The sequence below is a fragment of the Pseudonocardia sp. genome, assembly GCF_035305885.1.
Classification (GTDB): Bacteria; Actinomycetota; Actinomycetes; order Mycobacteriales; family Pseudonocardiaceae; genus Pseudonocardia.
On sequence record NZ_DATGOP010000053.1, the window covers coordinates 1 to 55,207 of the forward strand.

The 55,207-nt window shown below is 74.5% G+C and carries 55 protein-coding genes and 3 pseudogenes (1 of these 58 cut by a window edge); 31 read left to right on the plus strand and 27 right to left on the minus strand.

Features of this window, described 5'->3' with window-relative positions:
- Positions 1-485, plus strand: a pseudogene (locus tag VKZ81_RS10105) (elongation factor 4); the annotation flags it as partial.
- Between the two features lie 74 nt (positions 486-559).
- Here VKZ81_RS10105 and VKZ81_RS10110 read toward each other — a convergent pair.
- The 4 genes from VKZ81_RS10110 to VKZ81_RS10125 all read right to left on the minus strand — a co-directional run bounded on the left by VKZ81_RS10110 (position 560) and on the right by VKZ81_RS10125 (position 4,989).
- Positions 560-1,225, minus strand: a complete 666-nt coding sequence (locus VKZ81_RS10110; RefSeq protein WP_324241211.1) for a hypothetical protein — start codon at positions 1,223-1,225, stop codon at positions 560-562.
- Between the two features lie 172 nt (positions 1,226-1,397).
- Positions 1,398-3,056, minus strand: a complete 1,659-nt coding sequence (locus VKZ81_RS10115; protein WP_324241212.1) for an alkaline phosphatase D family protein — start codon at positions 3,054-3,056, stop codon at positions 1,398-1,400.
- A 295-nt stretch (positions 3,057-3,351) separates the two neighbouring features.
- Positions 3,352-4,200, minus strand: a complete 849-nt coding sequence (locus VKZ81_RS10120; RefSeq protein ID WP_324241213.1) for a hypothetical protein — start codon at positions 4,198-4,200, stop codon at positions 3,352-3,354.
- Positions 4,201-4,227: 27 nt separating this feature from the next.
- On the minus strand, positions 4,228-4,989 hold the full coding sequence (locus VKZ81_RS10125) for an enoyl-CoA hydratase-related protein (protein WP_324241214.1): 762 nt from the start codon (positions 4,987-4,989) through the stop codon (positions 4,228-4,230).
- A gap of 18 nt (positions 4,990-5,007) precedes the next feature.
- On the opposite strand from VKZ81_RS10125, the gene hemW reads away from it, so the two are divergent.
- The 10 genes from hemW (at position 5,008) to VKZ81_RS10175 (ending at position 15,408) form a co-directional block, all read left to right on the plus strand.
- Complete coding sequence (hemW, locus tag VKZ81_RS10130; RefSeq protein ID WP_324241215.1) at positions 5,008-6,183, plus strand: radical SAM family heme chaperone HemW; 1,176 nt, start codon at positions 5,008-5,010, stop codon at positions 6,181-6,183.
- Positions 6,184-6,224: 41 nt separating this feature from the next.
- Entirely contained in the window at positions 6,225-7,358 is a 1,134-nt protein-coding gene (locus VKZ81_RS10135; RefSeq protein WP_324241216.1) for a CapA family protein, read from the plus strand.
- A 144-nt stretch (positions 7,359-7,502) separates the two neighbouring features.
- On the plus strand, positions 7,503-8,522 hold the full coding sequence (gene hrcA / locus VKZ81_RS10140; RefSeq protein ID WP_414709356.1) for a heat-inducible transcriptional repressor HrcA: 1,020 nt from the start codon (positions 7,503-7,505) through the stop codon (positions 8,520-8,522).
- Between the two features lie 69 nt (positions 8,523-8,591).
- Complete coding sequence (gene dnaJ, locus VKZ81_RS10145) at positions 8,592-9,752, plus strand: molecular chaperone DnaJ (protein WP_324241284.1); 1,161 nt, start codon at positions 8,592-8,594, stop codon at positions 9,750-9,752.
- Positions 9,749-10,516, plus strand: a complete 768-nt coding sequence (locus VKZ81_RS10150; protein ID WP_324241218.1) for an alpha/beta fold hydrolase — start codon at positions 9,749-9,751, stop codon at positions 10,514-10,516. The genes dnaJ and VKZ81_RS10150 overlap by 4 nt, the downstream gene beginning before the upstream one ends.
- Positions 10,513-11,250, plus strand: coding sequence for a 16S rRNA (uracil(1498)-N(3))-methyltransferase (locus VKZ81_RS10155; protein WP_324241219.1), 738 nt, complete (start codon positions 10,513-10,515; stop codon positions 11,248-11,250). The genes VKZ81_RS10150 and VKZ81_RS10155 overlap by 4 nt, the downstream gene beginning before the upstream one ends.
- Before the next feature lie 197 nt (positions 11,251-11,447).
- On the plus strand, positions 11,448-12,200 hold the full coding sequence (locus VKZ81_RS10160; RefSeq protein ID WP_324241220.1) for an alpha/beta hydrolase family protein: 753 nt from the start codon (positions 11,448-11,450) through the stop codon (positions 12,198-12,200).
- A gap of 68 nt (positions 12,201-12,268) precedes the next feature.
- The gene (locus VKZ81_RS10165; protein WP_324241221.1) at positions 12,269-13,030 is read left to right on the plus strand and encodes a cyclase family protein; all 762 of its coding nucleotides are present in this window, start codon (positions 12,269-12,271) and stop codon (positions 13,028-13,030) included.
- Complete coding sequence (locus VKZ81_RS10170; RefSeq protein WP_324241222.1) at positions 13,027-14,652, plus strand: thiamine pyrophosphate-binding protein; 1,626 nt, start codon at positions 13,027-13,029, stop codon at positions 14,650-14,652. Before VKZ81_RS10165 ends, VKZ81_RS10170 begins: the two co-directional genes overlap by 4 nt.
- Positions 14,653-14,724: 72 nt before the next feature.
- Positions 14,725-15,408: a DUF4232 domain-containing protein gene (locus VKZ81_RS10175; RefSeq protein ID WP_324241223.1), complete on the plus strand. Its 684-nt coding sequence runs from the start codon at positions 14,725-14,727 to the stop codon at positions 15,406-15,408.
- A 36-nt stretch (positions 15,409-15,444) separates the two neighbouring features.
- Here the strand turns inward: VKZ81_RS10175 and VKZ81_RS10180 are convergent, their stop codons facing one another.
- Positions 15,445-18,477: an alpha-mannosidase gene (locus VKZ81_RS10180; RefSeq protein WP_324241224.1), complete on the minus strand. Its 3,033-nt coding sequence runs from the start codon at positions 18,475-18,477 to the stop codon at positions 15,445-15,447.
- A gap of 130 nt (positions 18,478-18,607) precedes the next feature.
- Here VKZ81_RS10180 and VKZ81_RS10185 point away from each other — a divergent pair, with 130 nt between their 5' ends.
- Positions 18,608-19,714: a PhoH family protein gene (locus VKZ81_RS10185; protein ID WP_414709358.1), complete on the plus strand. Its 1,107-nt coding sequence runs from the start codon at positions 18,608-18,610 to the stop codon at positions 19,712-19,714.
- Here VKZ81_RS10185 and VKZ81_RS10190 read toward each other — a convergent pair whose 3' ends face one another.
- The gene (locus VKZ81_RS10190; RefSeq protein ID WP_324241226.1) at positions 19,715-20,581 is read right to left on the minus strand and encodes an AraC family transcriptional regulator; all 867 of its coding nucleotides are present in this window, start codon (positions 20,579-20,581) and stop codon (positions 19,715-19,717) included. It abuts the gene before it with no gap.
- Between the two features lie 79 nt (positions 20,582-20,660).
- Here VKZ81_RS10190 and VKZ81_RS35120 point away from each other — a divergent pair.
- From VKZ81_RS35120 to VKZ81_RS10210, 3 genes and pseudogenes are all read left to right on the plus strand, one after another.
- Positions 20,661-21,553, plus strand: a pseudogene (locus VKZ81_RS35120) (imine reductase family protein).
- Positions 21,550-22,074, plus strand: coding sequence for a pyridoxamine 5'-phosphate oxidase family protein (locus VKZ81_RS10205; protein ID WP_324241227.1), 525 nt, complete (start codon positions 21,550-21,552; stop codon positions 22,072-22,074). Before VKZ81_RS35120 ends, VKZ81_RS10205 begins: the two are co-directional and overlap by 4 nt.
- Positions 22,075-22,108: 34 nt before the next feature.
- The gene (locus tag VKZ81_RS10210; RefSeq protein WP_324241228.1) at positions 22,109-22,945 is read left to right on the plus strand and encodes a fumarylacetoacetate hydrolase family protein; all 837 of its coding nucleotides are present in this window, start codon (positions 22,109-22,111) and stop codon (positions 22,943-22,945) included.
- Between the two features lie 80 nt (positions 22,946-23,025).
- On the opposite strand, the gene VKZ81_RS10215 is transcribed toward VKZ81_RS10210, so the two are convergent.
- Positions 23,026-24,258: an FAD-binding protein gene (locus VKZ81_RS10215; protein WP_324241229.1), complete on the minus strand. Its 1,233-nt coding sequence runs from the start codon at positions 24,256-24,258 to the stop codon at positions 23,026-23,028.
- 73 nt (positions 24,259-24,331) lie between these two features.
- On the opposite strand from VKZ81_RS10215, the gene ybeY reads away from it, so the two are divergent.
- Genes ybeY through era form a run of 5 tightly spaced genes read left to right on the plus strand, consistent with a single transcriptional unit; the run spans position 24,332 to position 28,769 of the window.
- Positions 24,332-24,868: an rRNA maturation RNase YbeY gene (ybeY, locus tag VKZ81_RS10220; protein ID WP_324241230.1), complete on the plus strand. Its 537-nt coding sequence runs from the start codon at positions 24,332-24,334 to the stop codon at positions 24,866-24,868.
- 5 nt (positions 24,869-24,873) lie between these two features.
- Entirely contained in the window at positions 24,874-26,301 is a 1,428-nt protein-coding gene (locus tag VKZ81_RS10225) for a hemolysin family protein (RefSeq protein ID WP_324241231.1), read from the plus strand.
- Complete coding sequence (locus tag VKZ81_RS10230; protein WP_324241232.1) at positions 26,285-26,638, plus strand: cytidine deaminase-like protein; 354 nt, start codon at positions 26,285-26,287, stop codon at positions 26,636-26,638. Before VKZ81_RS10225 ends, VKZ81_RS10230 begins: the two co-directional genes overlap by 17 nt.
- On the plus strand, positions 26,635-27,855 hold the full coding sequence (gene lhgO / locus VKZ81_RS10235; RefSeq protein ID WP_324241233.1) for an L-2-hydroxyglutarate oxidase: 1,221 nt from the start codon (positions 26,635-26,637) through the stop codon (positions 27,853-27,855). Before VKZ81_RS10230 ends, lhgO begins: the two co-directional genes overlap by 4 nt.
- Positions 27,855-28,769, plus strand: coding sequence for a GTPase Era (era, locus tag VKZ81_RS10240; RefSeq protein WP_324241234.1), 915 nt, complete (start codon positions 27,855-27,857; stop codon positions 28,767-28,769). The genes lhgO and era overlap by 1 nt, the downstream gene beginning before the upstream one ends.
- A 13-nt stretch (positions 28,770-28,782) precedes the next feature.
- Here era and VKZ81_RS10245 read toward each other — a convergent pair whose 3' ends face one another.
- Positions 28,783-29,982 carry a cytochrome P450 gene (locus tag VKZ81_RS10245; RefSeq protein ID WP_324241235.1) on the minus strand — a complete coding sequence of 400 codons (1,200 nt, stop codon included), beginning with the start codon at positions 29,980-29,982 and terminating at the stop codon, positions 28,783-28,785.
- Positions 29,983-30,072: 90 nt separating this feature from the next.
- Here VKZ81_RS10245 and VKZ81_RS10250 point away from each other — a divergent pair, with 90 nt between their 5' ends.
- Complete coding sequence (locus VKZ81_RS10250) at positions 30,073-31,140, plus strand: TetR/AcrR family transcriptional regulator (protein ID WP_324241236.1); 1,068 nt, start codon at positions 30,073-30,075, stop codon at positions 31,138-31,140.
- 7 nt (positions 31,141-31,147) lie between these two features.
- On the opposite strand, the gene VKZ81_RS10255 is transcribed toward VKZ81_RS10250, so the two are convergent.
- Positions 31,148-31,936 carry a HugZ family pyridoxamine 5'-phosphate oxidase gene (locus VKZ81_RS10255; RefSeq protein WP_324241237.1) on the minus strand — a complete coding sequence of 263 codons (789 nt, stop codon included), beginning with the start codon at positions 31,934-31,936 and terminating at the stop codon, positions 31,148-31,150.
- Positions 31,937-32,019: 83 nt separating this feature from the next.
- Here VKZ81_RS10255 and recO point away from each other — a divergent pair, with 83 nt between their 5' ends.
- Entirely contained in the window at positions 32,020-32,760 is a 741-nt protein-coding gene (gene recO / locus VKZ81_RS10260; RefSeq protein WP_324241238.1) for a DNA repair protein RecO, read from the plus strand.
- Here recO and VKZ81_RS10265 read toward each other — a convergent pair.
- From VKZ81_RS10265 to VKZ81_RS10280, 4 genes are all read right to left on the minus strand, one after another.
- Positions 32,750-33,985 (minus strand): FAD-dependent oxidoreductase, encoded by a 1,236-nt coding sequence (locus VKZ81_RS10265; protein ID WP_324241239.1) that lies wholly within the window; start codon positions 33,983-33,985, stop codon positions 32,750-32,752. The two genes, recO and VKZ81_RS10265, sit on opposite strands and share 11 nt — an antisense overlap.
- A gap of 66 nt (positions 33,986-34,051) precedes the next feature.
- Positions 34,052-34,696 carry a response regulator transcription factor gene (locus VKZ81_RS10270; RefSeq protein WP_324241240.1) on the minus strand — a complete coding sequence of 215 codons (645 nt, stop codon included), beginning with the start codon at positions 34,694-34,696 and terminating at the stop codon, positions 34,052-34,054.
- A complete protein-coding gene (locus tag VKZ81_RS10275) occupies positions 34,687-35,814 on the minus strand; it encodes a sensor histidine kinase (RefSeq protein ID WP_324241241.1) in 1,128 nt (375 codons plus the stop codon). The genes VKZ81_RS10270 and VKZ81_RS10275 overlap by 10 nt, the downstream gene beginning before the upstream one ends.
- A 3-nt stretch (positions 35,815-35,817) precedes the next feature.
- Positions 35,818-36,681, minus strand: coding sequence for a DedA family protein (locus VKZ81_RS10280; protein ID WP_324241242.1), 864 nt, complete (start codon positions 36,679-36,681; stop codon positions 35,818-35,820).
- 97 nt (positions 36,682-36,778) lie between these two features.
- Between VKZ81_RS10280 and VKZ81_RS10285 the strand changes: the two genes are divergently transcribed.
- Together VKZ81_RS10285 and VKZ81_RS10290 are read left to right on the plus strand one after the other, a co-directional pair.
- Positions 36,779-37,564 carry an isoprenyl transferase gene (locus VKZ81_RS10285; RefSeq protein WP_324241243.1) on the plus strand — a complete coding sequence of 262 codons (786 nt, stop codon included), beginning with the start codon at positions 36,779-36,781 and terminating at the stop codon, positions 37,562-37,564.
- A complete protein-coding gene (locus VKZ81_RS10290; RefSeq protein ID WP_324241244.1) occupies positions 37,561-37,965 on the plus strand; it encodes a hypothetical protein in 405 nt (134 codons plus the stop codon). Before VKZ81_RS10285 ends, VKZ81_RS10290 begins: the two co-directional genes overlap by 4 nt.
- On the opposite strand, the gene VKZ81_RS10295 is transcribed toward VKZ81_RS10290, so the two are convergent.
- The 3 genes from VKZ81_RS10295 to VKZ81_RS10305 all read right to left on the minus strand — a co-directional run bounded on the left by VKZ81_RS10295 (position 37,949) and on the right by VKZ81_RS10305 (position 39,062).
- On the minus strand, positions 37,949-38,134 hold the full coding sequence (locus VKZ81_RS10295) for a DUF1918 domain-containing protein (protein WP_324241245.1): 186 nt from the start codon (positions 38,132-38,134) through the stop codon (positions 37,949-37,951). The genes VKZ81_RS10290 and VKZ81_RS10295 overlap by 17 nt on opposite strands.
- Positions 38,135-38,232: 98 nt before the next feature.
- Positions 38,233-38,661 carry a Fur family transcriptional regulator gene (locus VKZ81_RS10300; RefSeq protein WP_324241246.1) on the minus strand — a complete coding sequence of 143 codons (429 nt, stop codon included), beginning with the start codon at positions 38,659-38,661 and terminating at the stop codon, positions 38,233-38,235.
- Positions 38,661-39,062 (minus strand): ArsR/SmtB family transcription factor, encoded by a 402-nt coding sequence (locus tag VKZ81_RS10305; RefSeq protein ID WP_324241247.1) that lies wholly within the window; start codon positions 39,060-39,062, stop codon positions 38,661-38,663. Before VKZ81_RS10305 ends, VKZ81_RS10300 begins: the two co-directional genes overlap by 1 nt.
- A 98-nt stretch (positions 39,063-39,160) precedes the next feature.
- Between VKZ81_RS10305 and VKZ81_RS10310 the strand changes: the two genes are divergently transcribed.
- The gene (locus tag VKZ81_RS10310) at positions 39,161-39,475 is read left to right on the plus strand and encodes an antibiotic biosynthesis monooxygenase family protein (RefSeq protein WP_324241248.1); all 315 of its coding nucleotides are present in this window, start codon (positions 39,161-39,163) and stop codon (positions 39,473-39,475) included.
- A gap of 110 nt (positions 39,476-39,585) precedes the next feature.
- On the opposite strand, the gene VKZ81_RS10315 is transcribed toward VKZ81_RS10310, so the two are convergent.
- The 3 genes and pseudogenes from VKZ81_RS10315 to VKZ81_RS10325 form a co-directional block, all read right to left on the minus strand.
- Positions 39,586-40,761, minus strand: a complete 1,176-nt coding sequence (locus VKZ81_RS10315; protein WP_324241249.1) for a winged helix DNA-binding domain-containing protein — start codon at positions 40,759-40,761, stop codon at positions 39,586-39,588.
- A gap of 29 nt (positions 40,762-40,790) precedes the next feature.
- On the minus strand, positions 40,791-41,414 hold the full coding sequence (locus VKZ81_RS10320; RefSeq protein ID WP_324241285.1) for an SRPBCC family protein: 624 nt from the start codon (positions 41,412-41,414) through the stop codon (positions 40,791-40,793).
- A gap of 27 nt (positions 41,415-41,441) precedes the next feature.
- Positions 41,442-41,726: pseudogene (locus tag VKZ81_RS10325) on the minus strand (ArsR/SmtB family transcription factor); the annotation flags it as partial.
- 167 nt (positions 41,727-41,893) lie between these two features.
- Between VKZ81_RS10325 and VKZ81_RS10330 the strand changes: the two are divergent.
- Complete coding sequence (locus VKZ81_RS10330) at positions 41,894-43,291, plus strand: glycine--tRNA ligase (protein ID WP_324241250.1); 1,398 nt, start codon at positions 41,894-41,896, stop codon at positions 43,289-43,291.
- Here VKZ81_RS10330 and VKZ81_RS10335 read toward each other — a convergent pair.
- The 3 genes from VKZ81_RS10335 to VKZ81_RS10345 all read right to left on the minus strand — a co-directional run bounded on the left by VKZ81_RS10335 (position 43,261) and on the right by VKZ81_RS10345 (position 45,904).
- On the minus strand, positions 43,261-43,404 hold the full coding sequence (locus VKZ81_RS10335) for a TetR/AcrR family transcriptional regulator C-terminal domain-containing protein (protein WP_324241251.1): 144 nt from the start codon (positions 43,402-43,404) through the stop codon (positions 43,261-43,263). The two genes, VKZ81_RS10330 and VKZ81_RS10335, sit on opposite strands and share 31 nt — an antisense overlap.
- A gap of 131 nt (positions 43,405-43,535) precedes the next feature.
- A complete protein-coding gene (locus VKZ81_RS10340; RefSeq protein WP_324241252.1) occupies positions 43,536-44,534 on the minus strand; it encodes a hemolysin family protein in 999 nt (332 codons plus the stop codon).
- Complete coding sequence (locus tag VKZ81_RS10345; RefSeq protein ID WP_324241253.1) at positions 44,531-45,904, minus strand: hemolysin family protein; 1,374 nt, start codon at positions 45,902-45,904, stop codon at positions 44,531-44,533. The genes VKZ81_RS10340 and VKZ81_RS10345 overlap by 4 nt, the downstream gene beginning before the upstream one ends.
- Positions 45,905-46,205: 301 nt before the next feature.
- Here VKZ81_RS10345 and VKZ81_RS10350 point away from each other — a divergent pair, with 301 nt between their 5' ends.
- The 4 genes from VKZ81_RS10350 to VKZ81_RS10365 all read left to right on the plus strand — a co-directional run bounded on the left by VKZ81_RS10350 (position 46,206) and on the right by VKZ81_RS10365 (position 49,819).
- Positions 46,206-47,144, plus strand: coding sequence for an XdhC family protein (locus tag VKZ81_RS10350; protein WP_324241254.1), 939 nt, complete (start codon positions 46,206-46,208; stop codon positions 47,142-47,144).
- Entirely contained in the window at positions 47,144-47,881 is a 738-nt protein-coding gene (locus tag VKZ81_RS10355) for a YdcF family protein (protein WP_324241255.1), read from the plus strand. The genes VKZ81_RS10350 and VKZ81_RS10355 overlap by 1 nt, the downstream gene beginning before the upstream one ends.
- 14 nt (positions 47,882-47,895) lie before the next feature.
- The gene (locus tag VKZ81_RS10360; RefSeq protein WP_324241256.1) at positions 47,896-49,149 is read left to right on the plus strand and encodes a deoxyguanosinetriphosphate triphosphohydrolase; all 1,254 of its coding nucleotides are present in this window, start codon (positions 47,896-47,898) and stop codon (positions 49,147-49,149) included.
- 100 nt (positions 49,150-49,249) lie between these two features.
- The gene (locus VKZ81_RS10365; RefSeq protein ID WP_324241257.1) at positions 49,250-49,819 is read left to right on the plus strand and encodes a carboxymuconolactone decarboxylase family protein; all 570 of its coding nucleotides are present in this window, start codon (positions 49,250-49,252) and stop codon (positions 49,817-49,819) included.
- 16 nt (positions 49,820-49,835) lie between these two features.
- On the opposite strand, the gene VKZ81_RS10370 is transcribed toward VKZ81_RS10365, so the two are convergent.
- The 5 genes from VKZ81_RS10370 to VKZ81_RS10390 all read right to left on the minus strand — a co-directional run bounded on the left by VKZ81_RS10370 (position 49,836) and on the right by VKZ81_RS10390 (position 54,597).
- Positions 49,836-50,825, minus strand: coding sequence for an aldo/keto reductase (locus tag VKZ81_RS10370; protein WP_324241258.1), 990 nt, complete (start codon positions 50,823-50,825; stop codon positions 49,836-49,838).
- A 70-nt stretch (positions 50,826-50,895) separates the two neighbouring features.
- A complete protein-coding gene (locus VKZ81_RS10375; protein ID WP_324241259.1) occupies positions 50,896-51,339 on the minus strand; it encodes a MerR family transcriptional regulator in 444 nt (147 codons plus the stop codon).
- 50 nt (positions 51,340-51,389) lie between these two features.
- Positions 51,390-52,280 carry an RNA polymerase sigma factor SigJ gene (gene sigJ, locus VKZ81_RS10380; RefSeq protein ID WP_324241260.1) on the minus strand — a complete coding sequence of 297 codons (891 nt, stop codon included), beginning with the start codon at positions 52,278-52,280 and terminating at the stop codon, positions 51,390-51,392.
- Between the two features lie 10 nt (positions 52,281-52,290).
- Positions 52,291-53,238, minus strand: coding sequence for an LLM class flavin-dependent oxidoreductase (locus tag VKZ81_RS10385; RefSeq protein ID WP_324241261.1), 948 nt, complete (start codon positions 53,236-53,238; stop codon positions 52,291-52,293).
- A gap of 57 nt (positions 53,239-53,295) precedes the next feature.
- Positions 53,296-54,597 carry a cytochrome P450 gene (locus tag VKZ81_RS10390; RefSeq protein WP_324241262.1) on the minus strand — a complete coding sequence of 434 codons (1,302 nt, stop codon included), beginning with the start codon at positions 54,595-54,597 and terminating at the stop codon, positions 53,296-53,298.
- Between the two features lie 47 nt (positions 54,598-54,644).
- Here VKZ81_RS10390 and VKZ81_RS10395 point away from each other — a divergent pair, with 47 nt between their 5' ends.
- Positions 54,645-55,207 carry the 5' portion of a TetR/AcrR family transcriptional regulator gene (locus VKZ81_RS10395; RefSeq protein WP_324241263.1) on the plus strand. 7 nt of this gene lie beyond the right edge of the window, so the window shows 563 of its 570 coding nt (coding positions 1-563); it begins with the start codon at positions 54,645-54,647; its stop codon lies beyond the right edge, outside the window.

Here is a 55,207-nt window from a genome sequence, read left to right on the forward strand (position 1 = left end):
AACGCGTCGAGATCCGCTACACGCTGCCGCTGGCCGAGATCGTGTTCGACTTCTTCGACCAGCTGAAGAGCCGCACCAAGGGCTACGCCTCGCTCGACTACGAGATCGAGGGCGCGCAGAGCGCCGACCTGGTGAAGGTGGACATCCTCCTCCAGGGCGAGCGGGTGGACGCCTTCGCCGCGATCGTCCACCGGGACCAGGCCTACGCGTACGGGGTCAAGCTCGCCGAGCGGCTCAAGAAGCTCATCCCGCGCCAGCAGTTCGAGGTGCCCATCCAGGCGGCGATCGGCTCGCGCATCATCGCCCGCGAGAACATTCGCGCGCTGCGCAAGGACGTCCTCGCCAAGTGCTACGGCGGCGACATCTCCCGCAAGCGCAAGCTGCTGGAGAAGCAGAAGGAGGGCAAGAAGCGGATGAAGACCGTCGGGCGCGTCGAGGTTCCGCAGGACGCCTTCATCGCCGCCCTGCGCACCGACGAGAACTGACCCGCCCGAGAACGGCGAGGGGCGGGGGCGGATGCCGCGGCATCCACCCCCGCCCCTCGCCGTTCTCGGGGCCGCTACTGCTGCGGGTAGCCCGGGCCGGACGGCGGCTGCTGGTAGCCCTGCTGCCCGGGGGGCTGCTGCTGCGGGTAACCGGGGGCCTGCGGCGGCTGCTGGTAGCCCTGCTGGTGGCCGGGTGCCGCGGGCGGACGGCTCGGGAGGTTCCCCGGCTTCGAGAGCAGCCACTGGTGCACCTCCGGCTGGAACACCAGGGCGAACATCGCGCCGACGGCCGCGAGCCGGGCCAGGCCCAGCAGGGCCCCCAGGGCCGCGTACCAGCCCAGGCCCCAGCCGCCGAAGAAGCCGAACAGGCTGAAGAAGCCGAGGATGCCGAAGCCGATCAGCAGGATCGTGCGCGGATCGGAGGCGCCGAACATGCCCAGCTTCTCCTTGGAGACGAACCAGGCGATGACGGCGGAGAGGCTGTGGAAGACCAGTCCCACGATGCCCGAGACCACGATGAAGCCGGTGGAGAGCCACCACGGCGCCGTGGCGACGGCGATGATGGAGAACAGCAGCATCAGGACGGACACTGCCAGGTAGCCCCACAGGGCCTGGGTCAGCCAGTTGACCTTCGCCGGGCGCGCCGGGTTCGGCTTGACGCCGAACTCGGTCAGCGGGTCCGAGGCGGGCGGCTGCTGCGGCCCGTTCGTGGGCTGTCCTGCTTGGGGTGGATACGTCATCTCTTCGCTCCGGGGTCGAGTGGGCAAGTTCTTCAGGCACACTCTAGCCGCTCCGCGCGAGCCGCACGGTTCGGAAAAACGGGGCATACACAGGACTAACATTGCAATACACGTCGTTCTCGCGAGGGAATCGTCGCGGCCGTCCCGCCATGCGGCACGGCCGCGACGCAGATCACCGCAAAGCGTCGTCGGCGTTCTCGTCGGAGCCGGCGAACGGGTCGGTCGACTCGGTCGTCCTGGACGACTCCGGCGTCCGGTCGTAGGTCTGGTGCAGCGTGCGGTCGCCGTCGGCGACGGTGTAGGAGCGGCGGACGTACGCCTCCGAGCCCTGCTCGGTCACGATCGGGACGACCTGGAAGTCGACGTCGAGCTGCTCGGGCGTGATCGTCGCGTGCACCCACCCGCGCTGGGCGTTGCGGAACTTGATGTGGGGGTTGATCCGCAGCGCCTGGTTCTCCTCCGGCACCGAGTCGACGCCGTCGCCGCCGGAGGTGATCGACGTGGTCACCAGCTCCACGCCCACCCGCTCGGAGTCCGGGTCGTCGAAGTCGGCCAGGAGCTCTGAGGCCCAGTGGGTGTGCACGTCGCCGGTGAGCACCACCGGGTTGCGGACGCCCGCCTCCCGCCAGCCCTCGATGATCCGGTCCCGGGAGGCCGTGTAGCCGTCCCAGCCGTCCATGCTGGTGCGCTTGATCGGCCCGGCGTCGGCGTCGCGCTGCGCGAAGAAGACCTGCTGGCCGAGCAGGTCCCAGCGGGCCCGCGAGGACTGGAAGCCCTCGATGAGCCAGTCCTCCTGCTCGTCGCCGGTGATCGAGCGCTTCTCGTCCCAGGCCTCGGAGCAGTCGTCGTTCCAGCCGTCGCCGCAGGCCTGGTCGTCGCGGTACTGGCGGGTGTCGAGCATGTGGAAGCGCGCGAGCCGTCCCCACTCGACACGCCGGTACAGCTGCATGTCGATGCCCTCGGGGACCGAGGATCGGCGCAGCGGCATGTTCTCCCAGTACGCCTGGAAGGCCGCCGCCCGGCGGGCCAGGAAGTCCTCGCGGGCGGGAGTGTCGGAGCCCTGCTCGGGGACCTCGCCGGCCCAGTTGTTCTCGGTCTCGTGGTCGTCCCACACCACCAGCCATGGCGCGGCGGCGTGGGCGGCCTGGAGGTCGAGGTCGGTCTTGTACTGGGCGTGGCGCTGCCGGTAGTTCGCGAGGGTCACCGTCTCGGGTCCGGCGTGGTCGCGGACGTTGCCGTCGGGGGAGGTGTACACGTCCTTCTTGTACTCGTACTGGTAGTCGCCCAGGTGGAGGATGAGGTCGGGGGAGGACTCGGCCATGTGCCGGTAGGCGGTGAAGTAGCCGTGCTCGTACTGCGAGCAGGAGGCGAAGGCCATGCGCAGCCGCTCCGGCATCGCGTCGAGCGCGGGGGCGGTGAGGGTCCGCCCGGTCGGGGAGATCCAGCGGCCGGTCCGGAAGCGGTAGTAGTACTCGGCGCCGGCGTCGAGGCCGGTCAGCTCGACGTGGACGCTGTGGCCCTGCTCGGGGCGGGCCTGCTCGCGGCCGGAGGCCACGCGGCGCCGGAATTGCTCGTCGGTGGCCACCTCCCACTTGACGTCGAAGGCGGCGTCGGGCATGCCGCCCATGCCGTCCTCGGCGAGCGGATCGGTGGCCAGGCGAGTCCACAGGACCACCCCGTCGGGGGCGGGATCGCCGGAGGCCACGCCCAGCGTGAACGGGTCGTTCTCGATCTTGTGGTGGCGGCGGTCCTCGGCCCGGGCGGCGGACGGGACGGCCGTGGCGGCGGCCGCCGCCGAGGACGCGAGCAGGATTCGACGGGAAACGTGCATGGAGACCTCGCTTGGCAGGAGTGATCGAATGGGTCCGTCCAGCCCAACAGGCGCACTTGCACCTGCGGGGAAACATGGATAGCTGCCCGGTGAATCACGGGCGAATAATGGCGAATACTGACAAGCCGGCTACATGCACTGTAATCAGATTGAACGGTGGTGCACCGGTGTTCACTGAACTAAACGGACACGAGCGCCCGACTTGGTATCCTCACGCCGCTTCGATCGACACGGCGTGAAAGCATCTATTGCAGACAGTTTCGGGCGTGGCGGAGGCCCGGCCGCGCCCGCAGGCTCACTCCTGAGAGGTCCCCAGCGTGACGACCACCGTGGACTCGTCCGCGGCGGCCACCTCGGCCACCTCGTCCTCGGGCCTCGCCCAGCCGTCCTCTCCGGGCTCCCAGCGCGCTCCCGCGTACTCGACCGAGGCGATGTCGAACTCGTAGGACTTCGCCACCGCCCACGAGGCCCGGTTCCAGCCCGCGACCGCGTCCTCGGCGGCGATGGTGACGACCTCGCCCTCGACACCGGCGACCTCGACGCCCCACTGGTAGGCGTACGCCTCGGCGAGCGCGTCCGCGTCGGGCGCGTCCGCCCCCGCCGTGCCGCCGATGCACGAGACGCCCGTCTCCTCGCCGCCGGCGAACGCCGCGGCGACGATGAGGCCCTCGTCCTCCCACTGCTCGTAGAGGTCGGGGTGGGCGCTGATCTGGACGGCCTGCGCGGCGTCGCCGATCGCCATGTCCTCCCAGCCGTCGGTGCGCCGCAGCTTCTCGTAGAACTTGAACGAGGCGTAGACCGGGTCGAGGATCTCCTCCTCGGTGCCCCAGCCGACGCTGGGCCGCTGCTGGAACAGCCCGAGCGAGTCGCGGTCGCCGTAGTCGATGTTGGCCAGCTTCGACTCCTGGAACGCCGTGGCGATCGCGACCGCGACGGCCCGTTCGCTCATCCCGTCGCGCAGCCCGACGGCGGCGATGGTGGAGGCATGGAAGGTCTGCTCGGCGGTCAGGTGCAGCGGCTCTGCGGTGTCGCCGATGAAGCAGCCGGTCGGTCTCGGGGAGAGCATCTCGTCGACGGCGTCGGAGCAGCCGGTGGCGAGACCGGCCGCGAGCACCAGCGCGAGTACGGCGGGGGCAGGGCGCAACGTGTCTCCGATCTGGTTGGGGACCACTTAATCTACCCAGGAGGGCGTGCGCTTCTCAATGAACGAACGGACCCCTTCGCGTCCTTCGTCCGAGAAGAAGTACTCGGCCGTCAGGGCCGCGGCCTCGCGCAGCCCTTCCCGGAGGTCGGGCGTGGCGGTGAGGGTCTTGATGCCCGCCTGGGCCGCCGGTCCGCCCGCCCCCAGCATGTCCATGACGCCGTCGAAGTCGGCGCCGGGGCTCGTGTCGACGCCGTCCGCCAGACCCCAGGCGAGGGCCTGCTCCGCGTTGATCTGCTCGCCGGTGAGGAACAGCGTGCGCATCCTCGCGGGGCCGATGCGGCGCGCCACGACCGGGGCGATCACGGCGGGCACCACGCCGATCCGCACCTCGCTGAACGCCATGTTCACGTCGGCGCCGCAGACGGCGACGTCGGCCGCCGCCAGCAGCCCGAGGCCGCCGCCGCGCGCCGTGCCGCGCGCCGTGACGACGACGGGTTTCGGGGCCTCGCACATGTCGGCCAGCAGATCGGCCAGGTGCCAGGCGGGGAGGTCCTCGGGCCGGGTCGCGGCCGCCGATTCGGTGAGGTCGGCCCCGGCGCAGAACGCCGGGCCGGAATGCCGGATCAGGATCATCCGGACCGACTCGTCGGCCAGTCCGCGGGCCAGGCCGTCGCGGATCTCGGCGATCATCCGCGTCGAGAGTGCGTTCCGCCGCTCAGGGGCGTCGAGGGTGATCGTCGCCACCGTCGTGAAGACGTGGTACTCGGTCAGTGCGTCATCGCGTTCCACGCCAGTACCGTAGTCGGCGTGTCCGTCGAAGCCATAACCGCCGCCGCGCGATCGCCCGAAACCGCCCGAGAGGGGTTCGGGTTCTATGTGCACGTCCCGTTCTGCGTCTCGCGCTGCGGCTACTGCGACTTCAACACCTATACGGCCTCCGAACTCGGCGCGGGCGTCTCCAGGGAGACCTACGCGAGCATCGTCCGCGCCGAGATCCGCGCCGCGGCCGCCGCGTTCGATCCGCCACCGAACGTCGACACCGTCTTCTTCGGCGGAGGCACCCCCACGCTCCTGCCCCCTTCCGACCTGGCCGCGATCCTCGCCGAGATCGACGCCGCCTTCGGGCTCGCGCCCGGCGCGGAGGTGACCACCGAGGCCAACCCCGAGTCGGTCGACGCCGACTCCCTCGCCGAACTGCGCGACTCGGGCTTCACGCGCCTGTCGGTCGGCATGCAGTCGACCGCGCCGCACGTTCTTGAGGTCCTCGACCGCGAGCACTCCCCGGCCAGGGCCCTCGCCGCCGTCGACCACGCCCGCCGCGCCGGATTCGCGCACGTCAGCCTCGACCTGATCTACGGCACGCCCGGTGAGACCGAGGCCGACTTCGCCGCGACGCTCAAGGCCGCCGTGGACTCCGGGGTCGACCACGTCTCGGCCTACGCCCTCATCGTCGAAGACGGCACGCAGCTGGCCCGGCGCATCCGCTCCGGCCACGTGCCCCGCCCCTCCGACGACGTGGCCGCCGACCGGTACCTCGCGGCCGAGGAGGCCCTGTCCGAGGCCGGGTTCTCCTGGTACGAGGTCTCCAACTGGGCCAAGACGCCCGAGGCGCGCTGCCGCCACAACCTCCTGTACTGGGAGGGCGGCCACTGGTGGGGCGCGGGGCCCGGCGCCCACTCGCACCTGCCCGGCGTGCGCTGGTGGAACCACAAGCACCCCTCCACGTACGCCGCCGCGCTCGCTCAGGGCCTCCCTCTCGCCGGATCCGAGACCCTGACGGACGAGGAACGGTATCTGGAGCGAATTCTGCTCCGAACGCGACTCAGTGTCGGATTGCCGGTATCGTGGCTGCGTACCGATGGCATGGCGGCCGCGAAGCAGGTCGTCGCCGATGGCCTCGCCGTCATCGAGGGCGACCGCCTGCGACTCACCCTGCGCGGTCGTCTGCTCGCCGACGCGGTCGTGAGGGATCTCACGGCCTGACACGGCGCCCGCCCACTGCCCGACAGCCGGAGCCAGCACTCATGCACCACGCACGCCCGTCCGCCCGCCCACTGCCCCGCCGCGGCCTCCTCGCCGGAGCCGCCGGCATCGCCCTCACCGCCGCCTGCTCAGCCGAGGAAGAGGCGCCCCCCGTCGACGAGGGCGGCGCCGGAGCCGCCGAGGAGAGCCCCTCCTCCTCGCCCTCCCCCGAGCCGCCCCGCTCGATCACCATCACCCACATCGGCGACACCTTCCCCGGCTCCTACCCCGACCGGATGGCCGCCGACGAGGGCGCGAGCTTCTTCAGCGACGTCGAGGCCGAACTCACCGGCGACGTCGTCATCGCCAACATGGAAGGCGCCCTCTCGACCCTCGAGTTCGACAAGTGCGGCGGCGGCAGCTGCATCTACTTCCGCCTCCCCGGCGAATACGCCCAGGTCTTCGCCGACGCCGGCATCCACGTGCTCAACCAGGCCAACAACCACGGCTGGGACGCCGGACCCGACGGCGCCGCGGAGACCCAGCAGGCCGTCCGCGAGGCCGGCATGGAGATCACCGGCGTCAAGGACGAGGTCGCCTACGTCGAAATCGACGGCCTGACCGTCGGCATCGTCGGCTTCGCGCCCTACACCTTCTACACCGACGTGCGCGACCTCGGCGCCGTGACCGCGCTCGTCGGCGAAGCCAAGTCCCAGGCGGACCTGGTCGTCGCCACCGCCCACCTCGGCGCCGAAGGCTCCGACCAGATGCACACCCCCGAGGGCACCGAGACGTACTACGGCGAGGACCGCGGCGACACCCGCGCCTTCGCCCGCGCCTGCGTCGACGCCGGCGCCGACCTCGTCGTCGGCCACGGACCCCACGTGCTGCGCGGCATGGAGCTCTACAACGGCAAGCTCATCGCCTACTCCCTGGGGAACTTCGGCGGCGGCCAGAAGCTGTTCAGCACCGACGGCCCCCTCGGCGTCTCCGGCATCCTCAAGGTCACCCTCACCGAGGAGGGCGCCATCGAAGGCGGCATGCTCGTGCCCACCCGGATGGACCACGACAACGGCTACCCGCTGCTCGACCCCGACGGCGAGGCGATCGGCACCGTCAACGACCTCGCCGGGGACTTCGGCGAGAACGCGGTCACCCTCGACGACTCCGGAGCGCTCGTCCTCCCCGGAGCCTGAGGACCCCGCCCGGGCGGCCCCGCCGGATCCGGCTTCGCCCCCGCCCGGCGGGCACACCGTAGACTGGCACTCTGCGACCGGGAGTGCCAAACTTGAGTCCGGTCGAGTGAAGGCGCGACGGGAGAACGAAGGGACGTGGCAGCGATGGACGATCGCAAACTCGAAGTGCTGCGCGCCATCGTCGAGGACTATGTCGCCACCCAGGAGCCGGTGGGGTCGAAGGCGGTGGCCCAACGCCACGCCCTCGGCGTCTCCGCGGCCACCATCCGCAACGACATGGCCTACCTCGAAGAGGCCGGCTACATCCACCAGCCGCACACCTCGGCCGGACGCATCCCCACCGACAAGGGCTACCGGCTGTTCGTCGACCGCCTCGCCCAGGTCAAGCCGTTGTCGGCGGCCGAGCGGCGTGCGGTGCAGGCCTTCCTCGACGGCGCGGTCGACCTCGACGACGTGCTGCGCCGCAGCGTGCGGCTGCTCGCCCAGCTCACCCGCCAGGTCGCGGTGGTGCAGTACCCCACGCTCACCCGCTCCAAGGTGCGCCACTGCGAGGTCGTCAAGCTCACCCCGGCCCGGCTGATGCTGGTCGTCATCACCGACAGCGGGCGGGTGGACCAGCGGATCGTCGACCTCGGCGACGTGATCTCCGACGACGACGTGTCCAAGCTGCGCACCCTGGTCAACGGGGCGCTGGTCGGCCACCGGCTGCCGGACGCGTCGGCCGCGGTCGCCGAGCTGCCCAACACCGTGCCCCACGAGCTGCGCGACGCGATGGTCGCGGTGTCCACGGTGCTGATCGAGACGCTGGTCGAGCACCCGGAGGAGCGGCTCGTGTTGGGCGGCACGGCCAACCTCACCCGCAACGCCGCCGACTTCCCCAACTCGCTGCGCCAGGTGCTCGAGGCGCTCGAGGAGCAGGTCGTCGTGCTCAAGCTGCTCGCGTCGGCGCAGGAGCGCGGTACGGTCACGGTGCGCATCGGCGAGGAGAACGAGGCCGAGGAGATGCGCGACACCTCGGTGGTGACCATCGGCTACGGCCCCGGTTCGGGCACGGTGCTGGGCGGCATGGGCGTCGTGGGCCCCACGAGGATGGACTACCCCGGCTCGATCGCGGCGGTGCACGCCGTTGCCCGGTACGTGGGTGAGATCCTGGCTGGACGCTGACCGGGCGGCGGGTGGCCGCAGCAGGAGCAGGAGCAGTACTCATCGAGAAGGACCATGGGGAACGCGCACGTGGTACGGGACTACTACGGGACACTCGGCGTCTCGCCTGACGCCAGCCCCGAAGAGATCAAGCGGGCTTACCGCAGGCTGGCGCGTGAGCTGCACCCGGACGTCAACCCGGACCCGGAGGCGCAGGAGCGCTTTCGCGAGGTGCGCGACGCCTACGAGGTCCTCTCCGACCCCGAGAAGCGCCGGATCGTCGACCTCGGCGGCGACCCGCTGAGCAACGGCGCGAGCGCCCGGGCCGGCGCCGCGAGCGACCCGTTCAGCGCCTTCGGCTTCGGCGACATCATGGACGCCTTCTTCGGCGGCCAGGGCGGCGGGCGCGGGCGCGGCCCGCGCAGCCGCGTGCAGCCCGGCGCCGACGCGCTGATCCGGATGCGGCTCACCCTCGAGGAGTGCGCGAAGGGCGTCACCCGCGACCTCACCGTCGACACCGCCGTCCTCTGCAGCGAGTGCAGCGGTTCCGGCTGCGCCCCGGGCAGCGGCCCCGCCATGTGCGACATCTGCAACGGCCGCGGCGAGGTGCAGAGCGTGCAGCGCTCGTTCCTCGGCCAGGTCGTCACCTCGCGGCCGTGCCCGAACTGCCGGGGCTTCGGCGAGGTGATCCCGGAGCCGTGCCGCCAGTGCGGCGGCGACGGACGCGTGCGGTCGCGGCGCAAGGTCGCCGTGCGCATCCCGCCGGGCGTCGCCGACGGGATGCGGGTCCGGCTGGCCGGCCAGGGCGAGGTCGGCCCCGGCGGCGGCCCGGCCGGCGACCTCTACGTGGAGGTGGAGGAGGAGCCGCACGAGCTGTTCACCCGCGACGGCGCCGACCTGCACTGCACGGTGCAGCTGCCGATGACGGCCGCCGCGCTGGGTACCACGCTGCCGCTGCCCACCCTCGACGGCGTCGAGGAGCTGCACATCGAGCCGGGCACCCAGCCGGGCACCGTGCGCACCCTGCGCGGGAAGGGCATGCCGCGGCTGCGCTCCACCGGCCGCGTCGACGGCTACGGCGACCTGATGGTGCACGTCGAGGTCGTCGTGCCCACCAAGCTCGACGCGAAGCAGACCGAGCTGCTGCGCCAGCTCGCCGCGCTGCGCGGTGAGGAGCAGCCCGACCTCGCGGGCGGCAACCGCAACGGGCACGGCATCTTCTCGCGGCTGCGCGACTCGTTCGGCCGATGACGCTGGTCGAGGTCGGCGGCCTGCCCACCTGGTACGCCGACCACGGCTCCGGCGACCCGCTGGTCTACCTGCACGGTGGGTTCTCCAGCTCGGGGGAGCTCGACCCGGTGCTCGACCGCTACGCGGCGCACTTCCACGTGTACACCCCCGACCGCCGTGGCCACGGGCGCACCCCGGACGTGCCCGGCCCGTTCACCTACGAGGCGTACGCGGCCGACGCCGTCGCGTTCCTCGACGAGGTCGTCGGCGGGCCCGCCCACCTCGTCGGCTACAGCGACGGCGCGATCACCGCGCTGCACGTGGCGCTCGCCCGGCCCGAGCTGGTGCGCCGGATGGTGCTGATCAGCGGCCAGTTCCACCAGAGCGGGCTGATCCCGGCGTTCTTCCACGGGCCGGACGCGGTGGCCGAGCTCGAGGCCACCCCGCTCGCCGCCGCGTACGCCGAGCGCTCCCCGGACGGGCCCGAGCACTTCCGGGTCGTCGCGGAGAAGGTCCTCGAGAGCGCGCTCACCGGGCCGACGCTCGCCGCGGAGCAGCTCGCCGGGGTGCGCGCCCGCACGCTCGTGGTGTCCGGCGACGACGACGCGGTCACCCTGGAGCACACGATCGAGATGTACCGGTCGCTGCCGGACGCGGAGCTCGCCGTCGTGCCCGGCACCTCGCACCTGCTGATCATGGAGAAGCCCGAGCTGGTCGCCCGGCTCGTGCTGGACTTCCTCACCACCGACCCGGTGCCGACGATGGCGCCCATCCGCAGGGCATGAGCACCGCGCCGCTGTTCCTGCTCGACCCCCTGCCCACGGCCGGGCCCGCCCGGCTGGAGGGGCCGGAGGGCCGGCACGCGGCCACCGTCAGGCGGCTGCGCCGCGGCGAGGCCGTGCTGCTGTCGGACGGGCGCGGCGGTCTGGCCCGTGCCGTGGTGGACGCCGCGGGGCGCGACACCGTCGACCTCACGATCATCGAGCGGGCCTCCGTCGATCCGCCCAGCCCGCGGGTGGTGGTGGCCCAGGCGCTGGTGAAGGGCGACCGCGGCGAGCTGGCCGTCGAACTCGCCACCGAGGCGGGCGTGGACGCGATCGTGCCCTGGCGGGCCGCCCGGTGCGTCGCGCGCTGGGACGACGGCCCGCGCGGGCAGAAGGCCCTCGCCCGCTGGCGCAGCACCGTGCGCGAGGCCGCGAAGCAGGCGCGCAGGCCGTGGCAACCGGTCGTCGAGGAGCCGGTCACGACCGCCGCGCTCGCCCGCCGCGCCGCCGCGGTCGACCTCGCGGTCGTGCTGCACGAGTCCGCCACCGACCGGCTCGCCGACCTGCCGCTGCCGGCGAGCGGGGAGCTGCTGCTCGTCGTCGGACCGGAGGGCGGCGTCACCGACGAGGAGATCGACGCGCTGGTCGCGGCCGGGGCGCGCCCGGTCCGGCTGGGGCCCGAGGTGCTGCGCGCCTCGACCGCCGCGGCGGTGGCGTTGGGCGCTTTGGGGGTGCTCACCCGCCGTTGGGGGTGACCTCTCCCGACATCCGGGTGAGAACGGGTTCCGCCCCACCGGGGCGACGGTACTTTTTCTCGTACTTCCATTTCGTGCCGCGGGTGTTCGCACCCGGGGATCCGCCGGTGTTCTTCCCCCAGCCGGCGGAGCCACGCCGCGGTGGGTGCACCCCCCACGTCCACCGCGGCGTGGCACCTACGTGCGATCCTCGCCCCGTGCCGACGCCGCTCCGGATCGCCTACGGCGACCACCCCAGCCAGTTCGGCGAGCTCACCCTCCCCGAGGGGGCGCCGCGCGCCGTCGTCGTCGTGGTGCACGGCGGGTTCTGGCGCAACCGCCACGGCCTCGAGCTCGGCCGCCCCCTCGCCGCGGACCTCGCTGCCGCCGGCTTCGCCGCCTGGAACATCGAGTACCGCCGGGTGGGCGGCGACGGTGGGTGGCCCGCCACGTTCGAGGACGTCGCGGCCGCGGTCGACCTGCTCGCCGGGCGGGAGGACCTGCCGCTGGAGGAGGTCGTCGCCGTCGGGCACTCGGCGGGCGGGCACCTCGCCACCTGGCTCGCGGCCCGGCCCGGCCTGCCGCCGGACGCCCCCGGCGCCGGGCCCGCGGTGCGGCTTCGCGGTGTGGTCAGCCAGGCCGGTGTGCTCGATCTCGTCGACGCCGAGCGCAACGGGGTGGGCAACGGCGCGCAGGCGGACCTGCTCGGCGGCGGGCCGGACGACGTGCCCGACCGCTACGTCCTCGCCTCGCCGATCGAGCGGCTGCCGCTCGGCGTCCCGGTGGTGTGCGTGCACGGCACGGACGACGTCAACGTGCCGATCCGGCAGAGCGAGCGGTTCGTGGCGGCCGCGGGGGCCGAGGCGGAGCTGGTGGTTCTGCCCGGGGTCGAGCACTTCGCGGTGATCGACCCGACCACCGAGGCGTGGGCGGCCTGCCGGGACGGCCTGGAGCGGCTGCTGGGGAGCTGACCGGCCGCCGGAGTTCCCATAGGTTGGGGCGCACGCCGCCGTCCACCCGCCGAGCCCCGGAGGTCCCCGTGTCCGTGCTGTCCGAACTGCTCGCCGCGTTGCGCGACCGCACCGTCGAGGTCGTCGACCTCACCGCGCCGCTGCACGCGGACACCCCGGTGCTGCAGCTCCCGCCGCCGTTCGCGAACGCCTCGGCGTTCGGTCTGTCCGAGATCAGCCGCTACGACGAGCGCGGCCCGGCCTGGTACTGGAACGACATCCACACCTCCGAGCACACCGGCACCCACTTCGACGCGCCGGTGCACTGGATCACCGCGAAGGACGGCGAGGACATCGCCCGGGTCGCGCCGCAGAAGTTGCTGGCGCCCGCCGTGGTGCTCGACTTCGCCGACCGGGCCGCGGCGAACCCCGACTTCCTGCTCGAGATCGACCACGTGAAGGCGTGGGAGAGCGAGCACGGTCCGCTGCCCGAGGGCGGCTGGCTGCTCTACCGCACCGGCTGGGACGCCCGCAGCAGCGACGCGGAGGCGTTCTTGAACGGGGGCGCGACCCCGGGCATCTCGGTCGAGTGCGCGAAGTGGCTCGCCGAGGAGGCGCCGGTGATCGGGCTCGGCGTGGAGACCGTCGGCACCGACGCGGGCGCCGCGCACGGCTTCGACCCGCCGTTCCCGTGCCACAGCTTCCTGCTCGGCGCCGGGAAGTACGGGCTCACCCAGCTGCAGAACCTGGCCCAGCTGCCGCCCACCGGGGCGGTGGTGGTGGCGGGCCCGCTGCCGATCGTCGGCGGCTCGGGCAGCCCGGCGCGGGTGCTCGCGCTGGTGGAGCGGTGAGGGTCGCCGAGCTCGTCGGGCGGGCCGTCGCCGAGCTGGGCGCGGGCCACGCGTTCGGGGTGGTGGGCAGCGGCAACTTCCACGTGACGAACGCGCTGCGCGCGGCCGGGGTGCCCTACGTCGCGGCGCGGCACGAGGGCGGGGCCGCCACCATGGCCGACGCCTACGCGCGCACCAGCGGCCGCGTCGGCGTGCTGACGGTGCACCAGGGCTGCGGGCTCACCAACGCCGTCACCGGCATCACCGAGGCGGCGAAGAGCCGCACCCCGATGATCGTGCTCGCCGCCGACACCGGGGCGGGCGCGGTCCGCTCGAACTTCCGGATCGACCAGGACGCGCTGGCCCGCTCCGTGGGCGCGGTGGCCGAGCGGGTGCACTCGCCGGCCACGGCGCTCGCCGACGTCGTGCGCGCCTACCGCACGGCCGTCGAGCAGCGGCGCACGGTCGTGCTCAACCTGCCGCTGGACGTGCAGGCGGCCGAGGTGGACCCGGCCCCGGTGCCCGCGCTGCGGCCGCTCGCCCCGGTCCGGCCGGGCGCGGACGCGGTGGAGGCGCTCGCCGCCGCGATCCGCGGCGCGCTGCGGCCGGTGTTCGTCGCGGGCCGGGGTGCCCGCGGGGCGGGCCCGCAGCTGCGCGAGCTCGCGGCCGCGTCCGGGGCGCTGCTGGCCACGTCGGCCGTCGCCGCGGGCCTGTTCGAGGGCGACGAGTGGTCGCTCGGGATCTCCGGTGGATTCGCCACCCCGCTCGCGGCCGAGCTGATCTCCGCAGCCGACCTCGTGGTCGGGTGGGGCTGCGCGCTGAACATGTGGACGATGCGCCACGGCGCGCTCATCGGCCCGGACGCCACGGTCGTGCAGGTCGACCTGGACCCCGACGCGATCGGCGCGAACCGGCCGGTGCACCTGGGCGTGCTCGGCGACGTCCGCGCCACGGCCGTCGACGTGCTCGCGGCCCTCGACGGGCCGCGCACCGGCTACCGCACGCCCGAGGTGGCGGCGCGGATCGCGAAGCGCGGCCGCTGGCGCGACGAGCCGTACGACGACCTCACCGGGCCCGACGGCATCGACCCGCGCACCCTCACCACCGCCCTCGACGACATCCTGCCCGCCGAGCGGACGGTGGCGGTCGACTCGGGCAACTTCATGGGCTACCCGAGCGCCTACCTGCGGGTCCCCGACGAACACGGCTACTGCCTCACCCAGGGCTTCCAGTCCATCGGCCTCGGGCTCGCCACCGCGATCGGGGCCGCGTGCGCCCGGCCGGACCGGCTCACCGTCGCCGCGCTGGGCGACGGGGGAGCGCTGATGTCGGCGGTCGAGCTGGAGACGGTGACGCGGCTGGGCCTGCCGATGGTGGTCGTGGTGTACGACGACCGCGGCTACGGCGCGGAGGTGCACCACTTCACCGGCGAGGACCACACGACCGTCGCGTTCCCCGACACCGACATCGCCGCCATCGGCCGCGGCTTCGGGTTCGAGGCGGTCACCGTGAACGCGCCCGCGGACCTCGACGCGGTGGCGCGCTGGGTGGCCGGGCCGCGGACGGCCCCTCTGCTGGTGCACGCCCGCATCGCCTCCGACGGGGGCTCCTGGTGGCTCGCGGAGGCGTTCCGGGGCCACTAGCCCGGGCAACCGACCCCCGGGTTGCGACGTCTTCCCAGCAAGGGGAGTCGTGCAACCAGGGGGAGGACGACCATGAGCCGGTCGCGGATCGGGACGGGGGCCGCCGTCGTGCTGGCGGCGCTGGGGCTGCTCACGGGGTGCGGGGGGACGCCCCAGCCGACCGGGGTGGGGCAGTCGAGCGCGCTCCCGACCACGCCCCCCGCGTCGAGCACGGCGGCCCCGGTGCCGCCCGCGGCCGCCGAACCCGCGCCCGGGGGTGGCGGGCCCGCGCCCGGCGGTGGTGGCGGGGAGCGGCCGCCGGACATCGGCCCGGCCGACCCGCGCTGCGCGCCCGCGCAGCTCGAGGGCCGGATGGAGCCGGGCGACGCGGGAGCGGGCCACCGGTCCGCCACGCTCGTGGTGACCAACACCTCCGGCACCGCGTGCACGCTCTACGGCTACGGCGGCGCCGAGCTCCACACCGCGAGCGGCGTGCCGATCCCGACCCGGCTGACGCGCTCGCTCGAGCCCGGCCCGACGCTGGTGCGCCTGCTGCCCGGGTTCAGCGCCCGCAAGGACATGCGGTGGACGGTGGTGCCCACCGGCGACGAGCCGGTCGACGAGCCGTGCCAGGTGCCCGCCAGCGAGATCCGGGTGATCCCGCCGGACGAGACCTCGCCGTTCTTCGTGATCTGGGACCTCGGCCCGGTCTGCGACGGCGGCCGGATCGACGACAGCGCCTACTACCCTGCGAGTTCAGGAAAGCCACATTCATGAACGTGGGCTTCAGGAAAGCCACATTCCTGAACCGGGTCACCGTGCGCTGCGACGGTAGCGGAGCGTGACGATGCGGAACGGGCGCAGCCGCAGCACCCCGTCGCCGGACGGCGTCACCCCGGACAGCGCCACCGGCTCGGCCAGCGGGCGCTCCAGCAGGTCGGTCTCGACCACGCCGTGGTGCGGGAAGTCCGCCGTGACCCGCGCGGTGGCCCGGCCACCGAAGGCCTCGTAGAGCCGCACCACCACGTCGCCGCTTCCGTCCTCGGCGAGCTTGACGGCCTCGACCACGACCGCGGGCGAGTCCACCGACACCAGCGGGGCGATCGGCCCGCCGCGGACGGTCCGCAGCGGCAGGTTGAGCCGGTAGCCCTCGGCCACGGCGTCGGCGATCGTGGCGCCCACCCGCAGGGAAACCCGCATCCGGTGCTCGCCCTGGTCGGCCGTCGGGTCCGGGAACAGCGGCGCGCGCAGCAGCGACAGCCGAACGACCGTGGTGGTGCCGCCGTCTGGGCGGGTGGAGCGGGTGACGTCGTGACCGTAGGTCGAGTCGTTGGCGACGGCCACCCCGTAGCCGGGCTCGCCGACGTGCACCCAGCGGTGGGCGACGGTCTCGAACCGGGCGGCGTCCCACGAGGTGTTGGTGTGGATCGGCCGGTGCAGGTGCCCGAACTGGATCTCCGAGGTCGCGCGGTCGGCGTGCACGTCGACCGGGAAGGCGAGCTTGAGCAGCTTCTGCCGCTCGTGCCAGTCGACGTGCGTGTCGATCTCGATCGAGGCCGACCCCGCGGCGAGCGAGACGACCTGTGTGATCGTCGAGGCCCCCGCCTTGCGCACGACCCGCGCGGCCGCCCGCTGCGGCCCGCGCTCGACGACCGTCAGCTCGGCGACGTCGGTGAGGTCGCGGCCGTGGCGGCGGTAGTGCTCGTCGATGTCCCACGCGTCCCACTGCGTGGGGGTGTCGCGGTGCAGCTGCAGCAGGTTCGCCGCCGACCCGGGCGCGACGACCTCGCGGTCGGCCGCGAGGTCGACCACCGAGGTGAGCAGCCCACGGGCGTCGATCACGGCCCGGACGACGCCGTTGTCCAGCACGGTGCCCCCGGCCTCGTCCGCGACGTGCACCCCACCCGCGGGCGCGGCGACCGGGCCGCCGCCCAGAGCCGGCACGCCGTCGACCGGGTAGGGGCCCGCGTTGACCGCGATCGCGCCGTCCGCCTCCCCGGCGAGCGCGGCGAGCGAGCGCGCGATGACGCCCTCGAGCTCCTCGGCGACGCGGGCGTAGTTGCGCTCGGCCTCCTGGTGCACCCAGGCGATGGAGGTGCCGGGCAGGATGTCGTGGAACTGCTGCAGCAGCACCGTGTGCCAGCAGCGCTCCAGCACGTCGGCGGGGTAGGGCAGGCCGGCCCGGACGGCGGCGGTCGCCGCCCACAGCTCGGCCTCGCGCAGCAGGTGCTCGCTGCGCCGGTTGCCGCGCTTGGTGCGGGCCTGCGAGGTGTAGGTGCCGCGGTGGAACTCCAGGTACAGCTCGCCCGACCAGACGGGCGGGCGCGGGTACTCCGCCTCGGCCGCGGCGAAGAATTCCGCGGGCGAGCTCATCCGGACCGTCGGCGAGCCCTCGAGGGACTTGGTGCGCGCCGCCGCGGCCAGCATCTCCCGGGTGGGGCCGCCCCCGCCGTCGCCCCAGCCGAACGGCACCAGCGAGGTGTTGGCGCGCCCCTTCTCGGCGTACTGGCGCTGCGCGCGGTGCAGCTCGTGCTGGGAGAGCTCGGAGTTGTAGGTGTCGACCGGCGGGAAGTGCGTGAAGACCTGGGTGCCGTCGATGCCCTCCCAGCGGAAGGTGTGGTGGGGCATCACGTTGGTCTCGTTCCAGGAGATCTTCTGGGTGAGGAACCAGCGGGACCCGGCGGCCTTGATGATCTGGGGGAGCGCGGCGGTGTAGCCGAAGGAGTCGGGCAGCCACACCTCGAGCGGCTCCACCCCCAGCCGCTCGATGAAGAACCGCTTGCCCGCCACGAACTGGCGGGCGAGCGCCTCCGAGCCGGGCATGTTGGTGTCCGACTCGACCCACATGCCGCCGACGGGCACGAACCGGCCCTCCGCGACGCGCCGCTTGACCCGCTCGAACAGCTCCGGCTGGTGCTCGGCGAGCCACGCGTACTGCTGGGCCGAGGAGGCGGCGAACACGAACTCCTCGTCGGTCTCCATGAGGTCGAGGACGTTCGCGAACGTCCGGGCGACCTTGCGGACGGTCTCGCGCACCGGCCACAGCCAGGCGGAGTCGATGTGGGCGTGCCCGACGGCGTGCACCCGGTGTGCGCTCGGGTGCGCCGGGCTCGCGAGGACGTCGGCGAGCTCGGCGCGGCCCAGCGCGGCGGTGCCCGCCACGTCGTCGGGGTCCACGGCGTCCACGGCCCGCTCCAGCGCGCGCAGCACCTCGGCCCGCCGCGGCTGGTCGGCGGGCAGCTCGTCGACCAGGCCGGTGAGCGTCCAGAAGTCCTGCACCAGCTCCCAGACCGTGACGTCCAGCAGGGCGACGTCGGCGGCGACGAGGCGGTAGAGCGGGTCGTCTCCCGCGGTCGCCGGGTCGCCCATGCGGGTGGGGGTGTAGGCCCAGTCGCCCGCGACGCCCGGGTTCGACGCGGCCTCGACGTAGACGTCGACCGGGGACCCCGGGCCGCCGCGCAGCGGGACGTGGGCGTTGCGCGGCTCGACGCCGGCGATGACCGTGCCGTCGGGGGCGTAGGCGAGCCCTTCGGACTGGAAGCCGGGCTGCACCCCGGCGAAGCCCAGGTCGACCACCAGCTCGGGGCGGGTGCCCGGGTCGGTCCAGCCGGCCGGCACGGCGCCGGTGAGGTGGAACCACACCGTGCCCCACGGCCGGCCCCACGGGGACCCGATGGTGAAGGGGGAGTACTCCTGGCGCACCGCCTCCGCGAACGGCACCGGCTCGCCGGGCGCGGCCCAGGCGGTCACCTCGGTCGGGACGCGCTCGCGGTACACCGCCGGGACGAGCCGCTCGCGGACGAACCGCGTGATCCGCTGCCGCACCAGCTTCGAGTCGTCGTGCACTGTGTTCCGGCCTCCGCTTCCGTCCTCCGCCCCGCCCCGCGCGAGCGAATTGATCCCATCTCTGGACTAAATGAGATGTCAAGGGTCGGGCGCCGAAACGGGAGGCGTTCCGTCGGCCCCCCGCGGTACCATCGGCCGCGTCCCACACGGCAGACGCAGGAAGCAGGCGGCACCCCCCTTGACCCATCCGGATCCCGTCCAGTCCCGAATGGCCGTCCCGGACGCTGCTCTGCTCGCGCTGCTGGGTTCGCGCGACGAGAGCCTGCGCGCGGCCGAGGAGATGCTCGAAGCCGACGTCCACGTGCGCGGCAACGAGCTCACGCTGACCGGTAAGCCGGCCGACGTGGCGTTCGGCGAGCGCGTGTTCACCGAGCTCATCATGCTCGCCGAGCGCGGCCAGCAGGTCTCCCCCGACGCGGTGCGCCGCACCGTGGAGATGCTCGGTGACGGCGACGCCGACGAGCGCGCCCGCATCGGGGAGTCCCCGGCCGAGGTCCTCTCGCTCGACATCCTGTCGCGGCGCGGCAAGACGATCCGGCCCAAGACGCTCAACCAGAAGCGCTACGTCGACTCGATCGACGCGCACACGATCGTCTTCGGCATCGGCCCCGCGGGCACCGGCAAGACCTACCTCGCGATGGCCAAGGCCGTGCAGGCGCTGCAGGCCAAGATGGTCAACCGGATCATCCTCACGCGCCCGGCCGTCGAGGCGGGGGAGCGGCTCGGCTACCTGCCGGGCACGCTCTACGAGAAGATCGACCCGTACCTGCGGCCGCTGTACGACGCGCTGCACGACATGATCGACCCGGAGTCGATCCCGAAGCTGATCTCCGCGGGCACCATCGAGGTGGCGCCGCTGGCGTACATGCGCGGGCGCACCCTCAACGACGCCTTCATCATCCTCGACGAGGCCCAGAACACCACGCCCGAGCAGATGAAGATGTTCCTCACCCGGCTCGGGTTCGGCTCCAAGATCGTCGTCACCGGCGACATCACGCAGGTCGACCTGCCGGGCGGCACCCGCTCCGGGCTCACGGTCGTGCGCGAGATCCTCGGCGACGTCGACGACGTGCACTTCGCGCAGCTGGCCAGCACCGACGTGGTCCGCCACCGCCTGGTCGCCGACATCGTCGACGCCTACGCGCGGTGGGACGCCTCGAACGAGCGCCCGAACCTGCGCGCGGCCGCACCGCGCAACGGCCCGCCGCAGGACCACCGCCGCCGCAACCGCCGCTGATCACGCGGCGGCCGCGCGACGGCGCGCGGCGGCCCGGTGCTCGCCGGGCCGCACGCCGTGCACGCGCGTGAACGCCACGCTGAGCGCGTAGGCGTTGGCGTAGCCGACCCGGCGCGCGATCGCCTCCAGCGTGGCGTCGGTGCGTTCGAGCAGGTCGGCGGCGAGGCACAGCCGCCAGCAGGCGAGGTACGACATGGGCGGCTCGCCCACCAGCTCGGTGAACCGCCGCGCCAGCGTCGAGCGCGACACCGCGGCCCGCCGGGCCGGCTCGGCGACCGTCCACGGGTGGGCGGGCTCGTCGTGCATCAGCTCCAGCGCCGCCCCGACGACCGGGTCGTCCTGGGCGTGGTACCAGGGCGGCGCCCCGGAGCCCGGACGGGCGAGCCACTCCCGCAGCGCGGTGACCAGCAGCAGGTCCAGCAGCCGGTCCAGCACGGCCTGCCGGCCCGGCCGGGACCGCGCCAGCTCGGCGACGACGATGGGGACGATCGGGTACGGCATCGCCGCGGCCTCGACCACGACGACCGGCGGCAGCCCGCGCGGGATCCGGTCGCACACGCTGCCGCGCACCTCGTAGGTGCCGGTGAGCAGCACGGCGGTGCGCTCGCCCGCCGGCGCGGGCGGTTCCCCGGTGGCGCTCACGGTCGCCGGGGCCGGGCCGATCACCACCGCTCCGTCACCGGGCCCGATCCGGTGCGGCTCGCCGCCGTCCGCTGTGATGCGGCCCTCGCCGTGCAGCACGGCTACCAGCCGCAGCGGCGGCCCGCCCGGCAGGGGCAGCGACCACGCCCCGTCCAGCTGCGAGCGGTCGAAGACCGCTCCGCGCGGGCGCACGTCGTCCAACAGGCGGGAGAGCGCGTCCGGCACGCGGCAAGCCCAGACGCTCGAACATCGGATCGGGCGTCTCGCACATCACACGTCCAGCGCAGCGCGGTTCGCTGGGGCCATGTCCACACCGTCATCGCCCCTCCCGGTGGCCGTGCTCGGCGTCGGGAGCCTGGGCTCCGCGCTCGCCCGCGCCCTGCTGGCGGCGGGCCACCCCACGGCCGTCTGGAACCGGACGCCCGCCCGCACCGAGCCCCTCGTCGGCGCGGGCGCTGCGGCCGCGCCGTCGCCACGGGAGGTGATCCGCGCCGCCGAGGTCGTCGTCGTGGCCGTCGCCGACGAGGCCGCGGTGCGCGCCGTCCTGGAGCCGGTCGCGAGCGCGCTCACCGGTCGGGTGGTCGTCGCCCTCACCTCCGGCACCCCCGAGCAGGCGCGGGACCTGGCCGCGTGGGTCGAACGGCACGGCGCGCGGCACCTCGACGGCGCTGCGATGAGCGGCGTGCGGCTGGTGGGCGACCCGGAGGCGCTCTTCCTCTACGCCGGCCGCGCGGACGCCTTCGCCGCGGCCGAGCCGGCGCTGCGGGCCCTCGGCGGCGCCACCTACCTCGGGCCCGACCCCGGGGTCGCGTCGCTCTACGACACCGCGCTCCTCGGCGTGAACACGAGCGTCCTCGCCGGGTTCTCCCACGGGCTCGCCCTCGTCGGGTCCGCGGGGGTGGCCCGCCCGACTTCGCGGCCGTCGCCACCGGCTACCTGCCGTTCGCGCTCGGGCTGCTGCGCGGCCACGCGGCCCAGGTCGAGCAGCGCCGGTACCCGCCCGACGAGGGCACGCTCGAGGTGCTCGCCGCGGCGCTGGAACACCTCGTCGCCACGAGCTCGCGGGCGGGCGTCCGCACCGACGTCCCGGACGCGCTGCGGGCGCTGGTGGGGCGCGGCGTCGACGAGGGGTACGGGCAGGCCGGCGTGGCCGGCCTCGCCGAGGTGCTCGCGGCCGGGGCGAGGATGGCCCGGTGAGCGCGAAGCGGGTGGCCGAGTTCGCCGCCCTGCGCGCGGACGTCGCAGCGGCGATGCGCATCGGCCACGCCACGACGACCACGGTGGACCGGTACGGCAGGCCCCGGTCCCGGGTGCTGATCGCGGTGTGGGAGCTCGACGGCGAGCGGCCGGTCGGGTGGCTCGCCACGTTCCGCACGCCCGTGAAAGTGGCGCACATCGCGCACAACCCGCACGTCGCGATGTCCTACCGGGGTCCGACCCGGGACACGGTCACGCTCGACACCGTGGCCGCGTGGGTGGACGACCCGGCGGTGAAGGCCGGGGTGGGGGAGCTTCACCGCCGCGGCAGCCCGGCGGGCGTCGGCTACCACCCGCGCGCCCGTTCTGGCCCGCAGGCCCGGGCGGGCTGGACTCCCACGTGCTGCGGCTCGACCCGTGGCGGGTCCGGGTGCTGCGCGGCCGCGACCTCGCCGCCGGGGTGCCCGCCCGGATCTGGCGGGCCGAGCCCGGGGCTGCGGCCGGCTGAACGCCGTCCGTAGGCTGCGGCGGGACCCCGCGAAGGAGAGGAGCCGCATGCGCCTGGCCAGCATCCGCGTCGACGGGACCGAGGTGGCCGCCGTCGTCGACCCCGCCCGCGGGGTCGCCCGCGTCGCCGACCTGCTGCCGGGGTTCACCGGGGACATCCGCACCCTCCTCGTCGAGGACCGGCTCGCCGACCTGGGGAAGGCCGTCGAGTCCGCGGCCGGCGCGCTGTTCGTCCCCGAGACCTCGGTGAGCTTCGGCGCCCCGTACCGCCACCCGCGGCTGATCTGGGGCATCGGGCTGAACTACGTCGACCACGCCGCCGACCTGTCCGAGCAGGTGCCCGAGGAGCCCGCCTCGTTCATCAAGGGCGACCACACCGTGATCGGGCCCGGCGAGGAGATCCCGATCCCGCCGCAGAGCTCCCGCACCACGGCCGAGGCCGAGCTGGCCCTGGTGATCGGGCGCTACTGCCGCAACGTGAGCGAGGCGGAGGCGCTCGACCACGTCTTCGGCGTCACCACCGCGCTCGACCAGACCGCCGAGGACATCCTCGAGCGCAACCCGCGGTTCCTCACCCGGTCGAAGAACTTCCCGGGCTTCTTCTCGTTCGGTCCGCAGATCGTGCCGCTCGCCGAGATCCCCGACCTGTCCGCCGTCGAGGTGAGCACCGTGCTGGACGGCAGGGTGCACCGCACCAACACCGTCTCGCGGATGCGCTACTCGCCGCAGTTCCTGGTGAGCTTCCACAGCGCGGTGATGCCGCTGTACCCCGGGGACATCATCTCCACCGGCACCCCGGGCGCGGTGCACATCACGCCCGGCACGGTCGCGGAGTGCCGGATCCCGGGCGTCGGGGTGCTGACCAACCCGGTCGTCCAGGGCTAGCCGTTCCGACCAACGGCGCGTTCGCCGGACAGGTTCCGACGAACGCGCCGTTCGTCGGGACCTGGGGGTGGGCGCGGGGCTCAGCGGGGCAGGTAGGTCTCCAGCATCGCGTTGCGGAACTTGCCGTCCGGGTCGTGCTTCAGCGTGAGCGCGGCGAACTCCGGCAGGTGCGGCCAGAGCGACGCCACCGCGGCCGGGGCGGTGCCGAACACCTTCCCCCAGTGCGGCCGGGTGCCGAACGGCTCCAGCGCCGACTCCAGCGCGGCCACCGCGGGCAGCACGGCCCGGGTGTCGGGCACCCAGGTGAAGTGCAGCGCGGCGGTGTCGCGGCCCTGGGCGGGCGAGAGCCACAGGTCGTCGGCGGCCACCGTGCGGATCTCGGAGACCTGCAGCACCGGCCGCAGCCGGTCGCGGACCTGGTCGACCGCGCGCAGGGCGTCCGGCAGCGCCGCGCGCGGCACGAAGTACTCCGACTGGAGCTCGTCGCCGCTGCTCGGGGTGAACTCGAGCCGGAAGTGCGGCAGGCGGGTGTGCCACGGCCCCGGCTCGCCGAGCTGCGGCGTGCAGTGCTGCGGGTCGACGCCGGGCACCATGTGCACCTGCGCCTCGGCGCGGGTCGCGCCGAGCCAGCGCGCCGGCGGCTCGGGGTCGGTGTCGAGCTGCTTGAGCCAGACCTGCTCGAAGCCCGCGCCGGCCCAGTGGGTGAACAGGCTGACGCTGTACCCCCCGGCGAGCGCCTCCTCGGCGGCCTCGAGCGGGAGCCCCTCGTAGATCCACTGGCGGATGCCGAACGACGGCCGCAGGTCCAGCGTGAGCGCGGTGACGATGCCGAGCGCGCCCAGCGCGACCACCGAGCCGGGGAACTCCGGGTCGCCGCGGCGGACGGTGCGCAGCTCGCCGTCGGCGCCGACGATCTCGACGGCGGAGACGGCCGTGGCGAGGATGCCGTTGCCGTTCCCGGACCCGTGGGTGCCGGTGGCGCAGGCGCCCGCGGCGACGATGTGGGGCAGCGACCCCAGGTTGGGCAGCGCGAAGCCGGCCTCGTGCAGGCGCCCGGTGAACTCGCCGTAGCGCAGGCCGGCCGAGACGCGCGCGGTGGCCGCGGACTCGTCGATCTCGACGACCGGGGGGAGCCCGGCGAGCGTGACGTGTACGCCGTCGGTGTCGGCGATCCGGCTGAACGAGTGGCCCGAGCCCAGCGCCCGGATCCGGTCGCTGCGGGCGACGAGCTCCTGCAGCTCGTCCACCGAGGTCGGGCGGTGCACCTCCCGCGAGGAGAAGACGACGTTGCCTGCCCAGTTCGCGGTCACCATGGAGGTGAACCTAGCGCGGCGGCGCGACGGTCTAGGCTGGTTGTCCGGTAGGCGAGCAGGAGCAGGGGAAACCGTGTCGATCGAGGTGTGCAACGAGTCGGGGGTCGCCGTCGACGAGGCGCTCCTGGCGTCGGTGGCGCGGTTCTCCCTCGACGCGATGCACGTCAACCCGGCGGCCGAGCTGTCCATCTTGCTCGTGACCGAAGAGGTCATGAGCGAGCTGCACGAGCGCTGGATGGACGAGCCGGGGCCCACCGACGTCCTGTCGTTCCCGATGGACGAGCTGGCGGAGGAGTCGCGCCGCCCCGACGCCCCCGACGTCGGCCCCGCGCTGCTCGGCGACATCGTGCTCTGCCCGGAGTTCGCCAAGGCCCAGGCCCGCAAGGCGGGCCACAGCCTCGCCGACGAGATGCACCTGCTCACCGTGCACGGCGTGCTGCACCTGCTCGGCTACGACCACGCCGAGCCGGACCAGGAGCGGGAGATGTTCGCCCTGCAGGCCAAGCTGCTCTCCGACTGGCGGGCGGCGCGGCGCCAGGCCGCGGCCGAGGCCGCCCGGCACCGCAGCGACTCCGCCGTTCTCGGCACGGCCGGTCTCGAGGACACCTGACCCCGGTGGACGGCACCCTCCCGCTGATCGTCACGGCGGTCCTGCTGGTCCCGCTCGCCGGGCTGTTCGCGGCCGCCGACGCGGCCCTCAACACGGTCTCGCGGGCCCGGGTCGAGGCGCTCGTGCGGGCCGGGCGCCCCGGGGCGCGGGCGCTCGCGGCTGTCGCGGCCGACCGCCCGCGGCACGTCAACCTGCTCCTGCTGCTGCGGCTGGCCGCCGAGACCTCGGCCACCGTGCTGCTCGCGATCGCGCTCATCCAGATCTTCGACCGGGACTGGGCGGGCGGCCTCACCGCCGGCGCGATCATGGTGGTGGTCAGCTACGTCCTCATCGGCGTCGGCCCGCGCACGCTCGGCCGCCAGCACCCCTACCGCATCGGCATGCTCGTCGCGGCGCCGGTCCGGGCGCTGGCCACGCTGCTCGGCCCGCTGACGAACCTGCTCATCCTGGTCGGTAACGCGATCACGCCCGGCCAGGGCTTCCGGCAGGGCCCGTTCTCCTCCGAGGTGGAGCTGCGCGAGCTGGTCGACATGGCCAGCACCAGCGGCGTCGTCGACGAGTCCGAGCGCAAGATGATCCACTCGGTGTTCGAGCTGGGGGACACCATCGCCCGCGAGGTCATGGTGCCCCGCCCGGACGTCGTGTGGACCGAGCGCGGCACCCCCGTCGACAAGGTGCTGCGCCTGGCGCTCAAGAGCGGCTACTCGCGCATCCCCGTGCTCGGCGAGAACATCGACGACATCATCGGGGTCGCCTACCTCAAGGACCTCGTCCGGGCGCAGGCGGAGCGGCCGGACGCGCCGCTCGTGGAGGTCATGCGGCCGCCGGTGCTCGTGCCGGACACCAAGCGGGTCGACGAGCTGCTCAAGGAGATGCAGCGCACCCGCAACCACATGGCCATCGTCGTCGACGAGTACGGCGGCACCGCGGGCGTCGTCACGATCGAGGACATCCTCGAGGAGATCGTCGGCGAGATCACCGACGAGTACGACACCGTGGAGGTGCCCGACGTCCAGGAGCTCGACGGCGGCCGGCTGCGGCTGTCGGCGCGGCTGCCGGTGGAGGACCTCCTGGAGCTGTTCGGCGGCCCCGACGGCCCGCCCGGCCTGGAGGAGGAGCTGGGCGAGGTGCTCGCCGCCGCCGACGTCGACACGGTCGGCGGGCTGCTCGCCCAGCAGCTCGGGCGCGTGCCGCTGCCCGGCGCCGAGACCGAGGTCGCGGGGCTGCGGCTCCTGGCCGAGGGCGGCAAGGACGCGCGCGGGCGGATCCGCATCAACACCGTGTTGGTGGAGCCGGTCGAGCGCCCGGCCCCCGCGCCCGACGGGCCGGCCGCCGACGACGACACCACCCAGGGGGAGCCCGAGAGCGCCCCACCGGGCCCACGCGCCCACCGAAGCGAAGCGGAGGCAAGTGAACATGCAGGACCAGGCTGACCCGGAGGACGCCAAGATCGTGACGCTGGCCAGGTCGGCCCGCGCGCGCACCGGCGCCCCCGAGGGCGCGGCCGTCCGGGATTCGGACGGGCGCACCTACGCCGCGGCCACCGTCGCCCTCCCGTCGCTCGCGCTCACCGCGCTGCAGGCGGCGGTCGCGGCCGCGGTGTCCAGCGGCGCGGCCGGCCTGGAGGCGGCGGCCGTCGTCACCGGGTCGGACTCCGTGGACCCGGCCTCCCTGGCCGCGGTGCGCGACCTCGGCCCCACCGCCCACGTCCTGCGTGCCGACGCGTCCGGCACCGTCATCGAGACCCTTCACCCGGAGACCAGCAAATGAGCACCCCCTCCTTCGACGTCGTCGTGGTCGGCGGCGGCATCGTCGGCCTCGCCACCGCCCACGCCGTGGTCCGCACCGGCCGGTCGGTGGCCGTCGTCGAGCGCGAGCCGCAGCTCGCCCGCCACCAGACCGGCAACAACTCCAACGTCATCCACTCCGGGCTCTACTACGCGCCCGGCGGGTACAAGGCGCGGCTCGCGGTCGCGGGGTGCGCGGAGACCGTGGCGTTCTGCCGCGAGCACGACCTGCCGCACGAGGTCACCGGCAAGCTGGTGGTCGCCACCGAGCCGGAGGAGCTGCCGCGCCTGGCCGAGCTCAAGCGGCGCGGCGACGCCAACGGCGTGGAGAACCACGAGCTGGACCCGGCCGGGATGCGCAAGTACGAGCCGCATGTGCGCGGGCTCGCCGCCCTGTACGTCCCGTCCACCGGGATCACCGACTACAAGGCGATCGCGGAGAAGATCGGCGAGCTCGTCACCAAGGAGGGCGGCGAGATCCACCTCAACCGCCCGGTGCACCAGATCGCGCGCCGCGCCGAGGACGTGGTCGTGCGCACCGAGACCGGCGACCTGCTCGGCAAGCAGGTCGTCGTGTGCGCGGGGCTGCGCTGCGACGAGGTCGCGCGGGCCGCGGGCGTCGACCCGGGCGTGCGGATCATCCCGTTCCGCGGCGAGTACTCCGGTTTCAGCGACCGCGCGGCGGAGCTGGTCAAGGGCCTGATCTACCCGGTGCCGGACCCGGCGTTCCCGTTCTTGGGCGTGCACGCCACCCGCGGCATCGACGGGCACGTGCACGCGGGCCCCAACGCGGTGCTCGCGCTGGCCCGCGAGGGCTACTCCTGGGGCGTGGTCAAGCCCAAGGAGTTCCTGCAGACCATCACCTACCCGGGCATGCTCAAGGTCGCGCAGCGGCACTGGAAGTACGGCTTCGGCGAGATGTACCGGTCGCTGTCGAAGAAGGCGATGGTCAAGCAGATCCAGCGCATGCTGCCCGACGTGCGGGCCGAGGACCTGCACCGAGCGGGCGCGGGCGTGCGCGCGCAGGCGGTCAAGGCCGACGGCACCCTCGTCGACGACTTCCTGTTCGTCGAGCAGGGCAAGGGCCCCGGCTCCGTGCTGCACGTGCTCAACGCGCCGTCGCCCGCGGCCACCGCCGCGCTGCCGATCGGCCGGGAGATCCTCGAGAAGCTCACCGGCGAGAAGCTCGCCCCGCTGTGATGGGCTTCCCCCAGGTCCCCGAGGGCTTCCGCTCCGGGTTCGCCTGCTTCGTCGGCCGGCCGAACGCGGGCAAGTCGACGTTGACCAACGCGCTCGTCGGCCAGAAGGTCGCGATCACGTCGAGCCGCCCGCAGACCACCCGCCACGCGATCCGCGGCATCCTGCACCGCCCGGACGCCCAGCTGGTCGTCGTCGACACGCCCGGCCTGCACAAGCCGCGCACGCTGCTGGGCAGCCGGCTCAACGACGTCGTGCGCGAGACGTGGGCCGAGGTCGACGTCGTCGGCTTCTGCGTGCCCGCCGACCAGCCGGTGGGCCGCGGCGACCGGTTCATCGCGGGCGAGCTGCGCTCGGTGGCGGGCCGCACCCCGGTGCTGGGCATCGTCACGAAGACCGACCTCGCCCGGCCCGAGCAGATCGCCGAGCGGCTCACGCAGCTCGCGGAGCTGATGGACTTCGCCGAGATCGTGCCCTGCTCGGCCGTCGACGGGTTCCAGGTCGACCTGCTCGCCGACCTGCTCGTCGCCCGCCTCCCCGAGGGCCCGCCGCTGTACCCCGACGGCGAGCTCACCGACGAGCCGGAGGAGACGCTCGTCGCGGAGCTGATCCGGGAGGCCGCGCTCGAAGGCGTGCGCGACGAGCTGCCGCACTCCATCGCGGTGGTCATCGAGGAGATGACGCCCCGCGAGGGCCGCGACGACCTGCTGGACGTGCACGCCAGCATCTACGTCGAGCGGCCCAGCCAGAAGGGCATCGTGATCGGCAGGGGTGGGGCCCGGCTGCGGCAGGTCGGCGCGGACGCGCGGCGGCAGATCGAAGCGCTGCTGGGCACGAAGATCTACCTCGACCTGCACGTGAAGATCGCCAAGGACTGGCAGCGCGACCCCAAGCAGCTGCGCAAGCTCGGCTTCTGAGCGCGACCGCCGCTCAGAGCGTCACGGGCAGGGCGGCGAGGCGCCACGTGCCGCCGTCGGGTGCCCGCCGCACCCCGGGAGCGAGCGCGAGGCCGGGCGCGCGACGCAGCAGCGTCGTCAGCGCCACCTCGGTCTCGACCCGCGCGAACGCCGCGCCCAGGCAGAAGTGCGGCCCGTGGGCGAACCCGAGGTGGGCCGCCGCGCCCGCCCGGGTGATGTCGAGCGTGTCCGGGTCGGGGAACACCCGCGGGTCCCGGTTGACGGCCGGGACCACGACGGTGACCAGGTCGCCCCGGGAGACCGGCACGCCGGCCAGCTCGACGTCCCGCACCGCGATCCGGGGGATCGTGAGCAGCTGGGGGCTGCACCAGCGGATCAGCTCGTCGACCGCCCCCGCCGCGAGCGCCGGGTCGGCGCGCAGCGCGGCGAGCTGGGCGGGGTGGGCGAGCAACGCCTCGACCGCGTTGGCGATGAGGTTGGCCGGGGTCTGCCCGGCGAGCACGAGCAGCCACACGAGGGCGACGAGTTCGACGTCGGAGAGGCGGTCGCCGTCCTCGTCGTGGACGCGGACGAGGTCCGACACGACGTCGCCGGGGCCGTCGTCGGCGGGCGCCCGCCTGCGCGCCTCGACCGCCGCCCGCGCGTCCCGGACGATCTCGGGGAACGCCGCGGCGAACCGCCCGCCGTCCCCGGTCGCGAGCGCCGTGCCGTACCGCTGCCACCGGGCGCGGTCGGCGGGCGGGATGCCCACGAGCTGGCAGATCACCGCCATCGGCAGGGGGTGGGCGAGGTGGGGGAGCAGGTCGGCGGGACCGTCCGCGGCGTGCGCGACGAGGTCGTCGACCAGCGCCTGCACGATCGGCTCGATGCGGGGCCGGAACCGCGCGGCCCGCCGCGGCGTGAACGCGGGGGCGACCAGCCTGCGCAGCCGGGTGTGCGCGGGGCCCTCCATCTCCTGGACGGTGCGCAGGTACGGCTGCAGGTCCTCGGCGACGTCCAGCCGGAACGCGTAGCTCGCGGGGCCGAGCGCGAACCGCTCCGGAGCGGACAGCACCGCGCGCGCCTCGGCGTGGCGCAGCACGCCCCACATCGGGGGCATGCCCGGGGCGGCGAGCCGGGCGACCGGCCCGCGCTCGCGCGCCGGGGCGTAGGCGCGGAACGGGTCGTCCAGCACGGCGGGGTCGGTCGGGTCGATCTCGGGCGGTCCTGGCACGCCATCCTCCAGATGTTCAGATCAGATGTTCTCATCATCTGAATGGTGACCGTAGCATCGCGGCGTCGGCGACACCACGGACGGAGACGCATGGCCCGGCTCACCAGGGCGCAGGCTCAGGAACGCACCCGGGAACGGGTGCTGGCGGCGGCCCGCACCGAGTTCCTCGAACGCGGCTTCCGCGACGCCAAGATCGACGTGATCGCCGAGCGCGCGGAGCTGACCAGGGGCGCGGTCTACTCCAACTTCCCCGGCAAGCGCGCGCTCTACCTCGCCGTGCTCGCCGCGGAGGCGGAACGGGCGCCGATCCCGCAGGTGGTTCCCGGCGCCACGGCGCGCGCGGCGCTCGGCGCGTTCGCGCGGGCGTGGGTCGGGCGGCTCCCCCTCGCCTCGGACGACCGGAACGGCACGGTGCCGCTCGATGCCGACCTCGTGCCCGAGGTGCTGGCCGACGAGCGCCTGCGCACCCCGTTCGCCCAGCTCATGGCGCTCGACGCGATCCTGCTCGGGCTCGCGCTGGAACGGCTGCACGGGCCGGGTCGCCGGGTGCGCGCGGCCGAGGTCGCGCTCACCACGCTGCACGGCGCGGCCCAGCTGGCCGCCGCCGCGCCGGGGTTCGCCGACCCGTTCGACGTCGTGCGTGCCTGCGAAGGGCTCGCCGACCTCGAGCTCGGCAGCGGTCGCGGCGACGAGTGGGCCCCGCCGCACCTGCCGTACGCGCCGCAGGCCCGCCCCACCGACCGGCCGTGGGAGCCGCCCGCCGCCGTGGACGCCGTGCGCGGGGCGCCCGCGGACCTCGCCTCGGACGGCGTCGTCGCCGTGCTCGGGCTGCACCGGCTCGTGGCCGTCGAGGAGGCGGTGCGCGCGGCGCCGCCCGGGTCGGTGGTCACCGCGGTGCTGGTGTCCGGCGAGCCCGGCGAGCTCGGCTCCCTCGCGCGGCTCGTGGTGGCCGACGTGTGCCGCTGCATCCGGCAGGCGTTCCCCGAGTCGGCGTGGCCCCATCTGCAGGTCGTGCACGACGACGCGGGTGCGGTCGCGGCCGCAGCGGGCGAACGGGTCGTCAGCGATGCCACGGAGGTGGCGGTGCGCGTCGCGGGCGGGCGGATCGTGGCCCACGCCGAGGGGCGGGGCGCCTGCCACGCCGCCGCGACGGCCTGAGGCTCGCTCAGGCCGCGCGGGCCCGCCGCACCAGCTCGATCATCGCCTTCCGGACGGCGTCGGGGGTGTCCGTGCGCTCCTCGAACGCCAGCCGCACCGCCGTCTCCGGCCCGCCCGGCTCGTCGGCGGCGAGCACGGAGAACCCGTACCGGTCGACCCCCACCATCCGCGCCACCGCCGTGTCCGGCCGACCGCCGAAGCGGCGGCAGAACAGCACGAGCGCGTCGGCGTGGTCGTCGTTCATGTGCGCGATGATCCGCTCGGCGTGCGGGCGCAGCGGGTCCGGCTCGGCCTCGGTGTAGGCGGCGGCGTCCACCCAGCTCATCCGGCCGAACCCGCCGACGTACCGGACGGACTCGACCTCCATCCGGTACAGCCGGAAGTCGCCGAACCCGGCGTAGAACGCGTCCGGCTGGGCCGCCCGGTAGACCTCGAGGGCGGTGTCGCGCTCGTCGCCCGCGAGCTCGGCGACCCGACCGATCACCGTGACCCGCCCCAGCGCGAGCGAGCCCTCGGTGACCATCAGCGACGCCCGGGGGTCGCCCGCCAGGTTGCGGCTGTGCTCGGCGAGGTCGCTGAGCAGCAGCAGCGGCCGCCCGCGCCCGTCGACGGCGTGCGCGACCAGCGAGCCGAACGGGAAGCCGCCCTCGCCGATCGTGGCGAGCGCGCCGGTGCGGGCGGCGGCGATCAGCGTGCGCGAGCGCTCGGCGTCGCTCGGCTCGCCGCGAACGCCGGGGGTGGCCGCGAGGGTGCGCTCGGCCTCGGCGCGCTGGTGCTCGGGCACGACGTGGGTCACCGGGCCTCCTCGAGATCTTCTCAGGGGACCTCACCCGGTGTGGGGACCGGGTGTCAAGCGCGGGTCGGTCGTAGGCTTGGCCGGTGACCCTGTGGCGTGACACCGGCCTCGTGCTGCGGGTGCAGAAGCTCGGCGAGGCGGACCGCATCGTCACGCTGCTCACCCGCAGGCGCGGCAAGGTGCGCGCGGTCGCGAAGGGCGTGCGGCGCACCCGGTCGCGGTGGGGGGCGCGGCTGGAGCCGTTCAACCACGTCGACGTGCAGTGCTACACGGGTCGGTCGCTGGACGTCGTCACCCAGGCCCAGACCGTCGACGCGTTCGGTGCGGGCATCGTCGGCGACTACACCCGCTACACGGCCGGCTGCGCGATGCTCGAGACGGCCGACCGGCTCGTCGCCGAGGAGGGCGAGCCCGCGCTGCGCGTCTACCTGCTGCTGGTCGGGGCCGTGCGCGCGCTGGCCGGGCAGGAGCGCGACCCGTCGCTCGTGCTCGACGCGTTCCTGCTGCGCGCGATGACCCACGCCGGGTGGGCGCCCGCGATCACCGAGTGCGCTCGCTGCGCCGAGCCCGGCCCGCACGCCGCGTTCAACATCGCCGCCGGGGGAGCGGTGTGCGCGCGCTGCCGCCCGCCCGGTTCCGTGCGCCCGTCACCCGAGACGTTCCAGCTGCTCGACGCGCTGCTGCACGGCGACTGGGAGACCGCCGACGCGGCCTCGGCCGTCACCCGCCGTGACACGAGCGGCCTCGTCGCCGCGCACCTGCAGTGGCACCTGGAGCGGCAGCTGCGGTCCCTGCCCCTGGTGGAGCGCCGGGTCACGACGTGACCGCCGCGCGGCGGGCGAAACCCGGCGCGTGCTCGGGGCGCGGTCCCACGCCGACGAGGTAGGCGGGCACGAACGACGCCGCGGGGATCGTCCGCATCAGGGCGACGACCGGCTTCGGCGGGGTGCGCCGCCGCCCGTCGATGATCGGCTTCATGACGACGCGGTGCAGGATCCGCTGCAGCGTCTGCACGGCGACCGTCGGCAGCAGCCTGCGCCTGCGGACCTTGGCCAGGACCTCCGGGGTGACCTGGCCCCGGCGCAGCGGTTCGGCGAGCAGCGTGGCCGCGGCGACGGCGTCCTGCACCGCGAGGTTGATCCCGACCCCGCCGATCGGCGACATCGCGTGCGCGGCGTCGCCGATGCACAGCAGGCCGTCGACGTGCCAGCGGTCGAGCCGGTTGAGCCGGACGTCCAGGTGCTTGACCTCGTCCATGGAGGCCAGCGCGTCCACCCGGTCGGCCAACCACGGCACGCACTCGGCGATCTCCCGGCGGAACCACTCGACGCCCCTCGCCCGGATCCGGGCGTCGCCGCCCTTCGCGGCGAGGTAGGCGACCTGCAGGAAGCCCTCGCGGGGGATCACCAGCACGAACCGCCGGTCGGTCATCACCGGCGTCAGCGCGGGCGGGTCCTCGGGGCCGCGCGGCAGCCGGAACCACCAGGTGTCGATCGGCACCGGGAACTCCTTCGGGCGCAGGCCGACCTGTTCCCGCGCGATCGACCAGCGGCCGTCCGCGGCCACCGTGAGGTCGGCGCGCAGCTCGTGCCGCTCGCCGTCCGTGGTGCGGTAGCGCGCGCCGCGCACGCGCCCGTCCTCCCGGACCAGCTCCGTGACCTCGGCGTTCATCCGCAGCGTGAAGGTCGGCTCGTCCGCACCCGCCTCGGCGAGGAGGTTGAGCAGGTCCCACTGCGGCACCATCGCGATGTACGGATGAGCGACCCGCAGCCTGCGCAGGTCGCCGACGACGACGCGGGACCCGTCGGGGAACGGGAAGGCGATCTCGTCGAGCCGGCTCTGCGGGAGCGCGGCGAAGCGGGCGCCCAGGCCGAGCTCGTCGAGCAGCCGCTGCGTGGACGGGTGCACGGTGTCGCCGCGGAAGTCACGCAGGAAGTCGCCGTGCTTCTCCAGCACGGTGACCTCGACGCCCGCCCTGGCGAGCAGGAGACCCAGCACCATTCCGGCCGGGCCACCACCGACGACGGCGCAGGTCGTGCGCTCGATCATCGTCCCCCCCCTTTTTCATCGTTTGATGAAAAAGACGCTACTCCTCGGGCACGGGCGCGTCCAGGTTCAGGACCCGAGGTAGCGCAGCACCGCCAGCACGCGCCTGCTGTAGCCCGCGGTCTCCGGGATGCCGAGCTTCGCGAAGATCGCCGCGACGTGCTTCTCGACGGCGCTCACCGACATCCGCAGCCGCTCGGCGGTGCCCGCGTTGGTGAGGCCCTCGGCCATCGCGTCGAGCACGTCGCGCTCCCGCGGCGTGAGCCGGGCGAGCGGGTCGGCGCGCCGTCCGGCGGCGAGCAGCTGCCGCACCACCTCCGGGTCGAACGCGGCTCCGCCCGCCCCGACCCGCTCGAGGGCGTCGAGGAACTCGCCGACCTGCGCCACCCGGTCCTTGAGCAGGTAGCCGACCCGGCCGCCGTCGTCGCCGATCAGCTGCGCGGTGTGCCTGCGCTCGACGTACTGCGACAGCACCAGCACCCCGACCGACGGCCACCGCCGCCTGATCTCCAGCGCCGCGACCACGCCCTCGTCGCTGTGGGTGGGAGGCATGCGCACGTCGACCACGACCACGTCGGGCTGGTCCCGCTCGACGGCCCCGAGCAGCGCGCGGGCGTCGCCGACCGCGGCCACCACCTCGTGGCCCTCGTCCTCGAGCAGGCGGACGAGCCCCTCGCGCAGCAGGGCGGAGTCCTCCGCGATCGTCACCCGCACGGCAGCTCCGCCGTCACCACGGTCGGGCCGCCGGGCGGGCTCGTCACCGTGAACGCGCCGTCCGCGGCGGCGACGCGGCGGGCGAGCCCCGACAGTCCGCCGCCCGCCGGGTCGGCGCCGCCGCGCCCGCCGTCGCGGACCGTGGCGCGCAGCACCCCGTCCTCCACCGTCACCTTCACGTCGACGCCCGGGGCGCCGGAGTGCTTCGCCGCGTTCGTCACGGCCTCGCTGATCACGAACCAGGCCGCGGCGCGCACGGTGGCGGGCGGTTCGGCGGGCAGGTCGCATCGGATGCGGACCGGCAGCGGCGCCCGCTCGGCCACCGAGGCGAGCGCGGCCGCGAGCCCCTCGGTGTCCAGCGCGGCCGGGTAGACGCGCCACGACACGTCGCGCAGCTCCGCGAGCGCCCGCTGCGCCTCGTCGTGGGCCTGCGCGACGAACTCGTCCGCGCGGTCGGGGTGGCGGCGGGCCCTGCCCAGCAGCATGCCGAGGGCGACGAGGCGCTGCTGCACGCCGTCGTGCAGGTCGCGCTCGATGCGGCGCCGCTCGTCGTCGATGGCCGCGACGACCGCGGCCCGCGTGCGCGACAGCTCCTCGACCCGCCGGGTGAGCTCCGCGCGCGACGGGGCGAGCAGCCGGGCGAGCAGGGTGCGCTCCCCGCGGGCCACGCCCGCCGCCCCGGCGAGCGCGAGGTAGAGCAGCACGGCGCCGGGGAGCGCGTAGAAGGCGACCAGCCGGGAGGTGGCGACGACGCCCGCCTCGCGCTCCAGGAGCCACGGCGTCTGCGTGATCCACGAGTGCAGGAGCGTCGCGGCGAAGACCAGGCCGGCGCCGAGCAGCGCGAGCACCGCGCCGCCCAGCAGCCCGACCGGGAGCCGCGCGCCCAGGTAGCGCAGCGCGCGCCCCGGCGCCGGGTCGGCGCCCGCGTCCGCCCCGCCGAGCAGGAGCGCGACCCGGCGACGCTCCAGCGCCGCGAGCCGGAGGGCCACCGCCTCCGCCCGCGCCCGCAGCGCGGGCACCAGCAGCGCCGCGGCGAGGGGGAGCGCCAGCAGCAGGTGGCCTGCGGCGGAGCAGGCGCCGAGGGCGACGCCGGCCCCGGTGCGCGGCCAGGTGCGCACGGGCTACCGCCTGCGCGGTGGCGGCGGCATGTCCGGTCGGATCACCGGCAGCCTGCGCGTCGGCTGCGCCCCCCACTCGGCCGGAGCCGACTCGGCCGCCCACTGCTGCACCGGCCCGATGGGCATGGCGCGGACCACGGGGATCTGCTCGGTGGGGGCGTCGGCGTAGGCCGGGTCCGGCGCCACCGGCTGCTGCGCGGGCGGTTCCGCGGGCTGGGCCACCTCCTGCGCCACCTCCGCGGGCCGGCGGGCGCGCCTGATCCGCAGCACCACGAAGGCCACGACCGCGATCGCGATCACCGCGAGCACGACCTTCGACAGGATGCCCGCGTAGGTCTCGACGACGTGCCAGCTCTCGCCGAGCAGGTAGCCGGCCACCACGAAGATCGAGTTCCAGATCAGGCTGCCCGCCGCGGTGAGGGCGAGGAACAGCGGCACGTTCATCCGTTCGACGCCCGCCGGCACCGAGATCATGCTGCGGACCAGCGGCACCATCCGCCCGAAGAACACCGCCTTCGGGCCGTGGCGGGCGAACCACGCCTCGGCCTTGTCGATGTCGCCGACGTCCACGAGCGGCATCCGGTCGGCGATCGCCCGCAGCCGGTGCCTGCCGAGCGCGGCGCCCAGTCCGTAGAGGGCGAGGGCGCCGACGACGGAACCGATGGTGGTCCAGACGATCGCGGCGACGAGGCTGAGCTCGCCCCGGGACGCGGCGAAACCGGCGAGCGGCAGGAACACCTCGCTGGGCAGCGGCGGGAACACGTTCTCGAGCGCGATCGCGAGACCGACGCCGGGCGCGCCGAGCGTCTCCATCAGGTCGACGACCCAGCCGACGATCCCGTCGAGCTGGGGGGCGGTGGCGGTCATGATTCACACGGTAGATGGATGGGTGGTTCGCCCGGCCTGGGGTGCTCGGCGGAGGGACCCTGAGGTTTCCCCCACCCCGGCCCTTAGGGTTGCCCCCGTGAGCCGGTACCAGCCCCCGCCGCCGCACCCGTCGGGAGCGCGCCCCCCGGCGATCCCGCCGGAGCTGGTCCCGAACCACGTCGCCCTGGTCATGGACGGCAACGGGCGGTGGGCCAACGCGCGCGGGCTGCCCCGCATCGAGGGGCACCGCCACGGCGAGGCCGCCCTGATGGACGTGGCCCGCGGCGCGATCGAGATCGGCGTGCGCTGGCTGTCGGCGTACGCGTTCTCCACCGAGAACTGGAAGCGCAGCCCCGACGAGGTGCGCTTCCTCATGGGCTTCAACCGCGACGTGATCCGCCGCCGCGTCGACGAGATGGACGCCATGGGCGTGCGGGTGCGGTGGGCGGGCAGGCGCCCCCGGCTGTGGCGCTCGGTGATCAGGGAGCTGGAGATCGCCGAGGAGAAGACCAAGAACAACGACGTGCTGACGCTCACCATGTGCGTCAACTACGGCGGGCGGGCGGAGATCGCCGACGCCGTCAAGCAGATCGCCCGGCTGGCGGCGGAGGGGAAGATCAAGCCCGACAAGATCGACGAGCGCACGATCGCCCGCTTCCTCGACGAGCCGGACATGCCCGACGTGGACCTGTTCGTCCGCTCGTCGGGGGAGCAGCGCACGTCGAACTTCCTGCTGTGGCAGTCGGCCTACGCCGAGCTGGTCTTCCTCGACACCCTCTTCCCCGACTTCGACCGCCGCCACCTGTGGCAGGCCATCGAGATCTACGCGAAGCGCGACCGCCGCTTCGGCGCCGCGCGCGACACCCCGGAGGCCGCCTCGTGACCGAAGCCATCGCGGAACAGCTGGCCGTCGCCCGGGCCGCGCTCGAACGCTTCCACGACGTCACCGTCGACGAGGACGGGGCCCTCACCTTCGCCCACGGCGGCGTGGTGTGCGCGCTGCAGGGCCTCGACATCGAAGAGGGCCTGCCGGTCCTCAACCTCACCTGCGTGGTGGCGTGGGACCTGCCCCTCGACTCGGACGTGCCCCGTCAGGTGGCGCTCGGGGTCGGTGAGGGCCTGTTCGGCACCCCGCGGGTGATCCGCGGGCGCGCAGGCTGGGACGTGACGTGGCGCTACGCGTTCCCCGCCGCCGGGCTCGACGAGAAGGCGATGGGGACGTTGCTGATGCTCGTGGTGAGCGGCGCCTCCAGCCTGCGCGCCGCGCTCATCGCGGAGAAGTGACGTGGGCCCCCGGGCCGGGCTTGAAGACCGACTCGTGGCCGTCCCGCCACCTCACCCGGTAGCACCGGGTGTCACCGGCCCCGAGGACCTCGAGGACCTCTCCCTCACGGCGACCCTGGTCGACGACCGTGCCTTCCACGACGATGTGGTCGCCTGCTTTGGCCTCCATCGGCAGGTCATCCCCCTTTCTCGCACTCGGGCTCACTTCGATGTTCCCGCAGCGAGCGATCCGGCGCCAGGTAGCGACCGGAGGGATCCGGCCGGACCTCAGCGGTTGGCGCCGCAGTCCTTGCAGAGGCCGAAGACCTCGGCGGTGTGGCTCAGTTCGACGAACCCGTGGTCCTCGGCGACCCGCTGCGCCCAGGTCTCCACCGCGGGCCCCTCGATCTCCACCGTGTAGCCGCAGCGGCGGCAGACGAGGTGGTGGTGGTGCTCCGCGGACGCGCACCGGCGGTAGACGGCCTCGCCGGAGCCGGTGCGCAGCACGTCGACCTCGCCGCCGTCGGCGAGGGTCTGCAGCGTGCGGTAGACGGTGGTCAGGCCGATGCCCTCACCCGCGCGGCGCAGCTCCTCGTGGATCTCCTGCGCAGACCGGAAGTCGTCGAGCCGGTCCAGCATCGCCGACACCGCGGCCCGCTGCCGCGTGGCGCGCAGGGCTCGTGTGGTGGGCGTCCGCCCGTTCGCGCGGGTGCTCATCACCCCTCCTCGACGTGCGCGACCGCGTCGACCACGATGTGCGCGAGGTGGTCGTCCACCAGGGAGTACACCACCTCGCGGCCGCGGCGCTCACCGTGCACCACCCCGGCCGACTTCAGCACCCGCAGGTGCTGGCTGATGAGCGGCTGCGCCACCCCCAGGGCGTCGACGAGGTCGTGCACGCACCGGTCGGACTCCAACAGCTGCAGCACGATCGCGATGCGCACCGGCGCGGCGAGCGCGCGCAGCAGGTCGCCCGCGGCCGCGAGCGTCCGCGGGGTGCGCACCGGCGCGGGCGGCGGGCCGGGACGGCCCGCGACGTGCTCGGCGCGATCGTCGACGGGCAGCTCGCGATCGGCGGTGGCCGGGCTCGAGTTCCCTGCGCCTGCGACGATCGACATCGGTGTCCCCATCCCCGGGAGCGGCGGCCGCGCTCCCCGGTGCTCACTGCGTACGGGCCGCACGTCCCATCGTAGGCGCGCGGTGGTTGGGTGGGGTCGTGCTGCTCGTGTGCCGCTTCACCACCGCGCCCGACCTGCTCGACCGCGCCCGGACGGCGCTCGAGCTGCTCACGGCCGCGGACGGCTGCCTCGGCGGTGAGCTCGGGCGCTCGGTGGACGAGCCGGACCGCTGGGTGCTCACCGTCCGCTTCGCCACCGTCGACGCCTACCGCCGCGCGCTCTCGCCGTTCCCCGTGCGCGAGCACGTGGTGCCCCTGCTGAGCGAGGCCGCGGTCGACGAGCCCGCCACGTTCGAGACGCTCGTGACGGCGGAAGGCGGTACCGCCACCACCCACCGGAGCCTGCTCGCGTAACCCGGGTCGGGACGCCCCTACGACCGGCCCGGGGCTCGGAAGATGCGGGGTGTGAGGGCGCCGCACGATCCGCGGCACCGCCAGCAGGCCCAGGCCCGGGCGCCTGCCCGTCAGGAGCGCAGCTCCTTGTGCAGCGGCGCCGGGAACCGCGGGGTGAAGCGCACGTCGCCGAGCAGCCGTTCGAGCTCGTGCGCGGCCCGCTCGACCTCGGCCGTCCGCTCGCGGCCGATGTCCTCCAGCACCCGCAGCGCGATCGTGCCGTCGGCGCGCTGGGCCCAGCCGCCGACGATCCGGCCGTCGACCCAGATCGTGGCGCCGCCGTTGCCGTTGCGGTCGAACAGCAACGGGCCATGGGTCGGGTCGAGGTGGAAGCCGCGCTGCTTCCAGCCCATCGTCGTCGGGTCGAGGCTCGGCAGGAGGGCGACGAACGGCTCGGCGGGGCCGACCGGGTCGACGTCGTCGGGCAGGACGTAGCCGGTGCCCTCGGCCAGCTCCACCTCGACGGCGCCCGCGTCGGCGAGGGCCCGCGCGGTGGTGGTGGCGGTCCAGCCGGTCCACCACTGCACGTCGGCGCGGGTGCCCGGCCCGAACGCCCGCAACCAGGCGCGGACGAGCGTGGCGGCCGCGGTGCGCGGGTCGAGCGGCTCGTCGAACCCGGGCGCCCACGCCTGCGCGGCCGCCCACCGGTACTGGCCGTTGATCCACGTGCCGGTGGGCCGGGCCCGCAGCACCCTGCCCTCGAACCCGAGCACGAGCAGCAGCCGCGAGTGCGCGGCGACCTCGGTGGCCTGCCGCCCGGTGCCGATCGTGATCGGAACGGCCAGGTGGGGCACCAGCCGGCCCAGCTCGCGGGCGGCCAGCGGGCCCTTGTCGGCCAGCACCTCGAGGATCTCGGTGGTGGCGGCGTCGACCCACCGCTCGGGGTCGGGGCCGAGGCCCGCCCCGGCCACGGCGTCGAGCAGCATCTTCCGCTGCCTGCCCACCAGCGTCACCGTGCAGGAGTGGTGGGCCGCGCGCGCCAGCTCGAGTCCGAGCACCCACAGCGTGCGCCGCATGGCGTGGTGGCGCAGCAGCGACCGCTGCACGTACAGCGCGTCGTCCGCCGCGGGCAGCACGGGCGTGCGCATCCGCGCCGCCGCCGACAGGTGCACGGTGACGGGGTCGGTGGAGTGCAGCCCGACGACGGCGTCGGCGATGGCGGCGACGTCGTCGGTGCGGGCGGCCGGGGTGAGCAGCTGCCGCACGGCGAGCCGGTTGCGGCGCTCGGCGACGTCGATGTGGCGCACGCGCGAAGCGTGCCAGACGGGCGCGCCGGTCAGCCCGTGTAGGCCTCGACGGTGCGGTCGGCCGCATCCCGGGCCGACTCGGGGTCGGCGCCGCCCGCGACGTCCGCCTCGTACCAGCGGTCGCCCGCGGCGGCGAGGAACCCCTTGCCCTCGTCCGACGCCCACCAGCCGGCGTTGTCCCGGTCGTTCGTGACCTCGCCGGTGGCGAGGTGGCGGGCGAGCGAGGCGAAGGCCATGTCGTAGCCGAGCCCGACGGCGCCGGGCCCGTACACCGCCCAGTGGTCCTCCGGGTGGGCGATGTGGTCGAGCTCGAGGCGCGCGCCGCCGCCCGGCTCGGGGGACAGCCGCACCTCGACCCAGCTCACGCCGCCGCCGAACTCCCAGGTGAGGGAGAAGCGCTCGGGCGGGTCGCACCGCTCGACGGTGCCCTCGGCGTTGCCCTCGATCCGGTAGCGGCCGCCCAGCCGCAGGTCCCCGGACACCGGCGCGAACCAGCGCGCCAGCCGCTCGGCCGTGGTGCACGCCTGCCACAGGTCCTCGACGTCGGTGTCGAACGCCTGGCTGATCGTCACGACCTTCGCCTCGCGGCCGTCGCGCTCGCGGCTTCCGAGCCTGCGGTCGACGGCGCTGATCTGCGGATCGACGTCGAACATCGTCACTCCTCGGGGTGGGTCGGCGCGCAGCCTGCGTTCCCGCTTGCCGCGCTCGATCTCGGTGGCCAGTGCCGCGAGGCGGGGGGTCCAGAACCGCCGGAACCGGTCCAGCCAGACGTCGACGTCCTGCAGCGGCTCGGGGCGCACGGCGTAGAGCCGCCGCGTGCCCTCCGGGCGGACGGTGGCGAAGCCGCCCTCCCGCAGGACCTTGAGGTGCTGGGACACCGCGGGCTGGGAGATGCCGAACTCCGCGCGGACGACGGCGGTGATCGCGCCGGAGGTCTGCTCGCCGTCGGCGAGGAGCTCCAGGATCCGGCGGCGGACCGGGTCGCCGAGGACGTCGAACGCGTGTACCGCGCCAAGCTACAGCCGTTGCTTATATAAGTCCAGCCTTTTGAGGATGGATACCGGGGGCGGGCAATGCGGTCGCGGGGGCCGGATACGCTGGGGGCTCACCGTCCGTTCACCTGGAGTCACCCGTGGCCAGCAAGCCCTCGTCCGCCAAGATCGACACCATCGTCGCGCTCGCCAAGCGGCGCGGATTCGTCTTCGCCTCGGGGGAGATCTACGGCGGTACCCGGTCGGCCTGGGACTACGGCCCGCTGGGCGTCGAGCTCAAGGAGAACCTCAAGCGGCAGTGGTGGAAGGCCGTCGTCACCAGTCGCGAGGACGTCGTGGGCATCGACTCGTCGGTGATCCTGCCGCGCCAGGTCTGGGTGGCCTCCGGGCACGTCAGCGCCTTCCACGACCCGCTGGTCGAGTGCCTGTCCTGCCACCGCCGGTTCCGGGCCGACCAGCTCGCCGAGGAGTACACCGAGCGCACCGGCAAGGCGGCGTCGGAGGACGACCTGTCCGAGATCCCGTGCCCGAACTGCGGCACCCGCGGCCAGTACACCGAGCCGCGTGAGTTCAACATGATGCTCAAGACCTACCTCGGTCCGGTCGAGTCCGAGGAGGGCCTGCACTACCTGCGCCCGGAGACGGCGCAGGGCATCTTCGTGAACTTCCTCAACGTGCAGACCACGTCGCGCAAGAAGCCGCCGTTCGGCATCGGCCAGATCGGCAAGAGCTTCCGCAACGAGATCACGCCGGGCAACTTCATCTTCCGCACGCGCGAGTTCGAGCAGATGGAGATGGAGTACTTCGTCGAGCCCGGCTCCGACGAGGAGCTGCACCAGTACTGGATCGACGAGCGCACCAACTGGTACGTCGACCTGGGCATCTCGCGGGACAACCTGCGCCACTACGAGCACCCCAAGGAGAAGCTCTCCCACTACTCGAAGCGCACCGTCGACATCGAGTACCGCTTCGGCTTCACCGGCCAGGAGTGGGGCGAGCTGGAGGGCATCGCCAACCGCACCGACTTCGACCTCACCACGCACTCGAACCACTCGGGCGTGGACCTGTCGTTCTACGACCAGGCGTCGGGCGCGCGGTACCGGCCGTACGTGATCGAGCCCGCGGCGGGCGTCGGGCGCTCGATGATGGCGTTCCTCGTCGAGGCCTACAGCGAGGACGAGGCGCCCAACGCCAAGGGCGGCGTCGACAAGCGCGTGGTGCTGCGCCTCGACCGCAGGCTCGCCCCGGTCAAGGCCGCTGTGCTGCCGCTGTCGCGCAACGCCGACCTGTCGCCGAAGGCGCGTGACCTCGCCAACCAGCTGCGCAAGCACTGGAACGTCGAGTTCGACGACGCGGGCGCGATCGGCCGCCGCTACCGCCGCCAGGACGAGATCGGCACGCCGTTCTGCGTCACGGTCGACTTCGACACCCTGAACGACCAAGCGGTCACGATCCGCGAGCGCGACTCGATGGCGCAGGACCGCGTGGCGATCGACCAGGTCGAGTCCTACCTGGCCGCCCGGCTCGCCGGCTGCTGACCCGCGGCCTCGCGGATCCCGGCGAGCACGAGCGCGAGGCCGTGCTCGAAGTGCTCGTCGGGGTCCGCCGCCGCGAGGTCGGCCCGCCACGCACCGAGCTGTGGGACCTCCACCGCAGCTGGCCGGCTGCGCGTCCTCGTCGACCGCGTGCTGCCCCTCGAGGAGGCGGGGGAGGCACACCGCGTCGTCGAGGGGCGGCGCAACGTCGGCCGCGTCCTGCTGCGCGTCGCCGTGACCGGGGTGGTCAGGCGGCCGCCGGCAGCAGGCGGTCGAGCAGGTCGTGCAGGGTCACCAGGCCGACGACCTCGCCGCCGGCCTCGACCAACGCGATCTGGTTGCGCTCGGCCTGCATGGCCGACAGCGCGTCGTGGATCGGCAGGTCGGCCGGGAGCGTGCGGATCGGGCGCATGAGCTGCCGCGCGGTCGTCGCGGCGGGCACGGCCAGCGCGTCGCGGACGTGCACGACCCCGACCGCGCGGCCGTCGGCGTCGGAGACGACGAGCCGCAGGTGGCCGCTCTCGCGGGACGCCGTGCGGATCGCGGCGGCATAGGCGGTCGCGGGCACACCCGCCACCTCCGACCGCGGTCGCGCCACCTCCCGCAGCGGGGTGCGGTCGAGCTCGAGCGCGGTGACGATGTGGTTGCGCCGGTCCGGGTCGAGGGCGCCCGCGGTGGCCGAGTGCTCCACGAGCTGGCGCAGGTCGTCGGGGTTGTGCCCGGCGGCGAGCTCGTCGACCGGCTCGACGCCGACGCGGCGCAGGCACCAGTTCGCCATGCCGTTGAGGCCGACGAGCACCGGCCGCGTCACCGCCATGAACGCCCGCATCGGCAGCGCCAGCACCGTGGCGGACCGCTCGGGGTGGGCGATCGCCCACGACTTCGGCGCCATCTCGCCGACGACGAGGTGCACGAACGTGACCACGACCAGCGACAGCACGAACGACACCACCGTGGCCCACGGGGCGCCCAGCCCGCCGAACAGCGGGTGCAGCAGCTCCTCGACGGCGGGCTTGCCGACCGCGCCGAGCCCGACGGTGCACAGCGTGATGCCCAGCTGCGAGCCGGCCAGGAGCATCGACAGCTCGCGGGCCGAGCGCAGCGCCGCCCTGGCCGACGCGCTGGTGGCGGCGGCTTCCTCGAGCCGGTAGCGGCGGGCCGCGACGAGCGCGAACTCGATCGCCACGAAGAACGCCGACAGCGCGACCAGCAGCGCGGAGACGCCGAGCGAGACGGGGGTGCTCATGCCGCCACCACCGCGTCGCTCCCGGCGTCGGCCCAGGCCAGCCGCACCTTCGCGGGCACGCGCCGCTCCACCGCGAGCACCCGGATCTCCAGCGTGCGCGGCGGCTCGCCGTCCTCGTCCGGCGCGGCGTCGGCGAGCATGAGCCGCACCCGGTCGCCCGGCTCGGGGAGCCGCTGCAGCTCGTGGATCACCAGGCCGCCGATCGTCTGGTAGCCGCCCTCGGGCAGGTTCGCGTCGAGCAGGCGCTCGACCTCGTCGACCGCGAGCGCGCCGGGCACGGTCCACGCGCCGTCGCCTGCCTCCAGGAGGCCGTCGGCGTCCGCCGGGTCGTGCTCGTCGGTGATCTCGCCGACCAGCTCCTCGGCGATGTCCTCGACCGTGACGACGCCGGCGAGGCCGCCGTACTCGTCGACGACCACCGCGAACTCGTCGCCCGCCGCGCGGAGGCGATCGAGGACGGCGGGCAGCGGCAGCGACGCGGGCACGAGCAGCGGGGCGCGGGCCACGTCCCCGACCCGCAGGCCGGACAGGTCGGCGCGACCCTCGAGCGCGAGCAGGTCGCGCAGGCAGAACACGCCGACGACGTCGTCGGGGCCCTCTCCGGTGACCGGCAGGCGCGAGTGCCCCGACGCCATCACGTCGACGAGGTCGGCCACCGGGGTGTCGGCGCGGACCGTGGTGACGCGCGGCCGCGGGATCATCGCCGCCCGGGCGGTGCGGTCGGTGAAGTCGAGCGCGCGGTCCAGCAGCTCGGACAGGTCGTCGTCGAGGTCGCCGCGGTCGCGGGACTCGTCGATGATCGCCTCGAGGTCGCGCGGCGTGGCCGCGTGCTCCACGTCGTGCACCGGCTCGATGCGCAGCGCTCGCAGCAGCGCGTTCGAGGCCGCGTCGAAGAGCCGGATGATCCAGCCGAACGCGGCGAGGTAGACCGACGTGGACAGCGCCAGCGCGCGGGCCACCGGCTCGGGGCGGGCGATCGCGAGGTTCTTCGGGAACAGCTCGCCGAACACCATCTGCACGACGGTGACGACCACCAGCGCGACCAGGGCGCCGATGGCGACGCCGAGGCCCGCGGGCACGCCGGTGCCGAGCAGTCCCGCGACGCCCCGCCCGATCATCGGCTCGGCCACGTAACCGGCGAGCAGGCCGGTGACGGTGATGCCGAGCTGCGCGCCCGAGAGCATGAAGGAGGTGCGTCGGGTGACGCCGAGGGCCCGGCGGGCGCCTGCGTCGCCCGCGGAGGCGCGGGCCTGCAGCCGGGACCGGTCGACGGCCATGTACCCGAACTCCTGGGCGACGAAGTAGCCGGTGAGCGCGGTGAGCGCGGCGACGGCCAGCACGCCGAGGAGGACGGAGAGGATGGGGGTCACGGGCGGACCGCCCGTTCGGGACGCCGTCTTGCGAGGACGGCGCCGGTACTGTCTGCGGGATCCATGGTTCCTGTGTCGTGGGTAGACCGGTTCGTCCTGGTCGAACGCCGGAGGTCCCCGGCGAGTTCCACGACGTGCCCCCGATCACGTCACCCGATCGGCACGCCGGGACGCGATCCCGCCGATCCCGTCGTCCCTGCTCGCTACGCTTGACGGTGTGACGGGAACGGGCGCTGCCCCCGTGTCGGGGCTCCGGGAGCTCGGTGCGGCGCTGCGCAGGTGGGCGCCTGAAGGTGTGGGTGTGGTGCGCGTGCTGGAGCGCCACGGCTTCGGCACCGTCGAGCCCGGCCAACTCGTGGCGGGCCGGGCCGACGGCACGGTCGCGGGCGCGCTCTACCGCGGCACGCTCGACGACACCGTCCGTCCGCTGGCCGCGGCCGCGGTGTCCGCTCCGCAGACCCGCGAGGCGCACGTCGCGGAGGACACGGCGGTCGGCGCCGGCCTCGCCTGCGCCGGCGGCGCCACGCTGCTGGGCCACCCGCTGCCCGCCGCGGAGGCGGCCGCGCTGGGGGAGGCCCTCGAACGCGGCGTGCCCGCCGCGCTGGTCTCCACCGCGGGCGGCACCGGCGCGGTCGTGCTGACCGGGCCCGAGCTGGAGGCCGTGCAGGGGTCGCTGGGCACGCCCGAGCTCGACGCCGAGGCCCTCGCGGCGGCGCGCAGGCTGCTGCGCCGCGGCGCCACCGCCACCGAGCGCGTGCGCACCGACGCCGGTGAGCTGCTGGTCGACATCTGGGTGCCGGTGCCGTCGGTGCTGGTCGCGGGCGGCGGCGCGATCGCCGAGGCGCTGGTGGCGCAGGCCGAGCTGCTCGGCTGGTCGGCGCGCATCGAGACCGACCTCGCCACCGTCCACCAGGCGGTCACCGCATTCACCGACGCCGACGTCCTGGTCCTGATCGACCACGCGCCCGCGTTCGACGCCGTGCTGATCGACGCCCTGCGCCGCGGGCGTGGGTTCATCGGGGCGCTCGGGTCGCGGCACACCCAGGCCGCGCGCCGGGAACGGCTGCTGGCCGCGGGGCTCACCGAGGACGAGCTGGCCCGGCTGCACGGGCCGGTCGGGCTCGACCTGGGGGCCCGCACGCCCGCCGAGACGGCGGTGTCGATCGTGGCGCAGGTGGTGGCCGCCCGGTCGGCGCGCACGGGTGTCCCGCTCGCCGCCACCGACGGCCGGATCGGCTGATGACCGCACGGCACGAACTCACGCGGGCGCTGCCCGCGTCGGGCCCGCCACCGCGGCGCGTCGCCGACCTGGTCGGGGAGGCGCCCACCCTCCCGCTGCGCGACGAGCCGCCGCGGCGCCGCGGCTGGGGCTTCCGGCTGGTCGTCGGCGCGCTCGTGCTGGCCCTCCTGGTGGTCGGGGGCACCGCGTTCCGGGTGTGGCAGGTGGCGCGGATCGACGACCGGCAGCCGGTCGACGCGGTGATCGTGCTGGGCGCCGCGCAGTACGACGGCGAGCCGAGCTCGATCTTCGCTTACCGGCTGCGGCACGCCGAGGCCCTCTACGAGCAGGGGCTCGCGCCGAGGATCGTCACCACGGGCGGCAACCGGGCGGGCGACGCCTACACCGAGGCCGAGGCCGGGCGGCGCTACCTGATCGAGCGCGGGGTGCCCGCCGAGGCGGTGGTCGCCGTCGCCGAGGGCTCGGACACCCTCGGCAGCCTGCGGGCCGTCGCCGCGCGGGCCCAGCAGGACGGCTGGACCACGGCGCTCGTGGTGAGCGACCCGTGGCACTCGCTGCGCGCGCGCACCATGGCCCGCGACAGCGGGCTCGACGCGTGGACCTCGCCCACCCGCAGCGGCCCGGTGGTGCAGACGCGGGAGACCCAGCTGCGCTACATCGCCCGCGAGACCGCGGCGCTGCTGTACTACCAGCTCACCCACGCGTCCGTGGACAGCGGGTCCACGGACCAGGGCTGACGCACCCCGCAGCGATGGACACCGTGGTGCACTACACGGCGCACGACCGCGCCCGCCTGTCGCCGGAGCCGGCCAAGGGCGCGGGTCCCGAGCGGCGCAGCCCGTTCGCGCGCGACCGGGCCCGGGTGCTGCACTCGGCCGCGCTGCGCCGGCTCGCGGGCAAGACCCAGGTCGTGGGGCCGGGCGAGGGCACCGAGGTCAGCGGTGCGCCGCGCACGCGGCTCACCCATTCGCTGGAGGTCGCGCAGATCGGCCGCGGGATCGCCGAGGAGCTGGGCTGCGACCCCGACGTCGTCGACACCGCCGGGCTCGCCCACGACATCGGCCACCCGCCGTTCGGCCACAACGGTGAGCGCGCGCTGAACGCGTTCGCCGCCGAGTGCGGGCTCGACGGCGGCTTCGAGGGCAACGCGCAGACCCTGCGGATCCTCACCCGGCTCGAACCCAAGATCGACGGTGTCGGCCTCAACCTCACCCGGGCGTCCCTGGACGCCTCCTGCAAGTACCCGTGGGTGCGTGCGCCCGGCGACGCCAAGTACGGCGCCTACCCCGAGGACGCCGAGGTGTTCGCCTGGGTCCGCGACGGCGCCCCGCCGCGGCGGCGCTGCCTCGAGGCGCAGATCATGGACTGGTCGGACGACGTCGCCTACTCCGTGCACGACGTCGAGGACGGCATCCTGGCCGGGCGCATCGACCTGGCCGCGCTCGGCGCGTCCGGGGAGCGCGCGGCGCTCGTGGACATCGCGGTGCGCCACTTCGGGGGCGAGGCGGGCGCGCTCGCCGAGGCCGCCGACGCGCTGCAGGCGCTGCCGGTGGTCGCCGCCGTGCGCGGCTTCTCGGCGGCCTCGGCGTCGGCCGCCGACCACGTGGCGCTCAAGCGGCTCACGAGCGAGCTCGTGGGCCGGTTCGTCCACGCCGCCGTGCACGCCACGCGGGCCGCGCACGGGGAACGCCCGCTGCTGCGCTACACCGCCGACCTGGTCGTCCCGGCGTGGGCCGCGGCGGAGGTCGCCCTGCTCAAGGCGGTCGCGCTGCGGTACGTGATGGACGACCGCGGCCGGCTCGACATGCAGGCCCACCAGCGCGAGCTGCTCGTCGAGCTGGCCGCCGCCCTGCGCGACCGGGCACCGGACTCGCTCGACCCGGCGTTCGCGGCCGCCTGGAAGGACGCCCCCGACGACACCGCACGGTTGCGGGTGGTGCTCGACCAGGTCGCGATCCTCACCGACCGGCAGGCCGAGGTCCGCCACAAGCAGATCACCCGCTGAGAGCCCGGTCACTGCTCCGGTCGAGCGCTGTCACGAACGCAGGCGCCACCCCGTCCCCTCCGTGGAAGCGCCCCGAAAAAGCGAAACGGAGGAGGACGACATGCCACGCATCCCCGCGGTTCCCGAGTACGAGGCGGGCTTCTTCGCCCGGCTCGTGCTGCGGTACGCGCGGCGCCGGTTCGGCGCCGTGCCGGAACCGTTCGCGGTGGCCCTGCACAACCGCCGGGTGTTCTGGGCATCGCTGGTGGCCGACGCCGCGCACGAGTGGGCGCCCCGCTCGCTGCCGAAGCGGGTTCGCGAGCTGGCCGTGTACCGGGCGGCGACGGTCGTGGGCTGCTCGTGGTGCGTCGACTTCGGCGCCATGTTGCAGCGCCTCGACGGGCTCGACGTGGAGCGGCTGCGCCACATCGACGACTACGCGACCGACCCCCGCTACGACCGGGCCGAGCGCCTCGCGATCGCCTACGCCGACGCGATGACCGCGCAGCCGATGACGGTGACCGACGACCAGGTCGCCGAGCTGGAAGCCGAGTTCGGGCGGACCGGGCTCGTCGAGCTGACCCACGCGATCGCGCTGGAGAACATGCGCGGCCGTGCCAACCACGCCCTGGGCATCACCGACCAGGGCTTCGACGCGGCCTGCGCGGTGCGCCTCGGCGCCGGCCGGTGAGCTGCCGACGAGTGAGCTACCGCGCTGCCGGTTCCGGGGTGTCGAGCTCGACGAACCCCATGTCGCGGTGCCGCTCGCCCGCGGGGCGGATCGCCGAGAGCTCGATGAGGTCCTGTCCGGTGAGCTCGACGTCGAGCGCGCCGAGGTTCTCCTCGAGGTAGTGCACCCGCTTCGTGCCGGGGATCGGCACGACGTCGTCGCCCTGGCCGAGCAGCCAGGCCAACGCCACCTGCCCCGGGGTGGCGCCGTGGGCGTCGGCGATGCGCCGGACCGTGGCGACGGCGGCGAGGTTGCGCTCGAGGTTCTCGCCCGTGAAGCGGGGGAGGCTGCGGCGGAAGTCGTCGGCGGCGAGCGTGGCGGGGTCGAGGCCGCCGGTGAGCATCCCGCGCCCCAGCGGGCTGAACGGTACGAGGCCGACGCCCAGCTCGCGGCAGGCCGGGAGCACCGACCGCTCGACGTCCCGGCTGAACAGCGACCACTCCGACTGCAGCGCGGCGATCGGGTGCACGGCCGCGGCCCGCCGCAGCGTGCGCGCCGACGCCTCGGACAGGCCGAGATGGCGGACCAGGCCCGCGGACACGAGCTCGGCCATCGCGCCCACGGTGTCCTCGATGGGGACCGTGGGGTCGGGGCGGTGCAGGTAGTACAGGTCGACGTGGTCGACCCCGAGCCTGCGCAGCGACGCCTCGCAGGCCGTGCGGACGTACTCGGGCCTGCCGTTCACCCCGGCCGGGTAGCCGTCGGCGCCGGGGACGATGCCGAACTTGGTGGCGAGGACGACCTCGTCGCGCCGCCCGCGCAGGACCTCCGCGAGCAGCTCCTCGTTGGCGCCGCCGCCGTAGAGGTCGGCGGTGTCGAGCAGGCTGACGCCGAGGTCGAGGGCGCGGTGCAGGGTGCCGATCGCCTCGCGGCGGTCGACGGGCCCGTAGGCCCAGCTCATCCCCATGCAGCCGAGGCCGAGCGCGCTCACGCGGAGCGCGCCGAGGGTGCGGGTGGGGACGGACATGTTCGCTCCTTCTCAGGCAGGGGGGATCGCCCGGTCGCGCGGCGCGCGCCGGGAGTGGGGGAGGGGCCGGCTACGGCTCGGTGCGCCCGCCGTAGGTCGCGATCTTGAAGTCGATGGTCTCCAGCGCGACCTGGAGCCGCCGGATCTGCGCCTGCACGGCCTGGCGGTGCTCCAGCAGCATCCGCAGCCGGTCGGGCTCGGTCGCCTCCCCCTCGTTGACCATCGCGACGTAGCGCTGCAGCTCCCGGATCGGCATGCCGGTCATGCGCAGCCGGGAGCAGAAGACGACGCGGGCGTAGGCGCGCTCGTCGTAGACGCGGTTGCCCGCCGGGTCGCGCGGGACGTCGAGCAGCCCGATCCGCTCGTAGTAGCGCAGGCTGTGCGCCGAGACGCCGGTGCGCTCGGCGACCTCGGCGATGGTGAGCGTCGTCCCCGGCGCCGGTGCCGCGGCGTCCTGGCGCCGCAGCCGCTCGAGCGCCTCGTCGGGCAGGGTGGGCGCCGGGGTGGTCGTCATGGTCGAAGACGCTACGGCTTCGAGTGCGCTCGAACGCAAGCCCGAGGCGCTCAGCCGGGCAACAGCCGGGCGAGCTTGTCGGGGTTGACCACGAAGTAGAAGGCGGCGATCCGGCCGTCGCGCACGGCGATGGAGCCGACGCCCTCGGGCAGGCCGGCCCCCGCGGCCGTCCGCATGCCGAGCTCGCCGTTGACGGTCGTGACCCACGAGCCGGATAGCAGGGTGGCGCCGTACTTCGCGCGCAGCCCGAGCAGGAGCCGGGCGACGTTGTCCACCCCGACCACGGGGCGGCGGGCGCCCGCCGCACGCCCGTCGGTGTCGTTCACCCAGGCCACGTCCGGGTGCAGCAGCTCGACCAGCGCGGCCCCGTCCGCCCGGTCCAGCGCGTCGACGAAGCGGGCCAGCAGGGCCTTCTGCTCGGCGTCGGGCGCGCGCGGGGGCGGGTCGGCCGCGGCGACGATCCGCCGGGCCCGCGCCGCGTGCTGGCGGGCGGTCGCCGCCGGGCAGCCGAGGACGTCCGCGATCTGCGCGTACGGCAGCGCGAGGGCCTCGTGCAGCACGAACGCCACCCGCTGTGCCGGGGTGAGCCGCTCCAGCACCACCATCGCCGCCATCCGCACGCCCTCGTCGCGCACGACGGCGGCGAGCGGCTCGTCGGCGTCGCCGGTGGTGACCAGCGGCTCGGGCAGCCACGGGCCGACGTAGCGCTCGCGCCGGGCCGCGGCGGAGCGCAGCCGGTCGAGGCACAGCCTGCCGACCACGGTGGTGAGCCAGGCCCGCTCGTCGCGGATCTGCGCCCTGGCCTCGTCGTCCAGCGCGGCCAGGCGCAGCCACGCCTCCTGCACGGCGTCCTCGGCGTCGGCGACGCTGCCGGTGATGCGGTACCCGACGCCCACGAGGTGCGCCCGGTGCGTCTCGAACCCGCGGGAGTCGGTCAGCACGCCGCCGACGCTACGCGGTCGCGCCCCGCGGAGCCGCCGAGTTGTCGGTGACGAGGGCCCGGGCCTCGCCGACCAGGTCGACCTGCCGGTCGAGGGCGTCCCGCGCGCTGAGGGCGATCCCGACGTGGTCCACGCCGGCAGCGGCGTACTCGGCGAGCCGTTCGGCCACCCGCTGCGGCGTCCCGGTCAGCGTGCGGTCGACCACGGCCTGCGCGGAGAGCCCGTAGAACCCGGCGAGCTCGGCCCGCATCCGCTCGGAGGCCGCGCGGTCGGCCGGCCGGTCGCCGAGCACGGCGTGCAGCCCGAGGTGGACCCGGGGCGGGGTGCGCCCGTGCGCGGCGGCCAGCTCCCGCAGCCGGGTCGCGGCGGCGGCCACCTGCTCCGGGGACATCGCGAACGGCATCCAGCCATCACCCAGGCGGGCCGCGCGCCGCAGCACCGCCTCGTGCTCGCTGCCCGCCACCAGCAGCGGCGGCGCGGGCACCGGCGGGGCCAGCGCGACCGCCACCGGGCCGCCGGGCCCCGGCACGGCCGTCGGCTCGCCCGCGAACAGCCCGGGCAGGACCTCCAGCAGGGCGTCGAGGGCCCGCCCCCGGCCGGTGGTCGGGGCGCCGAGCGCGGCCCAGAACGGCGTTCCGGGGAACCCGCCGATCCCGAGCCCCAGCCGCAGCCGGCCGGTCGAGACGTGCTGCAGCGACTGCACCTGGGAGGCGAGCATCGCGGCCGGGCGGGTGGGCGCGGCCAGCACCTCGAAGTCCAGGTGGACCCGCCGCGTCGCGGCGGCCGCGGTGGCCAGCAGGACGACCGGGTCCAGCGCCGGGCTGCCGTCCCCGGTCACGATCTCCGACACCCCGACCGCGTCGAGCCCGGCGTCCTCCACGCGGCGCGCGACCGCCGCGATGCGCGCGCCGTCGTGCGCGAACTCGCCACCCGACAGCCCGATCCCCAACCCGATCATGTTCCGTTCCTCCGTCGTCGTCGGGGGACGACCCTGCGGGTTGAAGTCGGGTCGAGGTCAAGCCCGGGCGAGCGCCGGGGCCGGGCGCCGCGCGAGCACCCGGACGCGGGCGCCGCGGTGCGGGACGAGCGTGACGTGCTTGGCCCGCTGGCGCTCCGCGCGGGCCGTGGTGGGGGAAAGCTCCACCCGGCGCAGGATCTCCCGCAGCACCACCCGCATCTCGACCTGCGCGAACGTGGCGCCCAGGCACCGGCGCGCGCCGCCGCCGAACGGCAGCCACGTGGTCGGGGTGAGGGTGGCGCCGACCATCCGGTCGGGGTCGAAGCGCAGCGGGTCCGGGTACTGCCGCGCCGAGCGCTGGACGAGCCCGATCGCGGGGGCCACCGTCACGCCCGCGGGCAGCCGGTGCCCGCCCACCTCGACCGCGGCCGCGAGCTTGCGGGCCACGTCGAAGATCACCGGGCGCACCCGGAGGGTCTCCTTCGCGACGGCGTCGAGGTAGTCGTCGTCGCCCTCGTCGGCGGCGCGCACCGCGCGGGCGAGGACGGCGGGGTGGCGCACGAGCCGTTCGAGGGTCCACGACAGCGCGGTGGCGGTGGTCTCGTGGCCTGCCAGCAGCAGCGTCATGAGCTGGTCGCGCAGCTCGTCGTCGGTCATGTCGGTGGCGCGGACCAGCATCGCGAGGACGTCGTCGCGCTCGGCGAGCGCGGGATCCGCCCGCCGGTCGGCGATCTCGGCGCGCAGCAGCCGGTCGGCCTCGGCGCGGGCGCGGCGCACCCCCGCCCACAGGGGGTGGTCGATCAGGCTCGGCCGGATCATGGCGGCCGCCGTCAGGAACCCCGTGTTCACCACGGGCGGCAGCGCGCGGCGCAGCGCCGCGAGGCGGTCGGCGTCCCGGGTGCCGATCACCACGCGCAGGATGACCTCGAGCGTGATCGCCGACATCCGCGGCGCCACCGGGAACTCGCGGCCGACCGGCCACGTCGCGACGTCGGCCGCGGCGATCTCGGCCATCCGCTCGGTCTGGCGGCGCACCGCGTCCCGGTGGAACGGCGGCAGCAGCTGCCTGCGCCGCTCGCGGTGCTCCCGCCCGTCCAGCAGGAGCACGGAGGTCTCACCGAGCACGCCTTCGAGGACGGCGTTGCCCTCGCCGGCGCGGTAGACCTCGGGGTCCCCGGCGAAGACCGTCCTGATGTCGTCGGGGTCGCTGAGGAAGACGACCGTGCCGATCGGCGCGGCCCGCACGGCGAACACGTCACCGAGGCGGCGGTGGCAGCGGTCGAGCCACCACCGGGGCAGGCCCCACAGCAGAGCGGTCTGGACGGCGAGCGGGAGACGGGATCCGGGTACGGTCGGCACGCCGCCTAATCATACGTATGTATAGATCGGGTGGCTAGGATCGTCGTGTGGGACATCGGGAGGACCTGCTCGCCGCCGCCCGGCGCAGCCTGGAGAAGCGCGGCTACGCCCGCACCACCGCGCGCGACCTCGTGGCCGACTCGGGCACGAACCTCGCCTCGATCGGCTACCACTTCGGATCGAAGGAAGCCCTGCTCAACGAGGCGCTGGGGTTGTCGTTCCAGGAGTGGGCGGAGCGGGTCCGCGAGCTCGCGCTCGCCGTCGAACCCAGCGGCGACCCCGGACGGATGCTCGCCGCCTCGTGGGAGGCGATGCTCACGTCGTTCGCCGAGTACCGGGGGCTCGCCGTCGCCTTCACCGAGGCGCTGGCCCAGGCCGAGCGGCAGCCGGCGCTGCGGGCCCAGCTCGCGGCGATCTACGAGCAGAGCCGCACCGCCGTCGCGAAGATGATCACCGAGGCGATCGAGGTGCCGGACGAGCAGGCGCGAGCGCTCGCGGCGTTCCAGATCGTGATCTGCGACGGCCTGCTCGTGCAGTGGCTGCTCGACCCGGACGCCACCCCGTCCGGCGCGGAGCTCACCGAGGCGCTGCAGCTCGCGCTCGGCCGCAG

Coding starts and splice junctions, on each gene's coding strand:
- VKZ81_RS10155 (WP_324241219.1), top strand. CDS start 10,513: ATGAGCACCGCGCCGCTGTTCCTGCTCGACCCCCTGCCCACGGCCGGG.
- VKZ81_RS10175 (WP_324241223.1), top strand. CDS start 14,725: ATGAGCCGGTCGCGGATCGGGACGGGGGCCGCCGTCGTGCTGGCGGCG.
- VKZ81_RS10250 (WP_324241236.1), top strand. CDS start 30,073: ATGGCCCGGCTCACCAGGGCGCAGGCTCAGGAACGCACCCGGGAACGG.
- VKZ81_RS10110 (WP_324241211.1), bottom strand. CDS start 1,225: ATGACGTATCCACCCCAAGCAGGACAGCCCACGAACGGGCCGCAGCAG.
- hrcA (WP_414709356.1), top strand. CDS start 7,503: ATGGACGATCGCAAACTCGAAGTGCTGCGCGCCATCGTCGAGGACTAT.
- VKZ81_RS10360 (WP_324241256.1), top strand. CDS start 47,896: ATGGACACCGTGGTGCACTACACGGCGCACGACCGCGCCCGCCTGTCG.
- VKZ81_RS10340 (WP_324241252.1), bottom strand. CDS start 44,534: ATGAGCACCCCCGTCTCGCTCGGCGTCTCCGCGCTGCTGGTCGCGCTG.
- VKZ81_RS10295 (WP_324241245.1), bottom strand. CDS start 38,134: ATGGAGGCCAAAGCAGGCGACCACATCGTCGTGGAAGGCACGGTCGTC.
- VKZ81_RS10370 (WP_324241258.1), bottom strand. CDS start 50,825: ATGTCCGTCCCCACCCGCACCCTCGGCGCGCTCCGCGTGAGCGCGCTC.
- era (WP_324241234.1), top strand. CDS start 27,855: ATGGGCTTCCCCCAGGTCCCCGAGGGCTTCCGCTCCGGGTTCGCCTGC.
- VKZ81_RS10300 (WP_324241246.1), bottom strand. CDS start 38,661: ATGAGCACCCGCGCGAACGGGCGGACGCCCACCACACGAGCCCTGCGC.
- VKZ81_RS10385 (WP_324241261.1), bottom strand. CDS start 53,238: ATGATCGGGTTGGGGATCGGGCTGTCGGGTGGCGAGTTCGCGCACGAC.
- VKZ81_RS10280 (WP_324241242.1), bottom strand. CDS start 36,681: ATGACCGCCACCGCCCCCCAGCTCGACGGGATCGTCGGCTGGGTCGTC.
- lhgO (WP_324241233.1), top strand. CDS start 26,635: ATGAGCACCCCCTCCTTCGACGTCGTCGTGGTCGGCGGCGGCATCGTC.
- VKZ81_RS10135 (WP_324241216.1), top strand. CDS start 6,225: ATGCACCACGCACGCCCGTCCGCCCGCCCACTGCCCCGCCGCGGCCTC.
- VKZ81_RS10230 (WP_324241232.1), top strand. CDS start 26,285: ATGCAGGACCAGGCTGACCCGGAGGACGCCAAGATCGTGACGCTGGCC.
- VKZ81_RS10150 (WP_324241218.1), top strand. CDS start 9,749: ATGACGCTGGTCGAGGTCGGCGGCCTGCCCACCTGGTACGCCGACCAC.
- VKZ81_RS10215 (WP_324241229.1), bottom strand. CDS start 24,258: ATGGTGACCGCGAACTGGGCAGGCAACGTCGTCTTCTCCTCGCGGGAG.
- VKZ81_RS10115 (WP_324241212.1), bottom strand. CDS start 3,056: ATGCACGTTTCCCGTCGAATCCTGCTCGCGTCCTCGGCGGCGGCCGCC.
- VKZ81_RS10365 (WP_324241257.1), top strand. CDS start 49,250: ATGCCACGCATCCCCGCGGTTCCCGAGTACGAGGCGGGCTTCTTCGCC.
- VKZ81_RS10320 (WP_324241285.1), bottom strand. CDS start 41,414: ATGTTCGACGTCGATCCGCAGATCAGCGCCGTCGACCGCAGGCTCGGA.
- VKZ81_RS10210 (WP_324241228.1), top strand. CDS start 22,109: ATGCGCCTGGCCAGCATCCGCGTCGACGGGACCGAGGTGGCCGCCGTC.
- VKZ81_RS10375 (WP_324241259.1), bottom strand. CDS start 51,339: ATGACGACCACCCCGGCGCCCACCCTGCCCGACGAGGCGCTCGAGCGG.
- VKZ81_RS10355 (WP_324241255.1), top strand. CDS start 47,144: ATGACCGCACGGCACGAACTCACGCGGGCGCTGCCCGCGTCGGGCCCG.
- VKZ81_RS10305 (WP_324241247.1), bottom strand. CDS start 39,062: ATGTCGATCGTCGCAGGCGCAGGGAACTCGAGCCCGGCCACCGCCGAT.
- VKZ81_RS10265 (WP_324241239.1), bottom strand. CDS start 33,985: ATGATCGAGCGCACGACCTGCGCCGTCGTCGGTGGTGGCCCGGCCGGA.